This window comes from Chryseobacterium gotjawalense, assembly GCF_030012525.1.
GTDB lineage: Bacteria > Bacteroidota > Bacteroidia > Flavobacteriales > Weeksellaceae > Kaistella > Kaistella gotjawalense.
Genome location: NZ_CP124855.1, coordinates 2,364,183 through 2,421,853, shown reverse-complemented (window position 1 = coordinate 2,421,853; position 57,671 = coordinate 2,364,183). Strand labels below are relative to the sequence as shown.

The window sequence follows — 57,671 nt, the reverse complement described above, 5'->3', positions numbered from 1 at the left end:
ATGCAACAAAGGAAGCCTCGAATTCACGAATCTCTATTTTTTTAACAGTACTTCATTTCAATTATTGGAAGCAACAACTAACTTATAGAAAAAAATTCGTGCATTCGTGGCAAATTATTAAATGATTTTTCGTTCCTAAAATTTACTTTTGCAAAATGATTTCATTGCAACCTATTCAGACCTTAAAAATAGCAGAATTTCGGAACTTAATGACTGGCCGTTTTTTTCTGATCTTATCTTTCAGAATGTTGGCAACACTGATGGGTTGGTGGATTTATAAATTAACCAACGACCCTTTCGCCATTGGGCTAATTGGATTATCTGAAGTTATTCCCGCGGTATCAACTGCCTTATACGCCGGCCACGTTATCGATAATTCTGAGAAGAAAAAACTGCTGCTCATTTGCAATTACGCTTATGTTTTGCTCATCGGCTTATTGGTGGTTCCCGCTTTTTTTGGCCACAGTTTACTGCACTTCAGTAATATTCAGATTTCTTATTTTATTTATGCCGTCATTTTTTGCACCGGATTTTGCCGCGCATTTATCGGCCCTATTATTCCTTCAATGATTCCAAAGATAGTTTCCAAAGATCAACTTCCGAACGCTATCACACTCAACCAGGCGACCTTTCTTACCGCTTCTGTTTCTGGCCATGCTTTGGGTGGCTTCCTTATTCACTGGATTGATATTTCCGGAACAATCCTCGTGATTGTCGGATTAATGATTTTCTCCTCCATTTTCTTTTGGTTTCTGAAAAAACACCCTTCAGAAAATAGCGACCGAACAATGGGCGTGGTAGAAAGTATGCGCGAAGGAATCGCTTACATTTACAAAACAAAAGAAATCCTGGGCGCACTTTGCCTCGATATGTTCGCCGTGCTTTTTGGAGGTGCCGTCGCGATGATTCCGGTTTTCGCTACCGATATTTTAGATGTAGGATCAGAAGGTTTCGGCTTGCTGAATGCTGCTTCAGACATCGGCTCCATGTGTATTATCATGACTCTGGCGTTTGTGCCGTTAACCAAAAATCAAGGTAAAATTCTACTCGTTGCCGTGGGAGGTTTTGGCCTGTGCATCATCGGTTTTGGCTTATCCAAATTATACTGGCTCTCCTTTTTCTTATTAGTGGCCAGCGGAATGCTCGATGGAATTTCGGTGGTCATCCGCGGTACGATTGTACAACTAAAAACGCCCGATCATATTCGCGGTCGCGTCTTAAGTGTGAATTCTATTTTCATCATGTCGAGCAACGAAATGGGTCAGTTCGAAAGTGGGGTCGCGGCCAAGCTTTTAGGCGTTGTACGGTCCGTCGTTTTTGGCGGAACCATGACCGTTTTGATTGCAATTTTAGTGGGAACCACCGTTCCAAAACTTCGCAAAATGAACTATTAATTTTTTAGGATCAGCCCGTGTAGAAGTTCTAACCAATTTGGTCCGCTCCTCATTGCAATTTTTATTTCCTGCACCTCTATCCAACGCTTAAAAAAAGGATTTCCACTGGAATCCAGACTAAAACACAAACTTTGTACCTCCCGACTTACCAACATCACAACTCACTAACAAACAACTTATTGACCATAAAACCCATTAGATTGTTGATTAAATATTCGGAATAAAAACTTAAAAAAACTATCTTTGTCACATGGCACAAAAGGAAACTTTATCTTCACTAATTCATGGTAACTTCGCTAAGGAACTTTCTATTTCCGACGGCAAAATGCCCCCAAATGCAATAGAATTCGAGAAACTCGTTATCGGCACTTTTTTAATTGACAAAAAAGGACTGGATTATTCCATCGATTTACTGACAGCAGACGTTTTTTACGACCCAAGACATCAGGAAATCTTCCGTGTGATCGTCCGCTTGTTCGAAGGAAATCATCCGGTCGATTTAATGACGGTAATTCAGGAATTAAAGAAAACCGATAAATTAGCACTTGCGGGAGGTGATCATTATATCATTGATTTAACGATGGGAGTCTCTTCCAGCGCGCATATCGAGTACCATGTCCGGGTGATATTAGAAAAATTCATTCTGCGAAGTCTGATTAATGTTTCCGCCAATGTAATCGACAGTTCTTATAAAGAGTCTACCGATGTTTTCGAGCTTTTGGATAAAGCCGAACAATCCTTTTTTGAAATTACAAACGGAACCATTAAAAAAGGTTTCGACACTGCAAATACTTTGGTCAGCCAAGCCATTGAAACCATTAAAGCCTTAAAAGACAAAGAAGGAATCTCTGGAATACCATCGGGATTTAAAGATATTGATAAAGAAACCGGTGGTTGGCAAAATTCAGATTTAATTATTATTGCGGCCCGTCCGGCAATGGGTAAAACCGCCTTCCTGCTTTCTATGGCAAGAAATATTGCGGTAGAACATAATATTCCGATGGCTTTATTCTCCCTGGAGATGGCTTCCGTTCAGTTGATTACCAGAATGATCGCTTCAGAAACAGGAATTTCTTCGGAGAAATTACGAAAAGGACAAATGAGCGATGAAGAATGGCAACGTTTGTTCTCCAATGTTTCCGCTTTAGAAAATGCTCCTTTATATATTGACGAAACTCCTTCCCTTTCTGTATTCGATTTTCGGGCAAAATGCCGGAGATTAGTGATGCAGCATGGCGTAAGAATTATCATGGTCGATTATCTTCAGTTGATGACCGCAAATTCCGGAAAAGGTGGCGCAGGAAACCGTGAGCAGGAAATTGCGATGATCTCCCGTTCCCTGAAAGCAATTGCAAAAGAACTGAATGTTCCCGTAATTGCACTTTCCCAACTTTCCAGAAGTGTGGAGACAAGACCTGGAAAAAGACCGATGCTTTCTGACCTTCGGGAATCCGGAGCGATTGAGCAGGATGCCGATATTGTTTCGTTTATTTTCCGTCCGGAATATTATAAAATCACCACTTGGGATAATGATGAAGACGGCGGTGAATCTTCCACAGAAAACCAGGCAGAACTGATTATCGCGAAACACCGTAATGGTGCTACCGCAGACGTGAGAATGTCTTTCCATAAAAATATTGCCAAATTTGCCGATCTTGATTTGTTTGGTGGCGGCGCCTATGGTTATCAGTCTTCGAATTTTGGACAACAGGATACTCCGGGAGGTTTTGAAAAAATCAAAACTACCATTGATCCCGGTGCTGCTTTCGATTTGCCGAGCAACCAAAACCTTTCCGGTTCGTCTATGAATGATGCGGATGATGATGACGATTTTCAGTTTTAGGAATGGGCCTTAGAATAGAAATTTATACCGACGGCGCCTGTAGTGGAAACCCCGGAAAAGGGGGTTACGGAATCGTGATGAAGGTCCCCGAAAAAAGCTACGAAAAAAGATATTCGCAGGGTTTTCGCCTCACAACCAACAACCGCATGGAATTGTTGGCGGTGATCACGGCTTTGGAAAAACTGAAATCCACCGAAAACGACATTCACATTTATACCGACAGCAAATATGTTTCTGATGCCATCAATCAGAAATGGATTTTCGGCTGGATTAAAAAAGGTTTTAAAAATGTAAAAAATCCTGATTTGTGGAAAAGAATGGTTCCTTTAATTAAAGCACATCAAACCACTTTTCATTGGGTTAAAGGTCATGCAGGCCATATCGAAAATGAAATCTGTGATCAACTTGCCGTAAAAGCCGCCCAGACAGAACCGCTCCAAATTGATGAATTTTTCGAAAAACAACAAAACGGCGGGCTTTTCTGATGGTCAATTGCTTTGCGTGAATTTGCCTCGCAGTGAATGGTTATTTTTTTTATTTAATATTTATTAAATTCATTTTTAAAATTGATTCGAAGAAATTCACCATTCACCTTTAGAAATTCACCTTTAGAAATTCACTTCTAAAATTCACTCAAAGAAATTCACCAACCAACTTCCGGCTCATTTATTTATCTTTGTTAGATGAATTACCTTGAAGCACTCAACAAAAGATATTCGGTTAAAAAATTTGATCCTGAAAAAACAGTTTCTTCCGATGTGCTCTTCCGTATCCTTGAAGCGGCAAGACTTTCGGCGAGTTCATTGGGACTGCAGCCTTATCGGCTCCTTATTGTGCAAAGTCCAGAAATGAAGAAGGAACTCATTCCTGCCTTTTACAATCCATCGCAAATCTCAACGTGTTCGCATTTGATTGTTATTGTTTCGAAAAACAATATTGGCAATGAATATATCGGCAATTATTTTAATCATATTTCGGAAACCAGAGAAGTTCCTCTGGAAAGTTTAAATCCATTTAAAGAAAGTATCAGCAAACATATTCAGCATTTAGATTCAGAAGAAGTGATGATTTGGGCAGATAAACAGAGCTATATTGTTTTGGGAAACCTGATGTTTGCAGCGGCTTTAGAAAATGTAGATACCTGCCCGATGGAAGGATTTAACCATGAAAAAATTGATGCTGTTCTGGGAATTGATACCGAAAAAGAAAAAGTCGCTGTGACTTTAGCGCTTGGTTACCGATCTGAAGAAGACCAATTTCAGAATTTAAAAAAAGTAAGAAAACCGGATGCTAAACTGTTTAAGTTTATTTAAATAAAAAAGGTCTAAATTGTCGTTCATTACATCAAATTAACTCCATGATAAAAGCAGACGTACTCGTCATCGGATCAGGAATCTCCGGACTTTCTTATGCGATCAAAATTTCCGAAAGAATGCCCGAGGCAAAAATCATCATCGTCACCAAAGCCGATGAAGACGAAAGCAACACCAAATATGCACAGGGCGGATTGGCCGTAGTGACCGATTTCGACAAAGATAATTTTCAGAAACATATCGATGACACCATGAGAGCCGGCGATGGTGAGAACAATCTGGAAGTGGTGAAAATGGTCGTTCGGGAAGGCCCCGAAAGATTTAAAGAACTTGTGGATTGGGGAACTAATTTTGACCAAAAAGACGGTCACCTCATGCTTGGCAGAGAAGGCGGACACACCGAAAACCGCATCGTTCATCACAAAGATATTACCGGCGCTGAAATAGAACGCGCTTTATTGGTAACGGTGAACAAATCACCGAATATTGAAATCATGGCGCATCATTATGTCATCGATTTAATTACGCAACATCACGTTCCCAATAAAATTTTCGACCTTGAAAAAATCGACTGCTACGGCGCTTACGTTCTTGATGAAAAAAATAAAGAAATAAGGAAAATTACGGCGAAGATCACTCTGGTCGCAACCGGCGGGGCTGGTCATGTGTACAAAAACACCACCAATCCGATTATTGCAACCGGCGACGGAATTGCCTTTGTGCACAGAGCACGCGGGAAAATTTCGAACATGCAGTATTACCAGTTTCATCCCACCGCTTTATTTTCAAAAAGAGACGGAATGCTGTTTCTGATTTCAGAAGCTGTACGTGGCGATGGCGCAAAACTTAGAACGAAAGATGGTGAAAAATTCATGCACAAATATGATGAGCGCGAGGAATTAGCATCGCGGGACATTGTTGCCAGAGCCATTGATAATGAATTAAAGATTTCGGGCGATGATTATGTAGGCCTCGATTGCCGCGAAATGAATCAGGAAAAATTCGTCGAACATTTTCCCAATATTTATCAAAAATGTTTGGATGAAGGAATTGACCCTTTCACCCAACTCATCCCAATCGTTCCGGCATGTCACTATTTAATGGGCGGAATTGATATCGATGTGGATGGGCAAAGTTCCATTAAAAATTTATTTGCCGTAGGAGAATGTACCAATTCCGGCTTGCACGGCGCTAACCGACTGGCTTCAAACTCTTTACTGGAAGGCCTTGTTTTCGGTCACAACGCGGCTTTGAAAACAGTCGAACTCTTAAAAATCAATGATTTCAACTTTGAAGATTTGAAAGCAATTCCGCAATGGGACGAAGAGGGCATGAAAATGATGGACGAAATGGTGATGATTTCCTACCTTCGGAGACAGTTGCAGGAAATGATGAGCGATTTGGTAAGTATCGTGCGATCAAATGACCGCTTGGCCTTGGCAAAGAGAAAACAACAGGAAATCTTCGAAGCTGTGAATGAACTGTACAACTACTCGATTCTGTCGCCAAAACTTTCGGAACTGAGAAATCTGACCAATATTTCCTATTTGATTATCAAACATTCATTAATGATGAAGGAGAACAAAGGCGCTTTTTATAATAAGGATTTGGTGTAAATAAAGATTTCCGAAGTAAGATTTCCGAGCATTGAACAAATGGAGAAAGAACTCAAAAAACGGGAAAACCCATGAAACTGTCACCAATTATCAACACTGAAGATTTAGCGGCTTTGAACAGAGAAAATGTCGTCATCGTGGACGCCGGAAGTGGTGGCTCTGCTTATGAGAGCTATTTGCATGAACATCTCGACGGAGCACTCTATGTGGATTTGAATAATGATTTAACCCAAATTCCCAAAAATATAAAAAGTGGCGGAAGACATCCTTTGCCCAGTTTGGAAAAATTTGCGGAAGTTTTAATGAGTTTGGGGATTACCCAGGATTCCCAGGTTATTGTGTATGACAATAAAAACGCTTCCATTGTCATGGAGTGAGTGGTTGGGCAATGGTAAACCTGTGGCTAAAAATATTTGACTAAATTTAAACTTTCTTTCACCATTCAAGGGTTCTTAAAATATAAAAATGCTTGAAAAAACAGACCCACATTACAAAAACTGGATTGTAGATTTAAAACACAAAATCCGGCAAACGCAAATAAAAGCCGCCATCAAAGTAAATACTGCTTTGATAGAATTGTATTGGGATTTGGGTAAGGAAATCGCTGGACGGGAATTTGAAAACTCTTATGGCTCTGGTTTTTTTAATCTTTTAAGTAAAGATTTACGGGCAGAATTTCCTGAGATTAAAGGTTTTTCAGAAAGCAACCTTAAATTCTGCAAAAGATTCTATCAATTTTATAATCAAGACATTGCAATTCGCCAACAAGTTGTTAACGAATTGGGAAATGATGAAAATTCAAATCGTCAACAAGTTGTTAACGAATTCAAAAACAATCATTTTTCACACCATATTTTCCTGATTCCCTGGGGGCATCATGTTACCTTAATTACAAAATGCAAAACTCCTGAAGAAGCTCATTTTTACATTAACAAAACCATAGAAAACGGCTGGAGCAGAGCTGTACTTCTGAATATGATTTCCGGGAAACTAATAGAAAGCCAGGGAAAAGCGATCACCAATTTTTCTAAAACACTACCAGATAACCAAAGCGAACTGGTAAAAGAAACATTGAAAGATCCTTACTTTTTTGATTTTCTAAACCTTTCTGAACTTTTTAAGGAAAAAGAACTGGAGAATGCTTTGGTAGATAATATCTCAAAGTTTTTAATTGAACTTGGGCGTGGTTTTGCCTTTGTTGGAAAACAGGTTGAGATTGTAGTAAGTGACAAATCATTTTTTATAGATTTGCTTTTTTACCACATCAAACTAAAAAGATATGTGGTCATCGAATTGAAAGCAGGGAGTTTTGAACCGGAATTTGCAGGGAAACTAAATTTCTACGTTACAGCAATAGACAAAAAAATGCGTGATGAAAACGATAATGCTACGATTGGCCTTTTAATCTGTAAAGACAAAGACGAAATAATCGCAGAATATTCCCTTACCGATTTACAAAAACCATTAGGGATTTCATCGTATGAACTCCAAAAAATATTACCTGACGACTTTAAATCATACCTTCCATCCATTGCAATGGTAGAGGAAGAACTTAAAAAATTAGAAAATAAATGAAAAAACCGACCTATGTCACGAAAGACGCGCTGAAAATTTTTATTAAAAACGCATTGGAAGAAGACATTCAGGATGGCGACCATTCCACGTTGTCCACAATTCCTAAAGATTTACAGCAGAAAGCCAAACTTTTGGTAAAACAGGACTGTATTTTAGCCGGAGTAGAATTGGCTGAAATGATTTTCAAACAGTTTGATAGAAACTTAAAAGTAGAACGGCTGATGAAAGATGGTGACCCAGCAAAAGCAGGCGATATCGCTTTTTACGTAACCGGAAGCGCCAGATCTATTCTTACTACTGAACGATTTGTTTTGAATTGTATGCAGAGAATGAGTGGGATTGCAACGATTACCCACGAGTGGGATTCGCGGTTAGTGGGAACTAAAACGAAACTTTTGGACACGAGAAAAACAACGCCCAATTTCAGACTGTGCGAAAAATGGGCGGTCGCCATCGGTGGCGGCACCAATCACAGGTTTGGTTTGTATGACATGATCATGCTCAAAGACAACCATATCGATTATAACGGAAGCATTACCAACGCTGTGAAAATGGCAAAAGCATATACTGAAAAGATTAAAAAGCCGTTAAAGATAGAGGTTGAAACCCGAAATTTAGAAGAGGTAGAAGAAGCTTTGGAAGCCGGCGTCGACAGAATCATGCTCGACAATATGGAGGTTGCAATGATGGCAGAAGCCGTAAAATTAATCGGTAATAAATGTGAAACTGAGGCTTCCGGTGGAATTACCCGGGATATGCTGAAAGACATTGCACAAACGGGTGTCGATTTTATTTCCGCAGGTGCACTGACCCATTCTGCAGAGAACATCGACCTGAGTTTGAAGGCTGTGAAATGAGTTATAAAAAGGGGAATTAAGAAAGTTCGTGTAAAACAAGAAAAAGACAATTACCCAATACCTTTTGCTAAAGAACAAAAACCCAACACTTTGATTCCCTTATGAATAGACGGAATTTTAACAAATTGTTAAAATTTAACAATTTGTTAACGAAAGTACCATTTAATTTAGATATTTTTGCAAAAATCTTTTATCAATAAGTATAATAAAATTAACTGAAATGAATTTTAATCCATTAAAGAAAACTGTTCTCGTTGCTGCTTTAGCATTTGCAGGGTATGGATCCGTAAATGCCCAAGTTACAACAAGTAACATGTCTGGTGTTGTCACAATGAGCGACGGTAAGAAAATCACTGGTGCAACAATTAAAGCGACCCACATGCCTTCTGGGACGGTCTATTCCGCAACTGCAAATTCAGCAGGAGTTTTTAACTTATCCAATATGCGTGTTGGTGGCCCATACAAAGTAGAAGTTACTTATGGTAGTGAAAAACCAGTTGTATACGAAGATCTATACCTGGAGCTTGGTCAACCTTTCGCACTGAATCCGGTATTCGGTGAGAAAACAGCAAACATCGCAGAGGTAATCATTTCTGGAACCGGTGGTAGAAACATGAACAAGACTGGTGCAGCAACCAATATTGGTCAAAAACTAATTCAAGATCTTCCACAATCTTCTAGAAGTATTACTGATTTCACGAGATTAACTCCGCAAGCAAACGGTAACTCTTTTGCTGGTCGTGATGCTCGTTACAACAACCTTCAAATTGACGGTGCGAATTTTAATAACGGTTTTGGTTTAAGCAGTAGCCCACTTCCTGGCGGAAACTCACAACCAATTTCTTTAGATGCAATTCAGGAAATCTCTGTGAATATTGCACCTTTTGATGTTACCCAATCTGGTTTTACAGGTGCTGGTATTAACGCCATTACTAAATCGGGAACCAATAAATTCCACGGTTCATTATACGGTTATTATACCGGAAAAGATTTAAGTGGTTGGAAAATTAACGGTGATGAAATTCAAAAAGTTTCCGGCGCGAAAATGACGAATGGATTTACGGTAGGCGGACCAATTTTACAAAATAAATTATTCTTCTTTTTGAGTGGTGAAAGAGAAACCGCTACCGGTGCGAATGCCTCCGGTGCGAATCTTTGGACCGCTTCACAAAATGGAATTGCAGATCCTGCAAATAACATTTCAAGAGTTAAAGAATCTGATCTAATTGCGGTTCAAAACCACTTGATCAACAGATGGGGATATAACCCGGGTCGTTACCAAGGATATGCTAATGAAGCAGAACAACAAGGTGATAAGTTTTTACTTCGTTTAGACTGGAATATCAGCGATAAGCACAAGTTTGCAGTTCGTTATAATATGTTGAAAGGAACATCACAGCAACTTGCGAACGCTTCTTCAGGTCCAGCACCAAGATCTTCTTGGGGACGTGTAAGTGATCAAGCGATGACTTTTGAAAGTGGTAACTACGGTTTTGAAAATACAGTAAGCTCTGTTACTGCTGAATTAAATTCAACTTTCAACTCAAGTCTTTCAAATAAATTATTATTTACCTACTCAAAAATTCAGGATAAAAGAACTTCTCCATCAGAAAGACTTTTCCCTTTTGTTGATATCTGGGATGGTTCTTCTAATGGTGGAAATTACATCAGTTTCGGTACCGAGTTATTCTCTTACTTAAATGATGTGGTTAATGATAATTTTTCTTTTACCAATAACTTAACGTATACTGTAGGTAAAAACAACTTTACGGCTGGTATCGCTTATGAAGTTCAAAAATTCGGTAACTCTTATACCAGAATGGGAACAGGTTATTACCGTTATGCTTCAGTAGAAGATTTCTTGAAAACAGGTACCTCCGCAGAGGTTGCACCAATTATGTTTGGTTTAACTTATCCATATGCTAACCAAGATACTTATTCAAGAGTTAATTTCGGATTAGCTTCTGCTTATTTACAGGATAGAATTACATTAAGCGATAAATTCAACTTTACTGTTGGTTTAAGAGCTGAGCTTCCTAATTATTTAAATGATCTTACAGCCAATCCATCGATTGATGCATTAAATTTATTAGATAAAAACGGAAACCCAAGAAACTACACTTCTGGTGAATGGCCAAAATCTAAAGTTTCTCTTTCTCCCCGTTTAGGATTCAACTACGATGTAATCGGAGACAAAAGTTTAACATTACGTGGAGGCACTGGTATATTTACAGGACGTGTTCCTTTCGTATGGTTAACCAATATGCCAACCAATGCAGGTGTTTTACAAAATACTATTGAACCAGGTTCTTATGCTGAAATCGCGGGATGGATCAAAAATGTAACTTTCCAACCTCAAGATATTTACCATTATGTAACCAATCCACCAGCAGGAGCAGGAAACGTATTCATCAATAGCCCTAAAGAAGGCGCTCCGGCATCATTTGCTTTAGTTGACAGAGATTTCAAAATGCCTTCTGTTTGGAGATCAAGCTTCGGTGCTGACTACAAAATTCCAAACTCTGTATTCACATTGACCACGGACATTCTATATACTAAAGATGTAAATTCTGTATTCCAATATGGAGCAAACAGAAAAGAATCTACTGCAAGAATGACCAACCAAGATCGTGTATATTACCCGAATGCAGCTTCTTACCAATTCAATAATAAAATTGGAGCAAACAGTGCTACGGTTTTAACCAATTCTGACACCAAAGGAACTGCATTTTCTGCAACATTTGGAACGAACATGAGAAATTGGAAAGGATTATCAGGCTCCGTATTCTATACCTTCTCTGAAGCAAAAGAGATTTCTGCAAATGCAGGGTCAAGCGCAAGTTCTGCTTGGCAAGCATCACCAACTGTTGATTCTCCAAACCAGCAAGACTTGAGTATTTCAGCTTTCTCTGTTCCTCACAGAATTGTTGCTAATGTTAGTTATAATATTAAAAACACTACAATTGGAGTGTACTACAGTGGAGCTAACCAAGGAAGATTCTCTTATTACTATTCCAATGACGTGAATGGTGATGGTATTGCTAATGACTTAATGTACATCCCTAAAGCTGGTGAAGCAGTAAAGTTTACTGATATCAAACAAGGTACCGCAACTGTATTTACTGCAGCGCAACAAAGCGCAGCATTCGATAAGTTCATCGCTGACAACGGATTAGAAAAATACAGAGGTCAAATTCTTCCTCGTAATGAGTTCTTATTACCATGGTTAAACCGTGTGGATGTTAGAATTTCACAGAACTTATTTACCGATATGGTTCAAAAAGGAGACAAGGTAGCAATCAGTTTAGACATCTTAAACTTTGGTAACCTACTTAACTCTCAATGGGGAATTCAGGATAACACAGTTAGTTCTTACGGAGCGGCAGTGTTAGGTAGATCAGGAAACCTTTCTCCAGATCCAACCTTCCAGATGCTACGTTCTGGTGCAGACCTTGTTTCTTCACCAACTAGACCTGCAAGTAACAGATTTACTACTTGGAGTGCAATGTTAGGATTTAAATATTCTTTCTAAGCTAACTTCTAATTATTTAGACTGCTTTACAATTTTTTGTAAGGCAGTTTTTTTATATTCACTTCTATCTTATCTTGTACCGACCTTGCCTTTATCGTCGGGATTTTTTTTATCTTTGCGCTTAACAAAAAATTACAATGGATACATTTAAGATTATTACTGAAGCGCACAAAGGCTTTGCTTACTTAATTTTGCTTTCGGGCATTATCTTCATCGTTGCATTATTGGTCACCATGTTTGGTTACTCCGGAAAAATCAAAAAATTATTAAAAACATCAACTTTGATTACCATGATTTTATTTCATGTTCAGTTGATTGTTGGTATTTTCATGTTGGTATTTTCTCCAGGCTTAAAAGGTGCCCTCGAAACAGGAACATTAATGAGCAATGCAGCCTCTAGATTCTCTTACGTAGAACATCCAGTATCGATGCTGATCGGTGTTGTCTTAATGACCATCATTAATAAATACATGAAATCACACGAAACCCTTGCGATGAAAATCGTTATTATGGGAGTTATTGCAGTAGCTTTTTTCGCTTATGCATTCCCATGGTCAAGAGTTTTCCCTTCCTTTTTTGCTTAAATAAATTTAATAACAAATATTCTTAATGAAAATAGCAGTAGTAGGCGCTACCGGAATGGTGGGACAAATAATGTTAAAGGTTTTGGAAGAAAGAAATTTTCCGGTAACCGAATTAATTCCCGTAGCCTCCGAAAAATCAATCGGTAAAAAGATCACCTTTAAAGGAAATGAATTCAAAATTGTTTCCATGCAGGATGCTTTAGACCGAAAGCCTGAAATCGCTATGTTTTCTGCAGGCGGAACAACTTCATTAGAATTTGCGCCGAAATTTGCAGCCGTTGGAACGACCGTTATCGATAATTCTTCAGCCTGGAGAATGGTTGCGGACAAGAAATTAATCGTCCCGGAAATCAATGCCGGCGTTTTAACCAAAGAAGACAAAATCATTGCAAACCCAAACTGCTCTACCATTCAGTTGGTCATGGTGTTACATCCTTTGAATCAAAAATACGATGTTAAACGGGTCATCGTTTCTACATATCAGTCGGTAACAGGAACAGGAAAGAATGCGGTCGATCAGTTGAATGCTGAAGTTATCGGAAACAAAGAGGTTGCAAAAGTCTACCCGTATGAAATCTTCAAAAATGCATTGCCACAATGTGATGTATTTGCAGAAGACGATTATACCAAAGAAGAAATCAAACTGATGACCGAACCCAAGAAAATTCTGGGCGACGACACTTTTAAGATTACAGCAACTGCGGTAAGAGTTCCTGTACAAGGTGGACATTCTGAAAGCGTCAACATCGAATTCGAAAATGATTTTGATTTGGACGAAGTGAAAGCGATTCTTGCAGAAACTCCTGGTGTGACCGTCTTAGATGATGTGAAAAACAACATTTATCCAATGCCTTTATATTCAGAAGGTAGAGATGAGGTTTTCGTAGGAAGAATCAGAAAAGACCTGTCACAACCCAAAACATTAAACCTTTGGATTGTCGCAGATAACCTCCGGAAAGGTGCCGCAACCAATGCGGTGCAGATTGCAGAATATCTCTACCACAACAAATTAGTCTAAATAAAATGCTCACACAAAGTGAGCATTTTTTATGGATTAGACTCATCAAACATTCCTAATAAGCATAATAAAACTCAGATGTCAGAAAATAAAAATATTCCAAATACCAACTTCATTTTTCAGAGAAATGTGGCCCTCGTTGGCATCCTTCTTTTCGTGGCGAAACTATTGGCCTGGCATTTCACCAATTCCGACGCGGTTTTCTCAGATGCTATGGAAAGTATCGTGAATATCATCGCCGCTTTTATGGGATTGTATTCGCTTTATCTCGCAGCAAAACCGAAAGATATCGATCATCCTTACGGACACGGCAAGGTAGAATTTGTAACTTCCGGTGTAGAAGGCGCGTTAATTATTTTTGCCGGCATCATCATCATCGTACAGGCTGTAGATTCCCTTTTACACGGCAACATTCCAAAGCAGTTAGACTGGGGAATAGCAATTGTCGCAGTTACGGCGGTCATTAATTATTTAATGGGGCATATTTCTCAAAAGAAAGGCATTCAGGAAAATTCTCTCGTTTTACAAAGTTCAGGGAAACATCTGAAAAGTGATACCATCACCACTTTGGGAGTTGTAGTCAGTTTAATTTTAGTGCAGATCACAAGCCTGTATTGGATTGATGCTGCGGTCGCACTCCTCTTCGGGACCTACATTATATTTATCGGTTACAAAATTATTAGAAAATCGTTAAGCGGAATAATGGACGAAGCCGATTTGGGAATGCTTGAAAAATTATCAAAATTCCTGAATGAAAACCGAAAAAGACAGTGGATCGACGTTCACAATATGCGGATCCAACAGCACGGCAGCGGCCTTCACATCGATGCGCATCTTACATTACCGTGGTATTACGAACTTCGCAAAGCCCATAATGAAATGGAAGATCTCTATAAACTGATTGGTAAAAATACCGATAGGACAATTGAATTTAATTTTCATTTGGATGACTGCAAACCTATTTCCTGCGAAATCTGTGAATTGTGGGAATGTCCGGTAAGGCAAAGACCGTTCGTTAAAAAAATAGAATGGAATGCAAAAACCATCGCCCAGGTTGGAAAGCATTCAGTAAACGATTAAGGGATTTTTAAATTTAAAATACAAACGCAACAAAGTTTTTGAAGCGTCAAAAATAGGAGTTTGAATGGAATTAAAACAAGGTTTAAGTCTTTTGAATATGCTCCCGATAATAAAACAAAGGAATAATCAGCAGTAAAATCAAAGGCTGAATGACGAATCTTCTCATATAAAAAGAAAAAAGATATCCGATTTCAAATTTTGTCTGAATGCAGTAAAGATAGATGGGAAAGGTAATTGCAAAAACAATCAGCATCAAAATAATCGCCTGCAACGTCCATTTTTTATTTTTAAAAATCAAATAAACTATGGCAGCTGATAAAATTAAATTCAAAGAAAATCGAAAAAGGTAATTCAAAATTAAAAGGAACCATTTAAATTCAGGAAAGGAAGCATGCTTATTAGCCAAGTGAAAAAAGTCCTGAAAAGGATCATAAAAGATTTCGCTTTCCACGGCTCTTACTCCAATTAAACCCAAGACAGCAATTGCGACCAAAATCCACTTAAGCACTTTCATCTTTGGCTTCTTTTAAGGCATAAAATTTAATCCAGATTAACCAAAGCAAAACAACGCTTCCGTAAATAATTGCCGGGAACAAATAATCATGGCCGATTTTTGAATATTGCGGATGTTCAACAAGTACGATATTCAAACCGACGATACGCAAAACATTCATGATGTGAAGGAAAATCACTCCTAATGCAGCAAATATAAAAGTTTTGAATCCTTCGTAAAACGCAAAGATAAAAGCCAAAAACAAAATCATCACCGAAATTGCGTTGCAGCCTTCGACCATCCGCGAAACATACCGTCCGCTCACAAAGAACCACGTGGTTTCCTGTTGTGGCTTTCCTGCAATCATTTGCGAAGGATATCCGAGTAGATTCTGCAGAAAATCAACCTGCGTCATCACCCACGTTGAGAAAGAATCTAAGCCCGCATTTTTAAATCCATTCAGATAAAACTGATAGCCCAAAACAAGCACCACATACAAAATGATGAAACGCAGAAGAATTTTCAGAACCGGCTTGAAGTCATTGAACATAAGAACAAATATACTGTTTTCTAAAATACGTTTTTACTTATCTTTGTAAAAGTATGACTGATCAAAACGCAAAAGATTTTTTCGAAAAATATACCGGAGAATCTGCTCAAGAGTTTTTTATATTGGCCCAAAGTGGATCTGCAAGAATTAATTTTGTAGGCAAAAGTTCGGGCAGAAAACACATCATTACCTTCAACGAAAACAGTCGGGAAAACGAAAGTTTTTATTATTTCTCCGACCTATTTTCAAACTTAAAGGTGAATGCGCCAAAAGTTCTAAAAATTTCTGAAGACCGCAATCTGTATATTCAGCAATTTCTTGGGGAGCACACTTTATCAGAAATCATCGGGAAAGAAGGATTGACCGAAAGAGTGAAAACTTTAGTAAAAAAAACACTTCAGCAACTCGCCGAAGTTCAGCTCAAAACTGAAAATAAAATCGATTATTCAAAAACTTTTGAATATGAAAACTACGACGAATTGCCCATTACCAGTGATTTATTTTATTTTAAAAGTTTTATCGCCGATGTTTTAGAAATTCCTTATCACAAATCTTCTCTGTTATTGGAATTTAAAAAACTGGTTTCGAAAATAGAAAACCTGGAGCCACAAGGATTGATGATGCGCGATTTTCAGGCCAGAAACATCATGGTGAATCATCAGGATGAAATCTTTTTTATCGATTATCAGGCGGCAATGAAAGGTCCGTTGATTTATGATGTAATCTCATTCCTCTTTCAGGCAAAAGCCAGTTTCCCAAACGATTTTAAAAATGAAATGCTTACCTATTATTTCTCTTTCTGGAATGACGAAAAAGCAGCTCAACTAAAAGATTCGGTAAAACCGATTCAGCTTATCCGGTTCCTGCAGGTGCTGGGCGCTTATGGTTTCCGTGGTTTGATTCAGAGAAAAGAACATTTCATACTGAGCATCGATAAGGGCATTGAAAACCTTTATCAATTTTCGGAAAACTGGCAGGAAATGGAAGAATATCCGGAGCTGAAGAAACTTATTTTGAATTTAAAATCAAAAAGTGTTCAAGATAAAATTAAAAACATGATCTTTAACCATTAAGGAATTAAGAAAAATTAAGCTGAAATGTCAGTAACAAAAAAACAGGTCACCCAATTGTCTTATGACATCACAGGTTTTGCAATAAAAGTTCATAAAAATTTAGGACCGGGCTTGTTAGAAAGGATTTATGAAACCTGTCTTAAATTCGAGTTGGAAAGAAATGGCTACTCTGTAAAACAGCAAGTAACTGCAAATATCGTTTATGATGGACTTTTAATGGAGACCACTTTAAAACTTGATTTATTGGTAAATGATTTAGTTATTGTAGAATTAAAGACTGTCGAGGAATTAAAACCAGTACACCAAGCACAACTATTAACTTATATGAAATTGCTTGAAAAACCCCAGGGATTATTATTTAATTTCTTCACAGATAAGATAACAAAGTCGATGAAACCTGTTGTAAATGAATATTTCACTTCTCTGCCCGATTAATCTTAATAATTTTTAATACCTTAATGTTTAAAAAAAATAGTGAATCAGTAAAAATATAAAAAAGGATTATTAATTAATTTCTTCGCAGATAACATAACAAAGTCGATGAAACCTGTTGTAAATAAACATTTCACCTCTTTGCCGATTAATCTTAAAAATTCTTAATACCTTAATGGTTTAAAAAAATAGTGGATCCATCGAAAGAAATACAGAGCATTTCTTATATTTAAATGCTCTCTCAGATTAATCCCAAACTTTCTCTTAATGTTAAAATAAAAAATGGCTCTAACAATAGAAATACACAGTTTTTCCTATAAAAAGGGAGGAATCCCAAAAGATAATTCAGGTAATGGCGGCGGTTTTGCCTTCGACTGCCGCGGTATTTTGAATCCCGGCAGAGTGGAAGAATATAAAGCACAAACTGGTTGCGATATCGGTGTTCAGGATTATTTGGAAACAAAAACCGAAATGCCCCATTTTTTAGAACTGGTAAAAAATATCGTTTCCATTAATATCGATAATTATATCGGCCGGGATTTTGATCATCTACAAATCAATTTTGGCTGTACCGGCGGACAACACCGCTCGGTGTATGCGGCAGAAAAAACCGCTGAGTTCATTCGGAAGAAATATCCGCAAACAACGATCACCCTTAATCACGACGAACAACCTCAGCTAAACCATGAGTATAAGTAATGGGTAATAAGCAATCTGCTTTATTACTCATTACTGATTACTGATTACTTATAAAAATGAAAGCACTTATTTTCGCAGCGGGAAAAGGAACCCGGCTAAAACCTTTTACCGATCATCATCCGAAAGCTTTGGCTTTGGTTAACGGCGTTCCTTTGTTAGAGAGAAATATCAGATATTTACAAAGTTTTGGGATTAATGATTTCGTTATTAATATTCATCATTTCGGGGAACAGATTTCTGAATTTTTAAAGAAAAACGGTAATTTCAATTCAAATATTGAAGTTTCAGATGAGAAGGATCAGCTTTTGGAAACAGGCGGTGGATTGGTTTTTGCAAGAAAGTTTCTGGATCACGGTGAAGATTTTCTCATTATGAATGCCGACATCTTAACGGATTTAAATTTAAATTTTTTCGTAGAATATCATCAGGAGCAAAAAGATTTTGCTACTTTAGCGGTTTCCGACCGTAAAAGTTCGCGAAAACTGCTTTTCAATACAGAAATGATCTTGAAAGGATGGTTAAATGTAGAATCTGGCGAACAACGGCTGGCGGAATTTAATAAAGGGTTTAAACCTTTGGCTTTTAGCGGAATTCATTGTGTAAATCCAGAGATCTTTAACAAAATAAAAAGAACCGGAAAGTTTTCGATTATGGAAGAGTATTTGGATTTAATGAGCAATGAAAGTATCCACGGTTACGAACATTCGGCAACAATTATCGATGTGGGAAGGCCAGAATCAATCATTGAAGCAGAAAAATTTTTTAAATAAATCTGATGAGCAAAATAAAAAGAGGAAAAGGTATCACGAGAATAATTGCAGGAAACGAGTTCGAAATAGACCAAAAAGTACAAAATTCCTTTAAAGAAAAAACCTGGGACGAAACCATTACCAAAGACAGCTGGATGGTTTTTAAAATCATGGCCGAATTTGTAGACGGTTATGAGCGCATGGCCAAAATAGGCCCGTGCGTTTCGATTTTCGGTTCAGCCAGAATGAAAACCACTGATGCTCACTATGATCTCGCTGTAGATATTGCAGAGAAAATTACAGAAATAGGATTTGGAGTCATCACCGGCGGCGGACCGGGAATTATGGAAGCGGGAAATAAGGGCGCCAGAAAAGGGGGCGGAAAATCCATCGGCCTTAATATTGAATTGCCTTTTGAGCAGCATTTTAATCCTTATATCGACAAAGGTCTGAGCATTGATTTTGATTACTTTTTTGTCAGAAAAGTAATTTTTGTGAAATATTCTCAAGGCTTTATTGTAATGCCGGGAGGTTTTGGGACTCTTGACGAATTAATGGAAGCCATCACTTTAATCCAAACCAATAAAATCGGTAGATTTCCGATTGTTTTAGTCGGTTCAAAATTTTGGGCAGGCTTACTTGACTGGTTTAAATCCACCTTATTAGAAAACGGAATGATTTCTGAAGAAGATCTGAGCCTATATCGGGTTGTAGATACAGCAGAAGACGCGGTTGCCCATATCAAGGCATTTTACGACAAATATCAGGTTAACGTCAACTTCTAATTGGCACTATATTTGAGAATATTTAATTACAAATACTGAAATGAAACATTTATATATTCCCTGGGTTTTTGCATTGATGCTCCTGATGAGTTTTGCGGTTGCAGACTTTTATTCATCAATGACAAAAGTAGATTATCTGGAAGCAAGTAAAACATTGAAATTTACCACAAAATTAAATACCGCTCATATATCTGACGCGATCAAAATAAATCCCAACACCGCAGGCTTCGAAGCAGAAGTTAAAAGATATGTGAATAACAATTTTGATTTATATGTCAATGGAACTCCAAAAACGCTGACTTTTACCGGAAGCCAAGTCAATGGCGAGTCAGTCTGGGTATATTTTGAAGCGAACGGGATATCGGATATCAACACCATCAGAATCAAAAATACCATTCTCCTGAGTTCTTTCCCAAAACAGTTCAATCTGGTCAATATTGCTTATAAAGGCAATCAGAAAACCATGAATTTCCAAAGAGGCAAGGAAGTGAATGAAGTCAGTTTTTAAAAAAAATCATTTAAAAATAAAATCCGTTTCAATTCAATTGAGACGGATTTTTTATTTGAATTGCAGGAAATGTTTCTGTTGTTCCCATTCCATAAGACAACTATGGGATCTTGTGAGCAATAGATTCCTTATCCGAACCTAAAAGATTATGGAATTGTACTAAGGGCTGTTTAATACTTCCGATCTGCCATAAATATAGTATCCAGACTGCGAAAATCAATTCCATCCTTTAAATCATCTTAAACTGGTTTTTTAATGATGATTAACGTCTATTATTTTGATTCACCTTTCCTTAAAAAAAATCCGCCTTTGTGAAAAGGCGGATTGACATCGTTACATGATAAGAAGGCTGATTCTTACTCTACTTTGATATTATCTAACTGGATGGTTGTAGTTACACCAGCTCCGTTTCCAGTATATTTAAACATAATAAAACCGTTTCCTGACAAACCTGCCGGGAACACATAGCTTCCCGCTGGCGCCAAGGTTCCGTAACCAGAAGTAGGCAATACAGGAAGTGTAAAGTTGGAGGTAATATCTGTTAAGGTAGCAGAAGTTACATCTCCCAATGGTTTATAATTGGTTGAGGTATATACTTTCAAAGCAGCTCCGTTAAAAGAACCTACATTCACATCAAATGAAAGTTTTTTACCTGGAGTGAAGTTTACCGGTACGATAAAAAAGGTCTCAACCGCAGTAGTTCCCGAATTGTTTGAAGTTGTTGCTCCAAAAGACGTCAGCTGAATATACTTATTGCTTGAGAAAGTTCTGAGTTCCCAATTTCTTACCCCTAAAACGGCATCATTGATGTATTTAGGGAAAGTGTTAAAGTACGGTGCGGCTGTATTTGCAGGGTAACTTTCAAAATTTTCCGTGAAAGTAGAAGGATACGTAATATCTGTACCGCCTTTTGGTGGATTCGGGTTGAACCTTGTTCCTGTTGGCGCAATGTTTACGTCATTCAGGCTTCTGATTAACATTTGATAACCTGCATTATATCTGCTTACAACAAAAGTCAAACTGCCGCTTCCTTTTGGTAAAAGGCTTGCTCCATAAGTTGCAAAACCTGAACTTCTCAGCACGGTTGATCCGCCAATGGCATCTTCAATTTTTCTGTCGGTATCTACCCCAGCTCCCCCAACATAATCAATATATGTTTTGTTTACCGGATAAAGGTCTGCGATATTAAACTGTACATTAGGAACAGTCACCAAAGTATTGATGTATTTATCCTGCATTGCTGTACTCAAACCTGGTAATGCAGTAGGTTTGATGGGTACGATATCCATCGTGTTGCCATTACAAACTGCGGAAATATATCTTGAAAATAAAGCTCCCGGAATTCTCCCGATTGCGAAGTTAGGATCTACAGAACCGATTTTCACGGAACCACGGTCTAAACCTAGCCGTAAACCTTTAGCATTAATTCTGATATGCGTTCCTACAGGAAAATCTGCATAATTACTTGCTCTGTCCACTTCCATTTGCAAACCTGCAGTTGGGTTTTCCGGTTTGTCCTGGAAAGAAATGGTTTTGTAGAAATTTCCGTTTTCGTCAGATGAAATGACATAGGCATCAAAAATCAGATCGTCTGTAATTAATAAATAACCTGTTGCTGGTGCTTTGGCTTTGAAATCGGCCATCGAAATAGTAGCAGCATCAAATTTATTTTGACAATTAATCGGTGGCGTATCCCAATCATCATTATTTACACAAGAGCTTACTGCAAATGCCGATATAGCAACTACAAAAGCGGTTTTAAAATATTGTTTGAAATTCATTTTATTGTTTTTAAAATTCTGATTATTATTAAAATCTAACTTGAACATTTACGAAATATGATCTCCCCTGAGTGTACCAGTATTTAGGACCAAATAATGGAAACTCTCTATTATTCTCTTCCACATAACCTGGATATGTTACTCTTCTTGTTTGCTCGAAACCTCCTGTAATATATTTGGTGTTATCCAGAATATTATTTACAGATGCGGTGAGCAATAAGTAATAAGTACCCAATCTCCATGATTTACCCACATTAGCATTCAGGAAATAAGCAGAAGGAAGTTTGTGTGGCGCCAATACATTTCTTAATTCAGCTTCATCAAGACCTGCATAAGGAGTTCCGGTCAACGGATTCTGTACAAATCTTTCTGTTCTTAATAATGCAGACGGATCTAAGAAATTTTCGTCTAAATAATTCCAGTTGGCACCAAACCACCAGTATTTCGGTGAATTATATCTGAATCCTAATGAATAACCCTGTTGTGGCGTTCCACCTTGTTTATATCCTTTTAAATAAGCCTTTCCTAAATCAAGATAAGATTTCCCGTTCTCGAAAGTTCCTGCCGCATCTGATGTAAAATAAACATTGGGATCATTTTCATAAGTAAACTGACCGATACTTGCCAAACCTTGGATGGACAAAGTCGGTAAGATTTTAACATCAACACCTAATTCAGCGCCCATATTTCTTTTCTCTAGATTAGACATGATCTGCGTTACAAAAGCACTTTGTACATTCGCAACTGTTCCGTCCTGTCCCGCTGACTGCAACTGAATTCCATCTGCAAAGAATCTTTGTACACTGGTTTCATTTTGAGTATCTACCAAATAACCGGTCAATCTCATTTTGAAGAACGGTGTACTCATTACGTAACTCAAATCATTAGCATTAATGATGGTGTTTTTAATATTCGGTGTTACAGAAGCGTTAACTCTTGGATTCATGAAGATGTCTTCTAAGAAAGGAGCCTGTGAAAAATAAGCTCCATTATAAACCAGGAAATTTCTACCATCAACTTTGTAAATCACCTGTCCTTTCAGACCGAAATTCCAGAAATTATAATCCTGGCTTTTTCCAAATGAATCTTTGTACAAATAATTATGGTAAAGACCTTCTCTAGAGGAAGTAGAATATCCTGCTAAACCAGAAACAAATACGTCAAATTTACCAGCCTGGAATTTTAATCCTGGATTCACTTTTACCTCTTGTCTTGAGAAGTTATAATCATAATTAATTTTATCTCCTACTCTCTTTGCAACGTCGGTTTCACCTTCATTATAAAGACCGCTGGTACCTGGCTGATTAGTCGCAGCAAATGGATCTTTGTTTAATGCGAAATCCGCACCTAAAAGATCTTTTACCTCTCTGTATAATTCTGATTTATAATTTTCATAAGATACGTTTAATAAAAACTTAGTGGTATGGTCAAAATTATACACATAATGCGTACCAGCATTGAAAATTTTGTCATCACTCACATCATTCACCTGGAAATACAATGCACGTTTACCCGTCGCTCCATAATAAGTTCCCACTGGCTGGCTCATATTTCTTCTGTACAAGGCATCCCAGTTTAACTGTGTATACATAGGATCTCCATTTTGCCAGCCTGCCAAAGATTCCTGATAAGCCTGCTGTGCTGTTGTAGCCACTCCACCCTCGATAACGGCAACTGACGCATTAGGATCCAGAGAGTCATAATAACTTGGTAAGTATCTGTAATAACTAGGCGACGGATTTTGAACTCCCTGCCAGTCCAGTCTTGCTCCTTTATCTTTACCAAATTGGTAAGAGACAGCGGTTCGAAGACTTGATTTATCATTAATTTTCCAGAAATCCTGCATTTGGAAAATTGGCTGGAATCCTGATTTTACTCTTTCGTTTCTTTTTTTGCCATCTTGCCATCCCCAATAGGAATTATAGTGAACTCCTCTGTAATCATACACTTCCTGAGTACTCGGACTGGAAGTAGATCTTCTGTAAGGTGCTGCAAAAGCATTAAATGTGATGGTATGAGAATCATTGAATTTTTTTTCAATTCCTAAGAATCCTGCTAAAGCGTCATAAGAAGTTCCTTCCTGAATCCCTTCCTGTGCCCATCTTCTTGCCGCCATTGCAGTAAAAGCCCACCCGTTTTTGTTCATTCCCGAACTGTAACGCAATGATGCCCTGTTTCTGTAATTTCGGTTGGTTAAAGAATAAGTTGCTTGGAATCCTTTGCGGTACTCACTCGCATTAGTATTTTTATAAATAACAGAACTTGCACCACCAAAAGCATACTCAGAAGGAGCGTGATTGGCAGAAATTTCAGGATATCGGGTAATCTCATTCAATCCACCCCAATTTCCGAAATCTACATTTCCGTTATCAGCTTTCACCATAGAAACGCCATTCATCATGGTTTCTCCAGATCTTCCATCAATACCTCTTGGGCGGAACCAGTAAGCCCCTAAATCATAAGCTGCAATTCTACTGAAAACATCCTGAGACGATTGCAATAAACCTACGGTCGTAGATTGGCTGGTGTTTTCTTCATCACCACTGCTTTCAATAATGGCGAGACCTTGATCCGCAGCAGTTAAATTAGAATAAAGCGTAATCACACCTAAATCCTTTCTTTTTTCATTACTGATATCAAACTCCATCACTTTCGTTTCGAAATTTGGTTTGGTAATGACAATTTGGTAATGACCCGTTCCTAGATCGATAAACTGGAAATACCCAATTTTATCAGCCTTCACATCATTGCCAGAGCCCTTTAAATCAATCTCTGCATTTTCCACCGGCTTCCCATCTCCATCTTTCAAGTAAGCATAAACCGTAGTTTGTGCAAAATAAAAAGATGCTGGAAGCAATGTAAACATAGAGATTAATGATAGTTTTTTAATCATGTTTATAATTTGTTTTTGCTTTTTGAATCTAAAAATCAATTCACTAAATTAATTAACGCAAATTTAGACATAAATATATTACTTTATATTTCATTAACATATTTTCAATTAGACATATGATGAAAATTAGCAGGATTGAAAATTATAACACTCAAATATAATTTATTACTAACTTTGCCCTAACACTATAATCATTGACTATAATGAAAAAAATTGGATGTTTTTTATGCTTAGTCGCATTCTGTTTTTCTTTCGGTCAACAGAAAGGCCAATTAAGAAAAGTGGCTACTATCGGCTTTTTAAATGTTGAAAATCTTTGGGATACCATCGCGTCTGCAGATTATATTGATGGAACCAAAGACATCAGCAACCCCGCTTTCCACCGAAGCGTGCCTCTGGATTCCTTAAAATACTTAGAAACCACAGAGGAATATCGTGGTGAATGGAGCGACGCTTTGCTAAAAGGAAAGAAAGTAGTCCGCAAGCAAATTCTGGCTGATGACTTTACAGTAAACAGTCCAAAAAACTGGAACACAAAAAACTACAATATTAAGTTAGCTAACGAGGCAAAGGTCATCTCGGAAATGGGCGCTCAATATACCAAATCAGCACCTGTAATTGTGGGTTTACTCGAAGTTGAAAACAGACAGGTTATCGAAGATTTGATTAAGCAGCCTGCCCTTGCCAAATATGATTACGGAATTATCCATTACAACACTTATGACGCAAGAGGAATTGATGTAGCAATGATCTATCAAAAAAGAAGGTTTACGCCGACTAATTCTTTAAAGAAAGAAGTCAAAATCTATTATGACGGGAAAAGATCTTATACCCGTGACATCTTGGTTGTTACCGGTTTTCTGGATAATGAGAAAATCGCAGTTTTTATGAATCACTGGCCATCTAGAAGTGGCGGCGAAGCCCGTTCATTACCTGCAAGAAACGCAGCGGCAGTAGTACTGAAACAACAGATGGACAGCATAAGATTAAAAGATCCTTCCACCAAATTATTTGCAATGGGAGACTTTAATGATGATCCAGTAAGCTCCAGTTTAAAAAACCATTTGAAAGCAGCATGGGCCCCAAAAGACGTGAGCGCCGAAATGCCTTACTTAAACCTGATGTATCCATTGTATAAAAAAGGAGTCGCTTCACTGGCATATCAGGACGCACCGAATCTATTTGATCAAATTATCGTTTCAGGAAATCTGATTTCTGACCAGGTAGGAAAGGAATATTCGGTTTATAAAACAGAAGTATTTGCTCCCCCTTACCTCATCAACAGAGAAGGGAACTGGAAAGGCTATCCTCTGCGCTCCTGGAATGGCGACAAGTTTACCGGCGGCTATAGTGACCACTTCCCCGCATTTGTGGTCGTGCAGCGAGAAGTTAATTAAGAAATTCCAAAATACTATAAAACCGTTTTCCGAAACGGTTTTTTTGGCTGTAAATTTGATGATCTAATAAAAAACATCCAATGAAAAAACTGATATTTCTCCTCAGTATTCTGGTGCTTACTGTAAGTTGCTCGACCCAAAACAGTGCTGCCAATCAGAATAAAGACAATGCTCCAATCCAAGCGCAGAAAAACGAAGATGGTGAATACGATCTGGAAGTTCTTGACGGACAATGGACCTATTTTATCAATGCAGTAGCCAAACCGATGAATATGTATTCAGAGAGCTATCTGAAGACTAAAAACCAATTCCTGGTCAGCGAATGGAATTCCTATTATTTCGCCGGTCGCTACAGAAACATCATTGAATCTTCTATTGATTACGATCCCAACATTGATTACGGACTCAAATTCGAATACAAACTTTATCAGGTTTTCGCCTTCGTAAAATGGAAATACGGTTTGAAATTAAATGGATTAAGTGCAACTGACTAATTTATAGAGTCGAGTTAATTAATTATAAATAGACAATTCGCAATCCTGCAACCCGACTTGGGCGGAAATCTTTTTCCCCAATAAGCGCTTACAAATTGCCAGCGGCAAGCCGTAAATGTTTGTAGAAACAAAATGGTTTACGATGGGTTTAAGAACCTAAAAACAAAAAAGTTCAGAAAATTCTGAACTTTTTTATCGGTTTATTTCAATTTATTTATTGAATTTTTCTTCCACTTTATCCCAATTTACAACATCGAAAAATGCTGAGATATAATCTGGTCTTCTGTTTTGGTAATGCAAATAATAAGCATGTTCCCAAACATCAAGTCCTAAAACCGGTATTCCCTGGCAATCTGCGACAGGCATTAGCGGATTATCCTGATTTGGAGAAGAACAAACAGCTACCGATCCATCTGCTTTTTTACACAACCAAGCCCAGCCTGATCCGAATCTTGTTTTTGCTGCTTCAGAGAAATCATTTTTGAATTTCTCAAAACCACCATAAGCGTCGATTGCTGCTTTTACATTTCCTACCGGTTCTTTGCTTCCTCCTGGAGTTAGGATTTCCCAGAAAAGGGAATGGTTGAAATGACCACCGCCATTATTTCTCACCGCCATTTTATCCGTTCCGGTTTTACAAATCTCTTCGATAGATTTCCCTTCTAAATCTGTTCCTGCAATTGCTTTGTTGAGGTTGTCGATATAAGCCTGATGATGTTTTGTGTAGTGGATTTCCATTGTTCTTGCATCAATAGTTGGCTCTAGTGCGTCGTACGCGTATCCTAATTTTGGTAATTCGAATGACATAATTTTATTGTATTAAATGTTAATATCCCAAATTTAACCATTAATTAGACCAATTCCAAAAAGGCCGGATTACTTTAATAAATCTTTAACATTGACAGCAACAAAAAAAACCGTTTCGAAAAACGGTTTTAATTTATTTAAATCACCTTTAAAAAGGTAAATTCTTATTTTTTACCTGTTCATAGACATCAGGAATTCTTCATTATTCAAAGTTTGTTTAATGCTTCTGTTCACAAATTCCATTGCTTCTACCGGATTCATATCCGCTAAGTATTTCCTTAAGATCCACATTCTTTGCTGAACGGTATCTTCTAAAAGCAGATCATCTCTTCTTGTACTTGAAGAAGTTAAATCGATAGCCGGGTAAATTCTTTTGTTGGCAATTTTTCGGTCGAGTTGCAGTTCCATATTTCCGGTTCCTTTAAACTCTTCGAAAATCACTTCATCCATTTTAGAACCAGTGTCAATCAGTGCTGTTGCGATAATCGTTAAAGATCCGCCTCCTTCGATATTTCTCGCGGCACCGAAGAATCTTTTCGGTTTGTGCAAAGCATTGGCATCAACTCCACCCGATAAAATTTTCCCTGAAGCCGGAGTTACCGTATTGTAAGCTCTCGCCAACCGCGTAATCGAATCCAGTAAAATAACGACATCATGCCCGCATTCCACCATTCTCTGCGCTTTCGATAAAACCAAATTCGCCACTTTTACGTGTTTTTCAGCTGGCTCATCAAATGTAGAAGCGATTACTTCTGCATTGACACTTCTTTCCATGTCGGTTACCTCTTCCGGTCTTTCGTCGATAAGCAAAATCATCATATACGCTTCCGGATGATTGGCTGAAATTGAATTGGCAATTTCCTTCAGCAACATTGTTTTACCCGTTTTCGGTTGTGCCACAATCATCGCGCGCTGGCCTTTCCCAATTGGTGTAAATAAATCTACAATTCTGGTAGAAGGTGTTGCGTTTTTCCCCGTTAAATTAAATTTTTCTTCCGGAAAAAGTGGCGTTAAAAATTCGAAAGCAACGCGGTCTTTAATAAACTCGAGATCTCTACCGTTGACTTCCGTAGGTTTTAATAAGGAGAAATATTTTTCACCTTCTTTCGGTAATCTTACAATTCCTTTTACGGTGTCTCCGGTTTTTAACGCATAATTTCTAATCTGGTTCGTCGATACATATACATCATCCGGAGAAGAAATATACGAAAAATCGGAGGAACGCAGGAAACCGTAGTTATCCGGGAGGATTTCAAGTACACCTTCAATGGTGACCATTCCGTCAAAATTAAATTCTTTTTTGGCAGGTTCATCATGGGAATCACCGCTTTGTTGATTTTTATTTTGGTTCGGATTTTTATGCTGATTGGGATTCTTGTGCTGGTGCTGCGGTTGTTTATTTTGATTCGGGTTTTGGTTTGGATTTCCGTTTCCGCTACCTGATTGATTAGGATTGGAATTTTGGTTTAAATTTCCGTTTTGGTTTCCGTTTCCTGATTGGTTCGGATTGGAATTTTGTTTTTTAGGTTGCTCGGGTTTCGCTTCTGTTTGAGCTTCTGATTCTGCAACAACTTCTTTTTCAGTATTTTCGGTTTCCGTTTTTGGCGGCGCAACACGTTGTCTTTTTTTCTTTTGTTGATTCTGTTCGGGAGCTTTAGGCTGTTCAGTTTCTGAACTTTCAGTTGGCTTTTCCGCTTCAATCTTTACAGGAACTTCTATTGTTTCCTCGGAAGTTTTCGCAGCAACTTCTTTTGTTTCTTCATTCGGAGTTTCAGCAGAATCCTCTACAGGTTTTTCTACTTTCTTTCTAGGAGTTGGCTTTTTAACAGCTGGCTTTTTGAGTGCCGGAGTTTTTGGTTCTTCTTTATTCATAGGAGTTTCGGTCGCGTTGTAGTAATCTTTCACTACTTTTGTATTGGATGCTTGAAAATCCAAAATAGCAAAAATCTTATCGTTTTCAGAGCTGTTTTTAGCAATTTTAACGCCCAGATCGCTTGTGATTTTAGTCAAATCCGAATCGGATTTTGACCTTAATGTTTCAATGTTGAACATAAATGTTACGCAAAAAGTAATTTATAAGTAATTGTAAGTAAGAAAGTTAGGTCGGGTGACTTTTCTTTTATAGGACATTTGTAGTGCAAATCTACGTTTATTTTTTAATTATGCAAAAAATTATTGTTATTTTTGTAACCAGAATAAATTAGTATGTTGCAGAGAATACAGACTGTATGGATATTTCTGGCGATTATAGGCGCCGTGTTTTTATTTATTACAGGTCAAGACTTTTCCCTTTTTGGACCCGTTCCTTTTATATCTATAGGTTGCGTTACACTCGTACTATTTGGATTCATCAGCATTTTAAGTTATAAAAACCGCAAAAGACAAATTCAGCTGAATAACATCAGTGTAATTATAAACGCTTTGTTGCTCGGTTTATTGGCGTATTGGCTACTCACTTTATCCGGAGGAATTGATTTTCCAGAGAAGGGTATTGAGCCTGTTTTCCCGTTATTATCAATGATATGTTTGCTCATCGCAAATGTATATATACGGAAAGACGAAAGGCTCGTAAAATCTGTGGACAGACTCCGCTAAACTCACAACGATTTTTTTTGAGTGAAACAGTTTCCTTTTGGGAGCTGTTTTTTTTATCATTTCATTAAAATTTTTATCTTTAACCAATAAATTAAAAATGAATAAATTTCTCCTTCTTATTTTACTCGCAGCTTCCTCCTTATTATTTTCCCAGGAAGTTTCAAAGAAAAGAGTAATCGAAGTCTTGTCACGCTTGGCCTCAGATGAAATGAAAGGTCGCGAAATCGGAACACCTGAAAATGATTCTGCTGCAATATATATTGCTAAAAAATTCGCAGAAAACAACCTCAGCTTCTGTGTTGCCGATTCCTACTTAGTTCCGTTTGAATACAAAGGAAAGGTCGTATATAATGTATGCGGAATCAAAAAAGGGGAAAGTGAAAAAATCATCGCTTTCTCAGCGCATTTCGATCACATTGGCACCAGTGACAAAACGGAAGATAAAGTATTTAACGGTGCTGATGATAACGCAAGCGGTGTGACTGCAGTCATCGGTTTGGCTGATTACTTTAAAACGCTGAAAACAGATTTTTCGCTGATGTATATTGCGTTCAACGGAGAGGAAAAAGGGATGAAAGGATCCAAAGCGATTGTTGAAATTCCGAACCTGCAGGAGCAGCATCAAAATATGACAGCCTTATTTAATTTTGAAATGATTGCAACGGTTTCCCAATTTGGACCAAATGCATTATATATGACTGGTGATGAATTTTCTAACCTCGACGAACTTTTCAATGAGCAGGCCGCCAACAATTTAAAACTCTATCCCGATCCGTACAAAAAACAAAAACTTTTTTACCGTTCAGACAATGTAAGTTTTGTAAAAAAGAAAATCATTGCGCACTCATTATCCACCGTGGATATGACGAAAGCAAAACATTATCACCAACTGAATGACGATTTAGAAATTGTTGATTTCGATAATGTAACTGAAATCATTAATAATTTCGGCAAAACCATCGAAAAATTTACCCCGAAAAACTTCAGTCCAAAATATACAGATCAAGTCAATTTTAATTAATCAAACGCACAATTGAAAATTCCGTAAATTCGCCACCTAATTTCACTTAATGAAACCTTTCCAAAGAATACTTTTTTTCGCAAAACCACATCAGAAATATTTATTCATCAGCATGTTTTGCAACATTATGTACTCGGTACTCAATATTTTTTCTGTAGCAACCATGCTCCCAATTTTAGGCTTAATGTTTGGAACAGTAGAAAAAGTGGATACCTCAAAGCCACCAGTAAATTCAGGAAGACTCGTTGATTTTTTTGCTTATGCGAAAGACTGGGCGTATTACAGTATTCAAACATCAATTGATAAACATGGCGCGGTAAAAGTTCTGGCAATTCTTTGTGCCATTACTGCTGTTGCTTTTTTACTGAGAAATCTATTCCGTTATTTAGGAGCATATCTATTAGTCAATTACCGTGTGGGGATTACCAAAGATTTGAGAACCGCGATGTATGATAAATTCTTAAAATTGCCTGTTTCATTTTTTACTGAAAAAAGAAAAGGAGACATGATGTCGAGAATCTCAAATGATATCGGAAGTGTAGAAAATGGCATTATGGGAAGTTTGGTGGATATCATCAACTCTCCTTTTATGATTATCACTTCACTGATTACGCTATTTATCCTTTCACCACAACTAACTTTATTTTCGCTACTCGTTTTCCCCATCATGGGCGGAATTATTGCCTGGGTTGGGAAAAGTTTAAAAAGACAAGCCACGGCAGCGCAGGAAGAATTGGGGAATTTATTTTCTTTGGTTGATGAAACCTTGAAATCTTCGAAAGTCATTAAAATCTTCAACGCAGATAAAATCTTAAAAAACAGATTCAACAGCACTACCGACAACTGGCAGAAATACGCCATCGGAATGAGCCGCCGTCGGGAAATGGCTTCACCGATGAGTGAGTTTTTAGGATCGGTTACGATTTTGATTATTACCTGGTTTGCAGGCGTTCAGATCCTTACGGAGCAAACAATGGAGCCGGAAACTTTCTTGGTATTTATCGGAATGTTTTTTCAAATTCTGGATCCAGCAAAAAAATTATCGAGTGCTATTTCTAATATCCAAGGTGGAATGGCGAGTTTGGACCGTGTCGCAGAAGTTTTAGATTACGATTTAAAAGTAGATGAAATTGAAAATCCAACCCCTGTTTCTACTTTAAAAAATCAAATTGAATTTAAAAACATCGGCTTCTTTTACGATAAAGACAATGTGATTTTAAAGAACTTTAATCTTACCCTTCCGAAAGGAAAGACCATCGCTTTAGTTGGTCAGTCCGGTTCTGGTAAAACGACGATTGCTAATTTATTAGCACGTTTTTACGATGTTTCCGAAGGTGAAATTTTAGTTGATGGTGAGAATGTCAAAAACTTAAAAGTAACCGATTACCGTCATCTTTTGGGAATGGTTACCCAGGAATCCGTTTTATTTAATGATTCCGTTTTCAATAATATTTTAATGGGAAAACCCGATGCCACGGAAGAAGAAGTAATGGCAGCCGCAAAAATTGCGAATGCGCATGAATTTATCGATCATCTTCCAGAAAAATATTACACCAATATTGGTGACGATGGAAACAAACTTTCTGGTGGCCAAAAACAAAGAGTTTCGATTGCCAGAGCTGTTTTGAAAAATCCACCTATTATGATTTTGGATGAAGCAACTTCCGCCTTAGATACAGAAAGCGAAAGATTTGTACAGGATGCTTTAGAAAAAATGATGGAAAACAGAACTTCCTTGGTCATCGCTCACAGACTTTCCACCATTCAAAAAGCCGACTGGATCGTGGTAATGGAACGCGGAATTATCGCAGAACAGGGAACTCATCAGGAGTTGTATGAAAAAAACGGCATCTACAGAAAACTGGTTGATTTACAGAATTTTGGATGATCATGACTGCAGAAATTTATTACGAAAAAGAACAATTAATTCAAAAAAGGTTAAGAAGGATTTCGAATAGAAAGTATCAAGTAATATGGGCGATTTTTGTAACTCTTTTGGTGAAATGCTCGGTGGATATTGGACTACGGTTATGATTTTTCTTGTTGCCTTAGTTTTCCTTATGTCATTTGTTTTGTCCGAATTTATTGATAAGATGAAGAGAGATAAATTTGATGCAGAATCTGATTTACTAATCTTAAAAAAAGAGTTTTCCCGAAACAAATAATTTTCATATTTAATATCCTATTTATAACGGCTGGAAAACTGTTGCAATTAAAACCTCAGAGATAAAAAGGACAATAGCTAATAGAAAATATTTTAAATTATTTCATCATCAAATTATCTCATTATCAAATTAGCACATTTGCTATCTCCCAATCATCTTCTTAATCGAATTCAACTTCATCAGCGCTTCAATCGGCGTTAAAGTATTGATATCAATTTTCAGTAATTCCTCGCGGATATTTTCTAAAACCGGATCATCTAACTGGAAAAAAGAAAGCTGCAGACTTTCATCGGTAATGGCTTTTGCAGAATCTTTGGAGCCGCCGTGTGAGCGGCTTTTTTCTAAAGTTTTCAGAACTTCATTCGCACGGTTTACCACTTTTGCAGGCATTCCTGCCAACTTTGCAACATGAATTCCGAAACTGTGTTCGCTGCCGCCGGACAATAATTTTCTGAGGAAAATAATGCTGCCTTTATGTTCCTGAATGGAAACGTGGAAGTTTTTAATTCTTTCGAAATTCACCGTCATTTCATTCAGTTCATGATAATGCGTTGCAAACAAAGTTTTGGCTTGCGTTGGATGTTGATGCAGATATTCCGCGATCGCCCAGGCGATGGAAACCCCGTCATAAGTGGAAGTTCCACGTCCGATTTCGTCCAGTAAAATCAGACTTCTTTCCGAAATATTGTTAAGGATATTCGCCGCTTCATTCATTTCCACCATAAAAGTCGATTCGCCGGAAGAAATATTATCGGTCGCGCCAACTCTGGTGAAAATTTTATCCAAAACGCCGATTTCGGCATGTTTCGCCGGAACAAAACTTCCGATTTGTGCCATCAGACAAATAATCGCTGTTTGTCTCAGAATCGCGGATTTACCTGCCATATTCGGCCCCGTAACCATGATAATTTGCTGGGAATCTCTGGACAGGAATAAATCATTCGGAATATATTTCTCGCCCAAAGGCAAAGCGTTTTCAATGATCGGATGTCGCGCTTCTTTTAAATCAATTTCAAAACCTTTATTTAAAACGGGTTTCGTATAAGATTCTGAAACTGCGAGTTCAGACAGTCCAACACCACAATCGAGTTCTGCAATAATTTTTGAATTTTCCTGAATCTGATCGATGTAAATCATCACATTTTCACAAACTTTTCGATATAATAAATGTTCGATTTTTGAAATCTTTTCTTCAGCGCCAAGAATTTGCTCTTCGTATTCTTTCAGTTCTTCAGTAATATATCTTTCAGCATTGACCAAGGTTTGCTTGCGAATCCAATCATCCGGAACTTTGTCTTTATGAGAATTTCTGACTTCAATAAAATAGCCGAAAACATTATTAAAATTGATTTTCAAACTGGTGATTCCGGTGCGCTTTACTTCGCGGTCACACATTTCATCGAGGAAATTTTTTCCTTTATTCTGAAGTCCGCGCAAATGATCGAGTTCTTCTGAAATGCCGGTTTTTATTACATTCCCTTTTGCAATATTCACCGGAAGTTCTTCATTCAGATAATTAATCAAATAATTAATGAGTTCATCCACATTAATCAAAGGAGACAGCCACGCTAAAACTTCAGCATGTGGATGAAGCAATTCTTTAATGTTTTTAATATTAATCAAACTCTGGCGAACATAACCGAGTTCTTTCGGTGAGATTTTTTCCGAGGCCAATTTTCCCATCAAACGGTCCAGATCGGAAATCGTTTTTAATAATTGTACTATCTCATATTTCAGATTTTCTTCTTTATTAAAAAACTCGATTAAATCTAATCTTCTGTTGATCTCGTCGACGGATTTTAAAGGAAGAATTAATCTTCTTCTTAGCAACCTTCCTCCCATCGGAGTAGACGTTTTATCGATAATATCGAGCAAAGATTTCCCCTGTTGACTGCTTGAATAAACGATCTCCAAATTCCTAAGTGTAAAATGATCCATCATCAGATAATCATCTTTCGGAATAAGTTTAATTTTAGTAATATGCTGTAAAAGAGCGTGATGCGTATCTTCAACTAAATAAGCAAAGATAGCTCCGGCTGCAACAATTCCTAATTTCAAATCTTCAATTCCGAAGCCTTTTAAGGAATTGGTTTTAAAATGATTGGTTAATTTCTCGTAGGCATAATTGTATTGAAAAGCCCAGTCTTCGAGTTTAAAAGAATTGCGGTTTTTCAGTTGCGAAGGCAGTTCGGTGGTTCGCTGATAAATAATTTCACTTGGATCGAAAGTTCCCACAATATGAAGCAACTGTTCTAAATTCCCTTCCGAGGTCAAGAATTCTCCGGTAGAAACATCAACCAAAGCAAGTCCGTATTTCTCCTTAACTTTATGGATGGAAAGTAAAAAGTTATTTTTCTTGGACGACAAAACCTGTTCGTTGAAAGTAACTCCAGGCGTAATCAATTCGGTCACGCCCCGTTTTACAATTCCTTTGACTCCTTTTGGATCTTCTAACTGGTCACAAATCGCCACACGCAGTCCGGCTCTCACAAGTTTTGGCAAATACGTATCTACGGAATGATGTGGAAAACCAGCGAGTTCAATATGACCTTCCCCGTTGGCTCTTTTGGTCAAAACGATTCCTAAAATTTGCGACGTTCGAATCGCATCCGTTCCGAAAGTTTCGTAGAAATCACCTACACGGAACAGCAAAAGTGCATCAGGATATTTCGCCTTGATGGTATTGTACTGCGTCATTAAAGGAGTTTCTTTCTTTTCTTTTGCCACGGCAATTATTTTAATAATTATATAACTTGAAAAATTAAGATTTGAAAACCTTAATTTTGCCAAAAATACGAAAATGTCATCCACAAAGAAACTGAAACTCGAAGAATTAGGGAGAATAGATATCGAAACCTTTAAAGGAACTAAAAAAACGCCTTTGGTTGTGGTTTTGGATAATGTTCGAAGCATGCACAATGTGGGCGCGATTTTCAGAACGGCAGATGCTTTCTTAATTGAAAAAGTAGTGTTGAGTGGAATTACGCCGCAACCGCCGCACCGGGAAATTCACAAAGCGGCTTTGGGAGCGACAGAAAGTGTGGATTGGGTTTATGAAAAAAACATTGCCGAAGCTTTACAGAATTTAAAAAAGGAGAACTTCAAAATTATCGGGATCGAACAAACCAATGATTCTAAAGAAATCACTGAGTATTCCATTAATAAAGAAGAAAAATACGCGTTGGTTTTAGGAAATGAAGTGGATGGATTAAGTGATGAAGCTCTTTCGTATTATGATACTTTCCTGGAGATCCCACAGTTGGGAACGAAGCACTCTTTGAACGTTTCTGTGTGTGGTGGAATTGTGATGTGGGAATTCTTTAAATATTTAAAATAAAAAATTGCCACGAATACACGAATAAGTTTTAGACATTCGTGCATTCGTGACAAATAAGTAAATCACTATAAATATTTGATTTTAAGCAAATTCCATTTTTTATTTTCATGTTTGAAAAGACAGATTTTATCGACTAAAAAAGAATCTTCAAACTTTTTTGTCTGATATTCCTGCCAGGCTTTCTGAAAATTCTCTGGACTTAAATCTTTGTACGCCACCGTAAGATGAGGAGTGATTTTTGCATAAGGATGAAATTTCATCACCGGCTGAACCTCATCGTACAGATTTTGAAGTTCGGGTGAGTTCTCAGGTTTAATAAAAATAACCGGCTTCTCTTTGTTCGGGAAACAGCCGAAATTTTTCAGAAACACCTCAAAAGGAGTGGATTTTAAATTCATTAAAGAAAAACTTTCCACCAATATTTTTTCCTGATTTTCATCGAAATGAAAAGGTTTAATGAGGGTGATATGAGGGAAATTTTCGAATGATTTTACAGAATGAAACCGGTCAGCAAAATCTTTACTGAAAACTCTGGCTTTCTGACGAAGTTCTTTGTGGGGAACAACTGCAATAAAATATAAACTCATTTGAAAATTTTCGATTCCTCTCTCACTTTAAGAAATTATCTCCAGCCACCGCCTAATGCTCTGTATAATTCAATTCCTGCATCTAGTTTAGAATATTCCGCAGTTGAAATATTCAGCTCAGCATTCAGTTGATTCACACTTGCATTGATGACTTCCAGATAGTTTGCCATTCCATAATTCACCAGTTCCTGAGAATAATTAACGGAGTTTTTGTAAGCATTCATTTCTTTTCTTTTCAAATTGATGAAATTATCTTGGGACTGATAAATCTTCAACGCATCTGAAACTTCTCTTCCGGCATTTAACAGTGATTTTCTAAAATTAAGATAAGCAATTTCTTTATTCACCAGACTGACTTCGTATTGGGTTTTGATCTGTCTTTTATTTAAAATCGGTTGTGCTAGACCTGTTATAACATTAGCAAAAAGAGAACTCGCACTGAACAGTTGATCCAGATCTTTGGACACTATTCCGCCACTTCCGGTCAACCTTAAACTTGGGTAGAAATTAGCTTTCGCAGCATTGGTCAATTCAAAAGCGCTTATTAAATTATATTCTGCAGCTTTCACGTCTGGCCGATTTTGCAATAGATTCGCAGGATAACCCAACGCCAAACTCACCGGCATTTTCTGTGCAGCAATGCTGGTTCTTTCGATCGAGTGCGCAGGTTCGCCCATCAAAACGCTAAGGGTGTTTTCGAGCAGGGCAATTTGCACATCAATACTGATCAGCATTGATTCTGCATTAAAAACCAATGCTTCACTTTGCTGAACTGCAACTTCAGTTACCGTTCCGGCATCTTTTAATGCTTTAGTGGTTTCAAAGTTTTTATTTCTTAGAATGATGGTTTCGTTGATGATTCTTTTCTGATCATCAAAAGTCAGCAGTTGGTAATAAGCCGACGCTACCGCCGCAACCAGATCGCTTTTCACCGCCTGATGCGCAGCAACAGTTCCCAAATAACCCGCCAATTGGGCTTTTTGCTGAGATTTCAATTTCCCCCAAATATCAGCCTCCCAACCGACATTTGCAGTGATATCAAACTGACTGCCGTAATTTCTTTGATTCAAAAGCTGTCCCGACTGCGTATTCAGAGACTGTGTCTGGAAAGTATAGTTCGGACCTGCGGAAAGAGTCGGCAGATAAGCCGCTTTACTCTGCTTTAAATAAGAATCCGCAGCACTGATATTTTGCAGCGCGACTCTTACATCTAAATTATTTTCCAAAGCTTTCGCAATATGTTTTTGCAAAACGGGATCGGTGAAAATTTCTGTCCACGAAACGGTTGCCATGCTTATTGAATCCTTTGGCAACAAATCGGTGCGGAAGAGATTTTCACTTATGGCTTCTTTGGGTGTTTCATATTTCTCCCGTGTCATACATGAAGCCAGTACGAACGCCGAAAAAACAACCGAAAGTATTTTTATATTAAAGTATTTATTCATTTTTTTAATTTTTCTTAAAAGTTTTTGACTTTCAATTATTCAGAAAGATTAATATCTTTTTCTTTAAGAGGAACTACTTTCTCCTGAAGGTATTGGAAAATCACATACAATACAGGAATTGCGATCAATCCGAACAAAGTCCCAATTAATAAACCCGTAGCGGCTCCTGTTGCAATCGAACGGTTTCCCACTGACCCAATTCCGGTTGCAAATACCAATGGAACCATCCCAAAGATAAAGGCAAAAGAGGTCATCAAAATCGGACGTAATCTGGCTTTTGCCGCATTGATCGCCGACATAGCAATTGACTCTCCATGATGACGCCGCTGAACAGCAAACTCAACAATCAAAATCGCATTCTTGGCCAGCAATCCAATCAACATAATAATGGCAATCTGGAAATAAATATTGTTTTCCAACCCGAAAATACGCTGACCGAAAAAGGCACCAATCACTCCTAAAGGAAGGGAAAGGATTACTGAAAGAGGCAGTAAATAACTTTCATACTGCGCTGCCAAAATAAAGTAAACGAAAAGGAAACTCAATAAGAACACCACATAAGTTTGAGAACCTGCTTTCATTTCTTCTTTCGTTAAACCTGTAAATTCAACATCATAATTGGCGGGTAAATTTGCGGCAGCAACTTCTTGCACCGCTTTAATTGCATCACCCGTTGAGTATCCAGGATTACTGGAACCATTGATTGCTACTGACGTAAATAAGTTATAACGCTCAAGAGATTGCGGACCAAAACTTTTTTCCAAAGTAACAAACTGGGAAATAGGAGCCATTGCCCCAGAAGCTGTTTTCACAAAAATAGAATTCAAATTTTCTGGAGATTTCCTATCGTCCGGTAAGGCTTGAATCATTACCCGGAACTGTTTTCCGTATTTGGTAAAATCTGAAGAATAAATCCCTCCGATATATCCTTGCATCGTACTCAAAATGCTGTTAAGGGTAACTCCACTTTCTTTTGCTCTAGGCACATTTACGACCATTTGATATTGTGGATAGTTGGTATTAAATGAGGTTGAGGCAAACTGAATTTCCGGTCTCTGCATTAAAGCGCCAACAAAGCTTTGAGTTACTTTATTTAATTCTGTAATATCTCCACCTGATTTATCCAAAAGCACGGTCGAGAATCCATCGCTCGATCCAAAACCTGGAACACTCGGTGGCGAGAAGAAAATAATTTTCGCATCCGGGTATTTACTGGTGATTCCAAATAAACGTCCGGTAATTTCCTCAATGCTCTGACCATCTGCTTTCCCCCGTTCGTCGAAGGGTTTTAGTTTAATGAAGGCCTGACCTACATTCGATCCGGAACCCGACATGAAACCACGACTCGCCGTAAAGGTTACATTTAGAACACCCGGAATTTTTCTTGCTTCTTTTTGAAGATCTGATAAAACATTATAGGTTCTTTCCAATGATGCGCCCGGTGGCAGTTGCACGTCTGTAAATAAAATCCCGCGGTCTTCTTTCGGAATAAATCCTGTAGGCATGGTAGAACTTGCCCACCAAAAAGTAACTGCTCCCGCCGCAAAAATCACCAATAAACTCATCCATTTATTTCTTAAAATGAAATTAAATGATTGACCATATTTCTTGGTTCCCGCATTAAATCCTGCATTAAATTTAGAAAAGAACTTCTGCATGAAATTCATGCTTGCATATTCCTTGGAATGATGCGCCGGCGGTTTTAAGAACATTGCGCAAAGTACCGGACTCAAGGTCAAGGCATTTACAGCTGAAATTAAAATCGCAATAATTAAGGTGATCCCGAACTGTTGATAGAAAACTCCAGTTGGACCCGTTAAAAATGTTACCGGAATAAATACCGCTGCCATTACCAAAGTAATAGAGATAATCGCACCAGTAATCTCATCCATCGCTTCAATGGTTGCTTTCTTGGCATCGGTAATACCACCTTCCATTTTGGCGTGAACGGCTTCTACCACAACAATTGCATCATCAACTACAATTCCAATGGCAAGAACCAAGGCAAAAAGCGTCAATAAGTTAATGGAGTAGCCGAATAAATTCAGGAAAAAGAAGGTCCCAATAATCGAAACCGGAACGGCAATCGCCGGAATTAAAGTCGATCTGAAATCCTGTAAAAATAAGAAAACGACCAGGAATACCAAGACAAATGCTTCCAATAAAGTAGTAATTACTTTTTGAATTGAGGCATCTAAGAATTCATTCGTATCAAAGTTGATATTATAACCAATTCCTTCAGGCAAAGTTTTTTCTGTTTCTTTTAATAAGACTTTTATATTGTTAATAATATCCTGCGCATTAGAGCCTGGTGTTTGGAAAATCCCCATACTGATGGCGCGGTTACCATTACTTTCACCAATTCCCGCGTAAGATTGTGAATCCAGTTTAATTTCTGCCACATCCTTTAAACGGAGGTATTCCCCATTACCAAGTGCACGCAGAATAATATTTTCAAATTCATCAACTTCATTATATTTTCCTTTGTAGGTAATAATATACTGAAACGATCCCCCACTATTTTCACCTAACGCACCTGCAGCTGCTTCTCTGGATTGATCATTAATTGCGGCCGAAACTTCTGATGGTTCCAAACCATAGGCTGCCATTTTCGCAGGATCCAACCAAATTCTCATGGAATAATTTTTTCCACCAAAAACCTGGGCATCACCGACACCATTAACCCTTTTTAATTCGGGGATAACATTAATGTTCAAATAATTCTGCAACCAAACCTCATCTAAGTTGGGGTTTGCAGTGTAGAACGAAAGAAACATCAAGGCGCTTGTTTGTTGCTTGTTCACCTGAACACCTGATCTTGTAACTTCTGAAGGCAAACGTGGAATTGCACGCTGAACCTGATTCTGCACATTCACTGCCGCGATATCGGGATCAATTCCCTGTTTAAAGAAAATCTGAATCGAAGCAGAACCGTTATTCCCGGCAGAAGAGGAAATATAATCCATTCCTTCTACTCCATTGACCTGTTCTTCTATCGGAATAATAACACTGTTCATTACCGTTTGCGCGTTGGCACCGGTATAATTTGCGGAGATACGCACCGTTGGCGGTGCAATATCCGGATACTGGGTGACCGGTAAAGATATTAATCCCAAGATTCCCAAAACAACAATCATGATGGAAATCACAGTGGATAAAACCGGTCTGTTTATAAATTTTTTAATCATCTTTTAGAAAATCGGTTTTATAGCATTAATAAGATCGTCAAACTTTTTCGGCTGTGGCTTTACAGGAGTTCCTGTTTTTAAAGTCCCAATACCTTCTGCAACAACGATTTCTCCTTTTTCGGCGCCATCTTTAATTACAACCATATTATTAACACGGTCAATTACAGAAATCACGGCACTTTTCGCGGTATCTTGTTTTACTTTATAGATATACACTAAACCTTGTTGCTCAATGGTGGCACTTTCTGGAATAACTAACGCGTTATCATACGCGATAGGAATTCTGATCGTTCCGCTGTTTCCGTTGCTTAATAATTTATCCGGATTCAGGAAAGAAACCCTAAACTGAATACTTCCTGTGGATGCATCGATTTGTCCTGTGATCGCCTTGATGTTTCCTTTTTCAGAATACACATCTCCATTGGCTAGAATTAATTCTACCGCCGGCATATTTTTAATTTTTTCAGGAACGGTCGCACCTTTAGAATTCTTTAGAAAATCGAGGTACTGTTTTTCATTCATAGAAAAATAAGCGTATAACTCACTGGTATCAGAGACAGTGGAAATAGGCATTGGATCTCCGGGACCGACCAAACTTCCGGTTCGGAAATTGATTTTACCGATAGTGCCCGAAATCGGAGCCCGAATAATTGAGTAATTAATATTTTCCTGAACTCCCTGAAAATTCGCCTGTGCCTGTGCAACTCCTGCGCTCGCCTGTTGTTTCGAAGCAACAGCCTGGGCAACCTGAGCTTGTGCTCTTGCCAAATTTGCTTCTGCGGTCTGCAATTGAACACTACTTATAATATTTTTCTCTACCAACGGCCGAAGTTTATTCACTTCTACCTGTGCCGCATTTACCGCAGACTGTGCCGCTTTAACATTAGCATCAGAAGCAGCTACACTTGATTGAGCCGCACCAACTCCTGCTTTTGCTGCATTCGCAGATTGGCTTAAAGAATTGGTTTCTAACCTGAATAAGGGTTGTCCTTTCGTAACATACTGCCCTTCATCAACAAGAACTTGCGTAATATACCCTTGCATTTTTGCACGGACATCATTATTTACACGACCTTCAATACTAGCCGGAAACGTAGAATATCCGATAACATTTCGGTTTTCAACGGCGACTGTTGAAACCACTTTCGGTCCTTGTGGAGGTTTTTGATCTCCTTTTTTGCAGGATAAAACCGACAAAACAGAGAAGGATAGAAGGATAATTTTATTTTTCATGAATTTAATTTTATAAGTAATCTTCATTTTAAATGAAGTTGGGTTTCGTATTATTTAAAGTTGATCAAGCGTATCTTTTATATTAGTAATGTTTTTATTAAAAAGGTTACTGTAAATATCAAACTTTTGCAATGCAGTCTCGTCACTCGTGTTGCGGAAGGTTTTCAGCTTATTCAAAATCAATAACTCCAGTTCCATTTTTTCGATAATTTCTTCGAAACGAATTTTCATGTATTTTTCATTCATCACAAAAAACCGTTTTCTTTCATCGATTTTAGTAAAGTCGGTAATGATATTAAGATTCAGGAGCAAATTAAGATTTGACGAAATGGAACTTTTGCTCGCCGCAAAAATCTCCACAAATTCATCAAAAGAAACGCCGTTCCTCTCAAAATCAAAAACCAGATACGAATAGATTTTTGCAGCAAGTGGCGGCAAATGGAAGGCTTCCCCATAAAACTTGGCCAGATCACAAAATAAGCCTTTATCAATTTCTACCATTAAATAATAATTAATCGCCAAAAATACAAATTAGTTCTGAACCAAACGAACCAATTCTTTATTTTATGATTTGTTTATGATTTTCAAACTTTAATTACAGATACAATCTGGAATGAAAAATATCATTTACCGCAATTTTGATGATAAAAAAAACAGTTCGAAAGCAAAGCCAAGATAAAATTCATTAATTTTGTTAGATGGATTTAAGAGATCAACTCAAAAATATATTCCCTGATCACGAAGAACAGGATTTCGAAATGCCGGTAGAGAAATTCGTGCAGAAAGAACCGCTCGTTTGTAAATTTGAAAAAAAGGGAAGACATGGTAAACCGGTAACTTTAGTTGAAGGCTTCGAAGGCAGTGATGACGACCTGAAAAAAATTTCCAAGAAAATAAAAACCACCTTAGGAATTGGCGGTTCTGAAAAAGACGGCACAATCATCATCCAGGGAGACAACCGCGATAAAATAATGATCATCCTGAAAGGGATGGGTTACAAAACGAAACGCGTCGGCGGATAATAAAAGACAAATAGATAAGAGACCGATTCGCTGATAGATAGAAGACCGCTTCGCTGACAGATAAAAGATAAGAGACTTTTTTAAACGAATCTGCAGCCCGACTTGAACGGGAATCTTTTTTTTCAATTGGAAAATGCGGTGCTAGAAAAGATTGGGAATGGAAGGCGGAAAGGTTGCCAAACAATAATTTAAAAATAAAAAATAGACTATGCTTAATAAATTAGCTGCATCTGAACTGGTGCTCAATGACGACGGAAGTGTGTATCACTTAAACTTATTGCCGGAAGATATTGCCGGAAAAATCATGTTGGTAGGCGATCCGGACCGCGTTCCGAAAGTTTCTAAATATTTTGACAAAATCGAAATCAAAAAAAACAAAAGAGAATTTTATACGCATACCGGAACTTTGCGTGGCGAGAGAATCACCGTGATGTCCACAGGAATTGGAACCGAGAATATCGATATCGTAATGAACGAACTGGATGCTCTGGTGAATATCGATCTGAAAAACAAAGAATTCACTTCCGAACATACCGCTTTAGAATTATTCCGGATGGGAACTTGCGGAAGTGTGAATCCGGATGTTGAGGTTGACAACATGTTGGTAACAGAAAATGTAGTGGGGCTTGATGGCCTGATGCATTTCTACTCTGACTATGCATTTGAAAATGAATTCTCTAAGACCTTCATGGCGAAATTCCCGTACGAGAAAATCAAACCGATGTTGTATTTTTCTGATTGGTCTAAAGAAATGGGCGAATATTATAAAGATGCAAAATACCATGGAAACACAGCGACTTTCCCGGGCTTTTACGCACCACAAGGGAGACAGTTGCGTTTGAAAGCAATTGACGACAAATTCCTGGAAACTTTAAATGATTTGGGAGTAACCAATTTCGAGATGGAAACTTCTGCGATCTACGCACTTTCAAAATTATTGGGGCACAAAGCAATCACCGTGAATTCTGTTATTGCAAACAGAAGAAGAGGTGAGTTTTCCGCTGATCACCACGCTTCAGAAAAAAATATGATCGAGTGGGTTTTGGACAGAATTATTAAATAAGAAATACATTCTATATTTTTGCCGGAGTTATTGCTTCGGCATTATTTTTATGATGACATTTAATATTATAAAAAGAAAGAAAAATCCTCTGGGATTAATTACCAATTCTCAATGGTTAATAGTCCTGCTCTTTGTGGCGGTTTTTGGCATTTTGTATTTTTTGAAAAACAGCAAGTTTTTAGATTTACTGATGCTTTTTTTCTTTTTCGGAATTATTGGGATTATTATATTCCGATTTATGGATTATGAAAAATTAAATGCTAACATCATCGGAAAACTAATTGTAGATAAAGAATATTTCCTAATTGATAACATTAAAATTCATATTTCGGAGATTGGCTATTTACACATGAAAATCAAACATTTTACGAATGAAGAACAGGAATTATATCTATATAAATTCAACCCTCAATATTTTATGGGCAAGGGAAATTACTTTAAAATTATAACCAAAAGTAATAAGGAATATGAAGGTGAATTTTTAATCCAAAGCAGAATGGAATTCCTGAAATTGGAAAATTATTATAAAGATTTAAGTAAGATTTCCAAATAATTTCACTTTAATTTTCCCTTGTCCAACAATCAACCACATGATCATCAACCATTCCCGTCGCCTGCATGTGCGCATAGACCACTGTAGATCCTAAAAACTTGAATCCCCGCTTCTTTAAATCTTTTGCCAGAGAATCTGAAATTTCTGTCGTAGCAGGAACGTCCTGTAAAGTTTTCGGGTGATTTACAATGGGTTTTCCGCCCACAAAATTCCAGATGTATTTTGAAAAAGTCCCGAACTCTTTTTGCACTTCCTGGAATTTCTGAGCATTATTAATAGTGGCTAAAATCTTTAATCTGTTTCTTATAATTCCGGCATTATTCATTAACTCTTCCACTTTGTCCTCAGCATATTCTGCGATTTTTTTATAATTAAACTGATCAAATGCTTCTTCAAAATTTCCCCTTTTCTTCAAAATCGTATACCAGGAAAGTCCGGCCTGAAAACTTTCTAAAACCAAAAATTCAAAAATAGTTTCGTCATCATAAACAGGTTTGCCCCATTCTTCATCATGATACTTCCGATATAAATCATCTTTTTCCGACCAGCCGCAGCGCACTATTTTCATGTGTTAAAGTTTCTTTCAAAAATAGAAAACAAATGGCTGAAAACGACGACATAAAAATAATAAATCACAACTTTAAGAAAAGTTTATAATAGATTTAACAAAGATTTGACTTTTTAGGAATAAAACTTGCAAGTTAACCGCTAATTATACTTTCAATAACTAAATATTAACATTAAAAATTACTATTATGGAAAGACAGGATTATAACAAAGCCGAAAACGCAGTGGAAAAAGCAAAATGGACCGTAAACGATTACGCTGACAAAGCCAAAGATTACATCCGTGAACAAAAAGAAAAAAATGCGGAGCCTACTCACGAAGGCTGGCTGGAAAGAGCGAAAGAAAATGTAGCAGAAGCGTGGCATGACACGAAAGATGCGGTATCCAGTGCGTGGGAAAAAACCAAAGACGTTGCAGATGACGCCTGGGACAAAACCAAAGATACTGCAAAAGATGCAAAAGACGCAGTAAAAAAATCAACCGACTGATCTTGATTTAACAGTCTATAAAGAACCGTTGTGAATACGGTTCTTTTTTTATGCGTTAAACAATAAAAATTTTTTAAATTTGTCTAAAATTAAGATTATGTCATACGGATTATTAAAAGGTAAGAAAGGAATTATCTTCGGAGCTTTAAACGATCAGTCGATCGCATGGAAAGTTGCAGAAAGATGCCATGAAGAAGGAGCTGAATTTATTCTTTCCAACGCACCAATCGCAATGAGAATGGGTGAAATTGATGAGTTAGCAAAAAAAACCGGTTCTGATGTTATTCCGGCAGATGCAACTTCAGTCGAAGATTTAGAAAAACTTTTTGCCCATGCCCAGAAGAAATATGGCAAAATCGATTTCATCCTTCATTCCATTGGAATGTCAGTAAACATAAGAAAAGGAAAATCATATACTGATCTGAATTACGATTTCCTGGAAAAAGGTTGGGATGTCTCTTCTGTTTCTTTCCATAAAGTAATGAAAGCGGCTTGGGATAAAGATATCATGAATGAATGGGGTTCTATTTTGGCCTTAACTTATATTGCCGCACAAAGAGTATTCCCAAATTACGGTGATATGGCAGACAACAAATCCTATCTGGAAAGCATTGCAAGAAGTTTCGGATATTACTGGGGCGACAGAAAAGTGCGTGTAAACACCATTTCACAATCTCCTGTAATGACGAAAGCCGGAGCTGGTGTGAAAGGTATCAGCGGCTTTTTCAATTTCGCAGATGATATGTCTCCGCTTGGAAATGCTGATGCAATGGATTGTGCGAACTATTGTGTAAGTCTTTTCTCCGACTTAACGAGAAAAGTAACCATGCAAAATCTTTTCCATGATGGAGGTTTCAGCAAAACTGGAGTTTCACAGAAAATTGTAGATAAATTTGAAGATTTATAATAACTAAACTTTTAGTTAAAATAAAAAATCCGTCCTGTTCAATAAACAGGACGGATTTTTTTATCTGGATACTTTCGGAATTACTGGCAAACTTTGGTTTCCGGAAACCGAAATACTCTGTACAGCGAAAAGGTAATTATCCTTGGAGACTGGAACCGTGTAAGAAGTTTCGGTGGTGAAAATTTTATGAGTCCACACGGAACTGTCCGTTTCTCTGTATAAAATATAATAACCTTTTACTTTTCCTGAATTGGGTTTTTCCCAACTCAGTTTGGTAGAATTAGAAAGCTCTTTCACATCCATTACCACATTTTCAGGCTGAGGGGTTGCTTTCGCCAGGTTAGCCAACACCGCAACATTTACCGCAGTATTGGTTTTCAGATAATCGAAATCCATGAACTCAATCAGGTCGCCATATTTTTTATTATTTTCCGTTCTGATATCCTGATGTTGATGGTCGTAATTTTCATAATAATCCGTTAAGCGCACGGCCGTTAATCCGTTGTTAACAAACGGAGTATGATCGCCACCGCGCAGAAAACGGTCGTTTCTGTAAATCAGTTTGATGTCGATATTCTTTACATATTGCTCACCAATTTCTTTTACGTAACGTGCAAGCTGGCGTGCATTGCCGTCATTTTCCAGACCAAAATTCCGAATCTTAGCGGCCGTTTTTTCGGTTTCAAAAGCGGGAAGACCTTCGCTGAAAACTCTCAGTTTCGGGGTTCCGTCATTCTTTGGTGCATCGAAACTGTTGTTGCCAATCATATCATTATTCAAAACCGCTTCAACTTGCCAATGCTCTGCTTTCGCTTTATCTGCAAGCATTTTCGCTCCCAATAATCCCTGTTCTTCACCACTTACCGCAACAAACAAAATCGAAGCCGGGAATTTTGATTTGCTTAAAACCCGCGCTGCTTCAATCACCGCAGCAACTCCGCTTCCATCATCATTAGCACCTGGCGCAAAACCGGTCGAATTTAGAACATCAGAAACCCGGGAATCCAGATGGCCGGAAATAATAATGACTCTTTGATCTGTGGGATCAGTTCCTTTCAAAAACGCGATTGCATTCCCGAGATTGGTTATTTTATTAATTCGTTTTCCGTCAGGCTGCAGATCTTCATTCTGCAGAAAGACATCCATCCTTCCGCCGGAATTCTGCGCATAATTTCGAAACTTCGATAAAACCCAGTTTCTCGCAGCACCGATTCCTTTATCTTTATCGGTGGTAGAACTCATCGTATGGCGCGTTCCGAAACTAACCAACTTTTCGATGTTCGCCCGGAGCGAATCTTTATTGACCGATTTTACATATGCTGAAATTTCAGGATCTTTTTCCTGTTTTTGCGCATTGATAACCACTGAGAGCAATATGCTCAAAAAGAAGATTGATTTTTTCATTTTAAATTTTTTATTTCGTTGATGAATTTTTCGATAATCTCATTCGTTGTTGCCCAGGAAGTAATTAAGCGTACAGCAGCTTTTTCCTCGTCCAGTTTCTTCCAAACATAAAAATCAAAATTTGTTGAAAGTTGGTTTATTTGGTTTTGGTTTAAAATTGGGAATATCTGATTCGTAAAAGTCTCACACAGGAAATCACAACCGATCTGTTTAAAAGCTTCTTTAATTTTCATGGCTTGCTCATTGGCTTGTTTTGCCAAATCGAAATACAAATCATCTTTCATTAATTCTTCAAATTGAATTCCCAACAATCGACCTTTCGCGAGCATTGCGCCTTTTTGTTTTAAATGGAAACCGAATTCCTCCTGTAAATTTTCATTATTAATGACAATGGCTTCACCAATCAAAGCACCGTTTTTTGTTCCTCCCAAATAAAACGCATCGGTATATTTTCCGAAATCTTCTAAAGTCAAATCATTAGATTCCGCAGTTAATGCGTGTCCTAATCTTGCTCCATCCACAAATAAATAAAGATTTCTACTTTGACAAAATTGATACAAATCAATCAATTCTTTTTTTGAATAAATAGTCCCCAACTCTGTGGAGTTCGAGATATAAACCATTTTTTGTTTGATCTGATGGGGTTTGTTTTGATGGACATCAATCAGTTTTTGAATATCAGCAGGGCGAATTTTTCCGTCTGTATTTTCAATACCGTGTACTTTATGTCCGGTCGCTTCGATCGCTCCGCTTTCATTGGTGAAAATATGGCCGGTCGCCGCGGACACAACACTTTCGTGCGGTCTTAAAAAAGCCGAAATAACAATTAAGTTCGCCTGCGTTCCTCCGGAAACCAAAAAAACTTTAGCCTTAGGATTTTTCATTTTCTGCTGAATAATGCGCTCAGCATTTACCGAAAATTCGTCCAGACCATAGCCATTTTGTTGGGTAAGATTAGAGCGAACCAAAGCTTCCAGAACCGAAGGATGAGCGCCTTCGGCGTAATCATTTTTAAAGGAATATTTCATGGACTAAATTTAGAAAAAAGGGTGAATAAAACCATACAAAATGGGTGAAAAAACCTTTATTTTAATAAAAAATTAATTCATCTTTGCATCATCAAACTAACAAAATATAAAACTAATAACCATTTTTTTTAACATCAATTTTTAAGAATTGGACTTTCGGTTGAAAATTTTTAAAAGAGGTGTAAATTTTCCTTCATTTATTTTTATTTAAATCAAAGCGTGTAATTTTTTACACGCTTTAATTTTGTTAGATTTGCACAACCATCAATCTAACTTTATGATTTCACTTACTGAAGAAAATTACCTCAAAGCGATCTTTCATTTAAGAAACGACGACAACACAGTGACTGTAAATGAGTTAAGCAAGTTTTTAAATGTAAAAATGCCCAGTGTCAATAATATGATGAAGAAATTTGCGCAAAAAAACTGGATTATCTATGAAACCTACAAACCTTTAAGAATAACAGAAGAAGGAAATAAACAGGCCGCCTTAATTGTAAGAAAACACAGGCTTACCGAAATGTTTCTGGTCGAAAAAATGAATTTCGGCTGGGAAAATGTGCATGAAATTGCCGAACAGTTAGAACACGTACATTCCGACATTTTCTTCGATAAGATGGATGAGATTCTGCAATATCCAAAATTCGATCCTCACGGCGAACCGATTCCGGATAAAGAAGGAAATATCATCGCTCTGGATTTACAAAAATTAAGCAGCTGCAAAATTGGTGATGCCGTTATTTTCAGTTCGGTAACGGTTTCTGACGACGAATTTCTAAGTTATCTCAACAGTAAAGAACTGGAATTAGGTAAAAAACTACAGATCCTGGAAATCGAAAAGTACGATCAGTCCATGAGTATTTTGAAAGAGGATGGAAATAAAATCACCCTGAGTAAAATGGTTTGCGACAAAATTCTGGTCAAGCGCTGAATTTTGTAACGGTTCTCCTGTTGGAACATTAATCTAATTCCATTAACTTTGTAACATTCATTAAATCAATAAAAATTAAAAATATGTCAAAAGCAATTTCACAGGTTCCTTTCGCTGTAAACGAGCCGGTTAGAACTTACGAACCGGGCTCAGAGGAGGTAAAATCCCTGATCACGACTTATAAAAAAATGTGGAAAGAGAAAGTTGAAATACCGATGGTCATCAACGGAAAAGAAATTAAAACTGCCGATAACGTAGTCATGAATTCTCCACAGGACCACCAACATAATTTAGGATTTTACCATAAAGGAGACATGAGCCATGTTGACGATGCGATAAACTCCGCTTTAGCAGCCAGAGAAAAATGGAATAATCTGGGTTGGGAGCACCGTGCAGCGATTTTCCTGAAAGCGGCTGATTTAATCGCCGGTCCGTACAGAGACCGCTTGAATGCAGCAACCATGATTGCTCAGAGCAAAAACGTTCATCAGGCAGAGATTGATGCAGCCTGTGAGTTCATCGATTTTTTACGCTTCAACGTAGAATTCATGACAGAAATGTACAGCGAGCAACCGGTTTCAGACAGTGGAGTCTGGAACAGATCAGAATACCGTCCGTTAGAAGGTTTCTGTTTTGCGGTTACGCCGTTTAACTTTACTGCAATTTCCGGAAACCTACCAACCTGTATGGCGATGATGGGGAATGTGGTGGTTTGGAAACCTTCTGACAAACAGATTTATTCCGCAAAAGTGATTATGGATGTTCTTACCGAAGCAGGTTTACCAGCCGGAGTAATCAACATGATTTTCACTGACGGAAAAGAAACCGCTGAAAAAGTATTGGCTCATCCTGATTTTGCAGGACTTCATTTTACAGGTTCTACCAAAGTATTCCAGAATTTATGGAAAACGATGGGCGATAATATTCACACCTACAAAACCTACCCAAGAATTGTTGGGGAAACCGGTGGAAAAGATTTCATCATGGTACATCCTTCTGCCAATGTAGAAGCGGTGGCCACTGCGATGGTTCGCGGTGCTTTCGAATACCAGGGGCAGAAATGCTCTGCAGCTTCAAGAGCGTACGTTCCTCAGTCGCTTTGGAACGAGGTGAAGGAAGTGATGGTGGCGCAGATGAAAACCATTAAAATGGGAAGTCCGGAAGATCCGTCGAATTTTGTAAACGCGGTAATCGATAAAAATTCTTTCGAAAAATGCAAAGGGTATATCGAGAGAGCAGAAAAATCCAGCGACGCGAAAATTGTAATCGGTGGAAAATGCGACGACTCCAAAGGATGGTTCGTGGAACCTACTGTGATTGAAGCGTCTAACCCAAGATACGAATCGGTTTGCGAAGAAATATTCGGACCAATCCTTTCGGTTTATGTTTATGAAGATAAAGACTGGACTGCAACTCTGAAATTAGTTGATGAAACTTCTCCTTATTCTTTAACCGGAGCGATTTTCTCTCAAGACCGATATGCTATCGACGAAGCTTATAAAGCTTTAGAAAACGCTGCAGGAAACTTCTACATCAATGACAAACCAACAGGAGCCGTCGTAGGACAGCAGCCTTTTGGTGGAGCAAGAGCTTCAGGAACCAACGATAAAGCGGGTTCTAAAATGAATTTACTGAGATGGGTTTCAGTAAGAAGTATTAAAGAAACTTTTGTTTCGCCGAAAGACTATAAGTATCCTTATTTAGGATAAGCATCCTCATACTTTTTAATTAAAATTAAAATAATCATCCGTCCTATGCAGTTAATAGGACGGATTTCTTTTTTTATTAATAATTTAACAAAATATTAATAACTTCAAAAATCTCTTTGGCACAAAATTTACATAGTTAAGGTATCAAATTACTTTTCATTAAAAATTAAAATTGACGATTATGGGTACTAAAAAGAATGGATTATTAGCACTGTTAGGACTTGGAGCATTAGCTTGGTGGAAATATAAAAATTCGACACCGGAAGAGCAGCAGGCAGTAAAGGACAAAGTAAATACAGCAAAAGATAATTTCAACAAATGGGGAAATGATCTGAAATCCAAAGCGGGTGACGTAGCATCACAAGTGCAGGATAAGGTGAATCAGGCAAAAACTTCAGTGGAAGACTCTGTAAACCAACAATAATAAAAGACACATTTTATCACATTCATATATTTAAGTAAACCGCAGCGTATTCATTTACACTGCGGTTTTTCTTATACAAAAAAAATCCCGGCTCAGCGGGATTTTAATATTTCAATAATGAATTCAAATTGCGGGTAGGTTATAAACCATACCCTAATTTTTACTTCAGCAAAGCGTTAAAAGTATCTCCCTGGCGGATATCTCCGGTAGTATATCCTTTCATAAACCAGTCCTTTCTTTGTGAAGAACTGCCGTGCGTAAAACTTTCCTGATTCACATAACCTTGCGAACGTTTCTGAATATTATCATCACCAACTGCTTCTGCCGCCGAAATCGCAGATTCGATATCACCCGGTTCTAAGATATGCTCTCTGCTGTCAGTTTGTTTGGCCCAAACGCCGGCGTAGAAATCTGCCTGTAATTCTGTGGCTACAGAAACGCGGTTCATCTCTGCCTCAGAATATTTTCTGCTGCTTCTTAACTGATCTACTTTTTGAGTTGTTCCTAAAAGCGTTTGCACATGATGCCCCATTTCGTGCGCCAATACGTAAGCAATAGAGAACTCGGTCACTTTTGCGCCGAAACGCTGTTCCAGTTCTTTGAAAAAACCCATATCCATATATACCGTTTCATCGGCAGGACAATAAAAAGGACCCATTGCCGCTTCCGCCGTTCCGCAACCGGACTGGGTAACCGCTTCAAACATGACAACTTTTGCAGGTCTGTACTGCATGCCGCTTTCATTGAATACCTTGGTCCATGTTTTTTCATTTTCGGCTGTAATCATTTCAACAAAATCACGGACTTTAAGTTCGTTTGGGTTCAGATCACGCTGTTCTGTCTGTGGCCCGGCGTTCCCCATCCCGGAGGACAAAATCGCCGATGGATCACCACCCAGGAAATATATAATGGCGGCAATGATTAAAGTTCCCAGTCCACCACCTACGAGACCGGCGCCGCCACCGCCAGATCCACGCCTGTCATCCACATTTCCGCTTCTGTCGTTTGTCCATTTCATAATTAAATCTTTTGCTAAAATTACAAAAATAATTATTTATTGAGTTTATTTTCTTTCAACCAATATGAAACACTTTGATAAACAGAGATACAATCCTCAACTAAATTTTGCTGGAAATTCTTAACCGGCGTTTCGTCATAAAAGATTTTAAAATCTTCAGGATTATTTGATGGCTGTAAACTTAAAGAATACTGTTTTACTTTTTTAGTCGGTGAGATAATGGTTAAATAGTTATCTTTTATAAGACCTAAATCCTGATAAGTAGCAACATACGCTTTCGGCTCAAAACTTTTGGTGAAAACATCCTGACCCAAAAACTTCGACTGGTATTTAAAATTCAGCAAACCAAATAAAGTCGGCATCACATCGATTTGTGACATGGTCTGCGTAAATTTCTGAGGCGCTATGAAACCTTCAGAAAAAATCATTCCCGGAATCCGGTATTTATCCATCGGAAGTTCCGTTTTTCCGGCACTTGATGCACAATGATCGGCAACAATCACGAAAACGGTATTTTGATACCAATCCTGTTTTTTTGCCATTTCAAAAAACTTACGGATGGAATAATCCGTGTATTTCACGCCACCTTCACGGGATTTCGCAGTTCCCGGGATATCTATTCTTCCCTCAGGATAAGTAAACGGGCGGTGGTTAGAAACCGTCATCCAGTGATGGAAGAACGTTTTTCCGGCTTTAGCATCCTTGTTCATTACCTCGATGGCTTTCTTTGCCATATCTTCATCTGACACTCCCCAAACATTGGCAAAGGTAATTTCTTCCGGTTTAAAATTATTCCGGTCAACGATTTCATAACCATTTCCTTTGTAGAAATCCTCCATATTATCAAAGTAACTGTAACCGCCATAAAGGAACTTTACATCATACCCTTTCGATTGGAAAACACTTCCGGTACTGAACTTGTTTTTGTTGTTCGCTCTCTTTACCACACTTTCTCCCGCCGTAGGAGGAATACATAAGGTAAGCGCTTCTAAACCACGAACGGTTCTGTTTCCCGTGGCGTAGAGGTTGGTAAACATCAGTGATTTGTCTGCCAGACTGTCTAAGAACGGCATAATCTTTTGATCATTTCCGTAATGTTCCATGAATTCTGCGGACAAACTTTCAATGGAAATCAAGACCACATTTTTTCGGACTTCCGGATTTTCGGGATTAATATTCCTGATTAAAGTCGGAGGATCAAATTGCTTTAAAAAATCAGTTTCCGCAGTTTGCTGATTAATGGTGCGATAAAACTGAAAATAATCCAGTTCCTTTTGAGTAAACGCATTGAAAAATTTCGGGAAACCGTTCGCCTGAATTTCCGCTGCGAATGTATTGTCTGTTTTTATTTTTTCTAATTTAGGAATGATGACTAAACTGATTCCGCATAAAACGATGAAAGAAAACAGCAAAACCAACTTCTGTACGAAATTCGGCAGCGTCAGCAATTCCTGTTTTGTTTTTTTATAAATGAACCACGTTACGCTTACGGTAAGAGATAAAATCGCAGCGAATAGAGGAATTACCGGATAACTTTCCATAATATTCCCAATGACTTCGTTGGTATAAATCAGATAATCAACGGCGATGAAATTATAGCGGACCCCGAATTCATTCCAGAAAAAATATTCGCTGACTCCATTAAAAATAATTAATAAAACATAAAGAAAAAGCGTAATGAAATACAGAATATTTCTAATCTTAATTCTTTGAGCAGGCAGGAAAAGCATTAGTCCAAAAAGCAAAGTTTTCAAACCGATAAAACCCATCCCAACTTCCGGAAAAGAGCCGCCATATTGTTTGAAGATATTCCCGGGAACAAAGGCGGTATATAAAAATGCCAAAACCAAAAGCCCGAAAATGACAGATCCATAAGGCTTTTTATATTTCGAATCGGATAAAAACAAAGAATAAAGTACAAAGATGCTGCTCGCTAAAATAAAAACAAACACATCTGTTAAACCACCGATAAAGAGAATTTTCAAACTTTCAAAAAGTCCAAATTTCACAGTGGTGATCGGATGAAAGATAAATATGATTCTTACAATCAGGGAAACCACGCCGTAGAACAGGCCCAAATACAAATAAGGTTTCAGTTTTGATGCGTACATAAACGTATGGTGTTTTGACTTTTTACGGGTCAGTTATTTTAATTGCAAAAAGCGGAACTTACTACAGTTTTCTTTTAAAGTCAATCATCTGCAGTGCAGTCACAGCGGCTTCGATTCCTTTATTTCCTAGGGCACCGCCACTTCTGGCGATCGACTGCTCTTTGGTGTCATCCGTTAAAAGACAGAAAATGGTTGGAACATTTGTTAATACATTACAATCCTTAATTCCCTGTGCTACTGCAGAACAGACATAATCAAAATGCGGAGTTTCGCCCCGTATGACACATCCGATGGCGATGACGGCATCAAAATATCCTGTTTTGCAGAGTTGCATCGAAGCGTAATTGAGTTCGAAAGCTCCGGGAACTTTAAAAACTTTGATATGTTCTTCTTTTACGCCTTCTTTTTTCAGCACTTCCAGAGCGCCATCCCGAAGGTTAAAGGTTATAAAATCATTCCATTCTGAAACGACAATGCCAATTCTAAAAGAACCGGCATCGTGTAGTTGTAATGGTTGATAATCAGAAAGATTTACAGTCGCCATTATAGTATTTTTTAATTAGTAATATTTTACCATTTCGATATACGAGTCAGACATTCCGTTATCGTAATCCTGATATTTTTCGTCGATGGTAGAGAAATATTTTTTCGCGTCAGCGTTCTTTTTCAAAGCCAATGCTACGATTCCTGCTTTTCTTGTAAAGTAATAAGAAGTATAAGGATCATCTGAAGCTGAAATTGCTTTATTCAAAAGAGACAACGCATCGTCGCTTTTATTAAGGTTGGCCTGGGTGTCTGCCATAGCGCCATATTTCAAAGCCATTAAGACTTTGTTGTCAGAAGAAAAATTATCCAGAAGGTCGTAAGCTTCCTGGTATTTGCCTTCTTTAAATTTAATTAATCCGGCGTTGTAAGAAGAAAGTTTACCAACCTTGGTTCCTGAGTACTCCTTATAAGTCCCCAAATAACCTGGGTTTGCTGCGCTTTTTCCACCTAAAGCCAAATCGTCTTTTCCGTCTGCTAAATTTTTCTGGGCAGCAAGGTAGCTTAAAGTAGCTTCTTCATTTCTTGGTGCTTCGTAAAACTGCTGAAAAGCAAAATATCCTAAAACGCCTGCCAACAATACACCGAAAACGATCATTAAAGATTTAGCATTTTTTTCGAGAAATTTCTCAGTATCGAGTGCACCTCTGTCCAGGTCTTTGAAAACTTCTACAGTTTCCTTACCTTCCATTTCTTTTTTGCTGGTGCGGGAATTGAATTTTGCCATAATTTTGATAAAAATTGAAGTGCAAATTTAACTGTTTTTAAACGATATACAAAATTATGCTCAAAAAAACATTTTCAGTTAAATTTAAATTTCAGGAAAGTTCTAAATTGTTATATCTTAGGTCAATAGGTT

At 37.8% G+C, this 57,671-nt stretch carries 52 protein-coding genes (1 of these 52 only partly in view); 32 read left to right on the top strand and 20 right to left on the bottom strand.

All coding sequences use genetic code 11. The features are described from left to right. Positions 1-155: 155 nt before the first annotated feature. From QGN23_RS11055 to QGN23_RS11000, 12 genes are all read left to right on the top strand, one after another. Positions 156-1,394, top strand: coding sequence for an MFS transporter (locus QGN23_RS11055; protein ID WP_282904362.1), 1,239 nt, complete (start codon positions 156-158; stop codon positions 1,392-1,394). Between the two features lie 250 nt (positions 1,395-1,644). After that, positions 1,645-3,237: a replicative DNA helicase gene (gene dnaB, locus QGN23_RS11050; RefSeq protein WP_282904361.1), complete on the top strand. Its 1,593-nt coding sequence runs from the start codon at positions 1,645-1,647 to the stop codon at positions 3,235-3,237. A gap of 2 nt (positions 3,238-3,239) precedes the next feature. Beyond that, positions 3,240-3,722 (top strand): ribonuclease HI, encoded by a 483-nt coding sequence (gene rnhA / locus QGN23_RS11045; RefSeq protein ID WP_282904360.1) that lies wholly within the window; start codon positions 3,240-3,242, stop codon positions 3,720-3,722. A 198-nt stretch (positions 3,723-3,920) separates the two neighbouring features. Further along, the gene (locus QGN23_RS11040; RefSeq protein WP_282904359.1) at positions 3,921-4,550 is read left to right on the top strand and encodes an NAD(P)H-dependent oxidoreductase; all 630 of its coding nucleotides are present in this window, start codon (positions 3,921-3,923) and stop codon (positions 4,548-4,550) included. A gap of 44 nt (positions 4,551-4,594) precedes the next feature. Continuing rightward, a complete protein-coding gene (gene nadB, locus QGN23_RS11035) occupies positions 4,595-6,166 on the top strand; it encodes an L-aspartate oxidase (RefSeq protein WP_282904358.1) in 1,572 nt (523 codons plus the stop codon). 71 nt (positions 6,167-6,237) lie between these two features. Continuing rightward, positions 6,238-6,543 carry a rhodanese-like domain-containing protein gene (locus QGN23_RS11030; protein ID WP_282904357.1) on the top strand — a complete coding sequence of 102 codons (306 nt, stop codon included), beginning with the start codon at positions 6,238-6,240 and terminating at the stop codon, positions 6,541-6,543. Positions 6,544-6,631: 88 nt separating this feature from the next. Then, positions 6,632-7,741 carry a PDDEXK nuclease domain-containing protein gene (locus QGN23_RS11025; protein ID WP_282904356.1) on the top strand — a complete coding sequence of 370 codons (1,110 nt, stop codon included), beginning with the start codon at positions 6,632-6,634 and terminating at the stop codon, positions 7,739-7,741. Further along, positions 7,738-8,598 (top strand): carboxylating nicotinate-nucleotide diphosphorylase, encoded by an 861-nt coding sequence (gene nadC, locus QGN23_RS11020; protein ID WP_282904355.1) that lies wholly within the window; start codon positions 7,738-7,740, stop codon positions 8,596-8,598. The genes QGN23_RS11025 and nadC overlap by 4 nt, the downstream gene beginning before the upstream one ends. A 220-nt stretch (positions 8,599-8,818) precedes the next feature. Next, positions 8,819-12,130, top strand: a complete 3,312-nt coding sequence (locus tag QGN23_RS11015; protein ID WP_282904354.1) for a TonB-dependent receptor — start codon at positions 8,819-8,821, stop codon at positions 12,128-12,130. A gap of 137 nt (positions 12,131-12,267) precedes the next feature. Then, positions 12,268-12,714, top strand: a complete 447-nt coding sequence (locus QGN23_RS11010; protein ID WP_282904353.1) for a hypothetical protein — start codon at positions 12,268-12,270, stop codon at positions 12,712-12,714. 25 nt (positions 12,715-12,739) lie between these two features. Beyond that, positions 12,740-13,732 carry an aspartate-semialdehyde dehydrogenase gene (locus tag QGN23_RS11005; RefSeq protein WP_282904352.1) on the top strand — a complete coding sequence of 331 codons (993 nt, stop codon included), beginning with the start codon at positions 12,740-12,742 and terminating at the stop codon, positions 13,730-13,732. A gap of 78 nt (positions 13,733-13,810) precedes the next feature. Further along, positions 13,811-14,812: a cation diffusion facilitator family transporter gene (locus QGN23_RS11000; protein ID WP_282904351.1), complete on the top strand. Its 1,002-nt coding sequence runs from the start codon at positions 13,811-13,813 to the stop codon at positions 14,810-14,812. An 82-nt stretch (positions 14,813-14,894) separates the two neighbouring features. On the opposite strand, the gene QGN23_RS10995 is transcribed toward QGN23_RS11000, so the two are convergent. Both QGN23_RS10995 and xrtF read right to left on the bottom strand, forming a co-directional pair. Next, complete coding sequence (locus tag QGN23_RS10995; protein WP_282904350.1) at positions 14,895-15,326, bottom strand: exosortase F system-associated membrane protein; 432 nt, start codon at positions 15,324-15,326, stop codon at positions 14,895-14,897. Continuing rightward, positions 15,313-15,855: an exosortase family protein XrtF gene (gene xrtF, locus QGN23_RS10990; RefSeq protein ID WP_282904349.1), complete on the bottom strand. Its 543-nt coding sequence runs from the start codon at positions 15,853-15,855 to the stop codon at positions 15,313-15,315. Before xrtF ends, QGN23_RS10995 begins: the two co-directional genes overlap by 14 nt. A gap of 53 nt (positions 15,856-15,908) precedes the next feature. Between xrtF and QGN23_RS10985 the strand changes: the two genes are divergently transcribed. From QGN23_RS10985 to QGN23_RS10960, 6 genes are all read left to right on the top strand, one after another. Further along, complete coding sequence (locus tag QGN23_RS10985) at positions 15,909-16,928, top strand: aminoglycoside phosphotransferase family protein (protein WP_282904348.1); 1,020 nt, start codon at positions 15,909-15,911, stop codon at positions 16,926-16,928. Between the two features lie 24 nt (positions 16,929-16,952). Further along, entirely contained in the window at positions 16,953-17,363 is a 411-nt protein-coding gene (locus QGN23_RS10980) for a GxxExxY protein (protein ID WP_282904347.1), read from the top strand. 279 nt (positions 17,364-17,642) lie between these two features. Beyond that, positions 17,643-18,059, top strand: a complete 417-nt coding sequence (locus QGN23_RS10975) for a RapZ C-terminal domain-containing protein (RefSeq protein WP_282904346.1) — start codon at positions 17,643-17,645, stop codon at positions 18,057-18,059. A 56-nt stretch (positions 18,060-18,115) separates the two neighbouring features. After that, on the top strand, positions 18,116-18,829 hold the full coding sequence (locus QGN23_RS10970) for a nucleotidyltransferase family protein (RefSeq protein ID WP_282904345.1): 714 nt from the start codon (positions 18,116-18,118) through the stop codon (positions 18,827-18,829). 5 nt (positions 18,830-18,834) lie between these two features. Next, complete coding sequence (locus tag QGN23_RS10965; RefSeq protein ID WP_282904344.1) at positions 18,835-19,593, top strand: LOG family protein; 759 nt, start codon at positions 18,835-18,837, stop codon at positions 19,591-19,593. A 40-nt stretch (positions 19,594-19,633) separates the two neighbouring features. Then, on the top strand, positions 19,634-20,101 hold the full coding sequence (locus QGN23_RS10960; protein WP_282904343.1) for a DUF6702 family protein: 468 nt from the start codon (positions 19,634-19,636) through the stop codon (positions 20,099-20,101). A 356-nt stretch (positions 20,102-20,457) separates the two neighbouring features. Here QGN23_RS10960 and QGN23_RS10955 read toward each other — a convergent pair whose 3' ends face one another. Then, positions 20,458-21,882, bottom strand: a complete 1,425-nt coding sequence (locus QGN23_RS10955) for a DUF5689 domain-containing protein (RefSeq protein ID WP_282904342.1) — start codon at positions 21,880-21,882, stop codon at positions 20,458-20,460. A gap of 28 nt (positions 21,883-21,910) precedes the next feature. Next, complete coding sequence (locus QGN23_RS10950) at positions 21,911-24,775, bottom strand: carboxypeptidase-like regulatory domain-containing protein (protein WP_282904341.1); 2,865 nt, start codon at positions 24,773-24,775, stop codon at positions 21,911-21,913. Between the two features lie 203 nt (positions 24,776-24,978). Here QGN23_RS10950 and QGN23_RS10945 point away from each other — a divergent pair, with 203 nt between their 5' ends. Both QGN23_RS10945 and QGN23_RS10940 read left to right on the top strand, forming a co-directional pair. Continuing rightward, positions 24,979-26,172, top strand: a complete 1,194-nt coding sequence (locus QGN23_RS10945) for an endonuclease/exonuclease/phosphatase family protein (protein ID WP_282904340.1) — start codon at positions 24,979-24,981, stop codon at positions 26,170-26,172. Positions 26,173-26,252: 80 nt separating this feature from the next. Then, complete coding sequence (locus tag QGN23_RS10940) at positions 26,253-26,666, top strand: DUF6146 family protein (RefSeq protein ID WP_282904339.1); 414 nt, start codon at positions 26,253-26,255, stop codon at positions 26,664-26,666. A 210-nt stretch (positions 26,667-26,876) separates the two neighbouring features. On the opposite strand, the gene QGN23_RS10935 is transcribed toward QGN23_RS10940, so the two are convergent. Together QGN23_RS10935 and rho are read right to left on the bottom strand one after the other, a co-directional pair. Further along, the gene (locus tag QGN23_RS10935; RefSeq protein ID WP_282904338.1) at positions 26,877-27,473 is read right to left on the bottom strand and encodes a superoxide dismutase; all 597 of its coding nucleotides are present in this window, start codon (positions 27,471-27,473) and stop codon (positions 26,877-26,879) included. A gap of 171 nt (positions 27,474-27,644) precedes the next feature. Next, positions 27,645-29,525: a transcription termination factor Rho gene (rho, locus tag QGN23_RS10930; protein WP_282904337.1), complete on the bottom strand. Its 1,881-nt coding sequence runs from the start codon at positions 29,523-29,525 to the stop codon at positions 27,645-27,647. 153 nt (positions 29,526-29,678) lie between these two features. On the opposite strand from rho, the gene QGN23_RS10925 reads away from it, so the two are divergent. The 3 genes from QGN23_RS10925 (at position 29,679) to QGN23_RS10915 (ending at position 32,977) form a co-directional block, all read left to right on the top strand. Then, positions 29,679-30,068, top strand: a complete 390-nt coding sequence (locus QGN23_RS10925) for a DUF4293 family protein (protein WP_282904336.1) — start codon at positions 29,679-29,681, stop codon at positions 30,066-30,068. Between the two features lie 97 nt (positions 30,069-30,165). Continuing rightward, positions 30,166-31,089 carry a M28 family metallopeptidase gene (locus QGN23_RS10920; protein WP_282904335.1) on the top strand — a complete coding sequence of 308 codons (924 nt, stop codon included), beginning with the start codon at positions 30,166-30,168 and terminating at the stop codon, positions 31,087-31,089. 49 nt (positions 31,090-31,138) lie between these two features. After that, complete coding sequence (locus tag QGN23_RS10915; RefSeq protein ID WP_282904334.1) at positions 31,139-32,977, top strand: ABC transporter ATP-binding protein; 1,839 nt, start codon at positions 31,139-31,141, stop codon at positions 32,975-32,977. Between the two features lie 418 nt (positions 32,978-33,395). Here the strand turns inward: QGN23_RS10915 and mutS are convergent, their stop codons facing one another. Next, positions 33,396-35,981 carry a DNA mismatch repair protein MutS gene (gene mutS / locus QGN23_RS10910; protein ID WP_282904333.1) on the bottom strand — a complete coding sequence of 862 codons (2,586 nt, stop codon included), beginning with the start codon at positions 35,979-35,981 and terminating at the stop codon, positions 33,396-33,398. Between the two features lie 73 nt (positions 35,982-36,054). Between mutS and QGN23_RS10905 the strand changes: the two genes are divergently transcribed. Then, positions 36,055-36,591, top strand: coding sequence for an RNA methyltransferase (locus QGN23_RS10905; protein ID WP_282904332.1), 537 nt, complete (start codon positions 36,055-36,057; stop codon positions 36,589-36,591). 65 nt (positions 36,592-36,656) lie between these two features. Here QGN23_RS10905 and QGN23_RS10900 read toward each other — a convergent pair whose 3' ends face one another. From QGN23_RS10900 to QGN23_RS10880, 5 genes are read right to left on the bottom strand one after another with little or no spacing between them, the layout of a single operon-like run. Then, positions 36,657-37,178, bottom strand: coding sequence for a 2'-5' RNA ligase family protein (locus tag QGN23_RS10900; protein ID WP_282904331.1), 522 nt, complete (start codon positions 37,176-37,178; stop codon positions 36,657-36,659). A gap of 35 nt (positions 37,179-37,213) precedes the next feature. Next, positions 37,214-38,623, bottom strand: a complete 1,410-nt coding sequence (locus QGN23_RS10895; protein ID WP_282904330.1) for an efflux transporter outer membrane subunit — start codon at positions 38,621-38,623, stop codon at positions 37,214-37,216. Positions 38,624-38,658: 35 nt separating this feature from the next. Continuing rightward, positions 38,659-41,811, bottom strand: coding sequence for an efflux RND transporter permease subunit (locus tag QGN23_RS10890; RefSeq protein WP_282904329.1), 3,153 nt, complete (start codon positions 41,809-41,811; stop codon positions 38,659-38,661). Positions 41,812-41,814: 3 nt separating this feature from the next. Beyond that, positions 41,815-43,044, bottom strand: a complete 1,230-nt coding sequence (locus QGN23_RS10885) for an efflux RND transporter periplasmic adaptor subunit (RefSeq protein WP_282904328.1) — start codon at positions 43,042-43,044, stop codon at positions 41,815-41,817. 54 nt (positions 43,045-43,098) lie between these two features. Further along, positions 43,099-43,545 carry a transcriptional regulator gene (locus QGN23_RS10880; RefSeq protein ID WP_282904327.1) on the bottom strand — a complete coding sequence of 149 codons (447 nt, stop codon included), beginning with the start codon at positions 43,543-43,545 and terminating at the stop codon, positions 43,099-43,101. 197 nt (positions 43,546-43,742) lie between these two features. Between QGN23_RS10880 and QGN23_RS10875 the strand changes: the two genes are divergently transcribed. From QGN23_RS10875 to QGN23_RS10865, 3 genes are all read left to right on the top strand, one after another. Continuing rightward, complete coding sequence (locus QGN23_RS10875) at positions 43,743-44,066, top strand: translation initiation factor (RefSeq protein WP_282904326.1); 324 nt, start codon at positions 43,743-43,745, stop codon at positions 44,064-44,066. Between the two features lie 208 nt (positions 44,067-44,274). Further along, entirely contained in the window at positions 44,275-45,129 is an 855-nt protein-coding gene (locus tag QGN23_RS10870; RefSeq protein ID WP_282904325.1) for a nucleoside phosphorylase, read from the top strand. Between the two features lie 49 nt (positions 45,130-45,178). Beyond that, complete coding sequence (locus QGN23_RS10865; RefSeq protein ID WP_282904324.1) at positions 45,179-45,682, top strand: hypothetical protein; 504 nt, start codon at positions 45,179-45,181, stop codon at positions 45,680-45,682. A 7-nt stretch (positions 45,683-45,689) separates the two neighbouring features. Here the strand turns inward: QGN23_RS10865 and QGN23_RS10860 are convergent, their stop codons facing one another. Beyond that, on the bottom strand, positions 45,690-46,250 hold the full coding sequence (locus QGN23_RS10860; RefSeq protein WP_282904323.1) for a DNA-3-methyladenine glycosylase I: 561 nt from the start codon (positions 46,248-46,250) through the stop codon (positions 45,690-45,692). 187 nt (positions 46,251-46,437) lie between these two features. On the opposite strand from QGN23_RS10860, the gene QGN23_RS10855 reads away from it, so the two are divergent. Together QGN23_RS10855 and QGN23_RS10850 are read left to right on the top strand one after the other, a co-directional pair. Further along, positions 46,438-46,737: a hypothetical protein gene (locus QGN23_RS10855; RefSeq protein ID WP_282904322.1), complete on the top strand. Its 300-nt coding sequence runs from the start codon at positions 46,438-46,440 to the stop codon at positions 46,735-46,737. A gap of 97 nt (positions 46,738-46,834) precedes the next feature. Beyond that, positions 46,835-47,644, top strand: a complete 810-nt coding sequence (locus tag QGN23_RS10850; RefSeq protein WP_282904321.1) for an enoyl-ACP reductase FabI — start codon at positions 46,835-46,837, stop codon at positions 47,642-47,644. Between the two features lie 60 nt (positions 47,645-47,704). Here the strand turns inward: QGN23_RS10850 and QGN23_RS10845 are convergent, their stop codons facing one another. Beyond that, complete coding sequence (locus tag QGN23_RS10845) at positions 47,705-49,048, bottom strand: M28 family metallopeptidase (protein ID WP_282904320.1); 1,344 nt, start codon at positions 49,046-49,048, stop codon at positions 47,705-47,707. Next, positions 49,045-50,076, bottom strand: a complete 1,032-nt coding sequence (locus QGN23_RS10840; RefSeq protein ID WP_282904319.1) for a threonine aldolase family protein — start codon at positions 50,074-50,076, stop codon at positions 49,045-49,047. Before QGN23_RS10840 ends, QGN23_RS10845 begins: the two co-directional genes overlap by 4 nt. A gap of 277 nt (positions 50,077-50,353) precedes the next feature. On the opposite strand from QGN23_RS10840, the gene QGN23_RS10835 reads away from it, so the two are divergent. From QGN23_RS10835 to QGN23_RS10825, 3 genes are all read left to right on the top strand, one after another. Beyond that, entirely contained in the window at positions 50,354-51,007 is a 654-nt protein-coding gene (locus tag QGN23_RS10835) for a metal-dependent transcriptional regulator (protein ID WP_282904318.1), read from the top strand. Between the two features lie 83 nt (positions 51,008-51,090). Beyond that, the gene (gene pruA, locus QGN23_RS10830) at positions 51,091-52,716 is read left to right on the top strand and encodes an L-glutamate gamma-semialdehyde dehydrogenase (protein ID WP_282904317.1); all 1,626 of its coding nucleotides are present in this window, start codon (positions 51,091-51,093) and stop codon (positions 52,714-52,716) included. A gap of 181 nt (positions 52,717-52,897) precedes the next feature. Beyond that, positions 52,898-53,140 carry a YtxH domain-containing protein gene (locus tag QGN23_RS10825; protein WP_282904316.1) on the top strand — a complete coding sequence of 81 codons (243 nt, stop codon included), beginning with the start codon at positions 52,898-52,900 and terminating at the stop codon, positions 53,138-53,140. A 160-nt stretch (positions 53,141-53,300) separates the two neighbouring features. Here QGN23_RS10825 and ypfJ read toward each other — a convergent pair whose 3' ends face one another. From ypfJ to QGN23_RS10800, 5 genes are all read right to left on the bottom strand, one after another. After that, complete coding sequence (gene ypfJ, locus QGN23_RS10820; protein ID WP_282904315.1) at positions 53,301-54,158, bottom strand: KPN_02809 family neutral zinc metallopeptidase; 858 nt, start codon at positions 54,156-54,158, stop codon at positions 53,301-53,303. Positions 54,159-54,190: 32 nt separating this feature from the next. Further along, positions 54,191-56,269: an LTA synthase family protein gene (locus QGN23_RS10815; RefSeq protein ID WP_282904314.1), complete on the bottom strand. Its 2,079-nt coding sequence runs from the start codon at positions 56,267-56,269 to the stop codon at positions 54,191-54,193. A gap of 61 nt (positions 56,270-56,330) precedes the next feature. Next, positions 56,331-56,813 (bottom strand): 6,7-dimethyl-8-ribityllumazine synthase, encoded by a 483-nt coding sequence (gene ribH, locus QGN23_RS10810; protein WP_282904313.1) that lies wholly within the window; start codon positions 56,811-56,813, stop codon positions 56,331-56,333. A gap of 15 nt (positions 56,814-56,828) precedes the next feature. Further along, the gene (locus QGN23_RS10805; protein WP_282904312.1) at positions 56,829-57,539 is read right to left on the bottom strand and encodes a YfgM family protein; all 711 of its coding nucleotides are present in this window, start codon (positions 57,537-57,539) and stop codon (positions 56,829-56,831) included. 122 nt (positions 57,540-57,661) lie between these two features. After that, positions 57,662-57,671 carry the 3' end of an adenine phosphoribosyltransferase gene (locus tag QGN23_RS10800; RefSeq protein ID WP_282904311.1) on the bottom strand. 524 nt of this gene lie beyond the right edge of the window, so only the last 10 of its 534 coding nucleotides appear in the window; the start codon falls outside the window, past its right edge; the stop codon is at positions 57,662-57,664.

Coding starts and splice junctions, on each gene's coding strand:
- QGN23_RS11055 (WP_282904362.1), top strand. CDS start 156: ATGATTTCATTGCAACCTATTCAGACCTTAAAAATAGCAGAATTTCGG.
- dnaB (WP_282904361.1), top strand. CDS start 1,645: ATGGCACAAAAGGAAACTTTATCTTCACTAATTCATGGTAACTTCGCT.
- rnhA (WP_282904360.1), top strand. CDS start 3,240: ATGGGCCTTAGAATAGAAATTTATACCGACGGCGCCTGTAGTGGAAAC.
- QGN23_RS11040 (WP_282904359.1), top strand. CDS start 3,921: ATGAATTACCTTGAAGCACTCAACAAAAGATATTCGGTTAAAAAATTT.
- nadB (WP_282904358.1), top strand. CDS start 4,595: ATGATAAAAGCAGACGTACTCGTCATCGGATCAGGAATCTCCGGACTT.
- QGN23_RS11030 (WP_282904357.1), top strand. CDS start 6,238: ATGAAACTGTCACCAATTATCAACACTGAAGATTTAGCGGCTTTGAAC.
- QGN23_RS11025 (WP_282904356.1), top strand. CDS start 6,632: ATGCTTGAAAAAACAGACCCACATTACAAAAACTGGATTGTAGATTTA.
- nadC (WP_282904355.1), top strand. CDS start 7,738: ATGAAAAAACCGACCTATGTCACGAAAGACGCGCTGAAAATTTTTATT.
- QGN23_RS11015 (WP_282904354.1), top strand. CDS start 8,819: ATGAATTTTAATCCATTAAAGAAAACTGTTCTCGTTGCTGCTTTAGCA.
- QGN23_RS11010 (WP_282904353.1), top strand. CDS start 12,268: ATGGATACATTTAAGATTATTACTGAAGCGCACAAAGGCTTTGCTTAC.
- QGN23_RS11005 (WP_282904352.1), top strand. CDS start 12,740: ATGAAAATAGCAGTAGTAGGCGCTACCGGAATGGTGGGACAAATAATG.
- QGN23_RS11000 (WP_282904351.1), top strand. CDS start 13,811: ATGTCAGAAAATAAAAATATTCCAAATACCAACTTCATTTTTCAGAGA.
- QGN23_RS10995 (WP_282904350.1), bottom strand. CDS start 15,326: ATGAAAGTGCTTAAGTGGATTTTGGTCGCAATTGCTGTCTTGGGTTTA.
- xrtF (WP_282904349.1), bottom strand. CDS start 15,855: ATGTTCAATGACTTCAAGCCGGTTCTGAAAATTCTTCTGCGTTTCATC.
- QGN23_RS10985 (WP_282904348.1), top strand. CDS start 15,909: ATGACTGATCAAAACGCAAAAGATTTTTTCGAAAAATATACCGGAGAA.
- QGN23_RS10980 (WP_282904347.1), top strand. CDS start 16,953: ATGTCAGTAACAAAAAAACAGGTCACCCAATTGTCTTATGACATCACA.
- QGN23_RS10975 (WP_282904346.1), top strand. CDS start 17,643: ATGGCTCTAACAATAGAAATACACAGTTTTTCCTATAAAAAGGGAGGA.
- QGN23_RS10970 (WP_282904345.1), top strand. CDS start 18,116: ATGAAAGCACTTATTTTCGCAGCGGGAAAAGGAACCCGGCTAAAACCT.
- QGN23_RS10965 (WP_282904344.1), top strand. CDS start 18,835: ATGAGCAAAATAAAAAGAGGAAAAGGTATCACGAGAATAATTGCAGGA.
- QGN23_RS10960 (WP_282904343.1), top strand. CDS start 19,634: ATGAAACATTTATATATTCCCTGGGTTTTTGCATTGATGCTCCTGATG.
- QGN23_RS10955 (WP_282904342.1), bottom strand. CDS start 21,882: ATGAATTTCAAACAATATTTTAAAACCGCTTTTGTAGTTGCTATATCG.
- QGN23_RS10950 (WP_282904341.1), bottom strand. CDS start 24,775: ATGATTAAAAAACTATCATTAATCTCTATGTTTACATTGCTTCCAGCA.
- QGN23_RS10945 (WP_282904340.1), top strand. CDS start 24,979: ATGAAAAAAATTGGATGTTTTTTATGCTTAGTCGCATTCTGTTTTTCT.
- QGN23_RS10940 (WP_282904339.1), top strand. CDS start 26,253: ATGAAAAAACTGATATTTCTCCTCAGTATTCTGGTGCTTACTGTAAGT.
- QGN23_RS10935 (WP_282904338.1), bottom strand. CDS start 27,473: ATGTCATTCGAATTACCAAAATTAGGATACGCGTACGACGCACTAGAG.
- rho (WP_282904337.1), bottom strand. CDS start 29,525: ATGTTCAACATTGAAACATTAAGGTCAAAATCCGATTCGGATTTGACT.
- QGN23_RS10925 (WP_282904336.1), top strand. CDS start 29,679: ATGTTGCAGAGAATACAGACTGTATGGATATTTCTGGCGATTATAGGC.
- QGN23_RS10920 (WP_282904335.1), top strand. CDS start 30,166: ATGAATAAATTTCTCCTTCTTATTTTACTCGCAGCTTCCTCCTTATTA.
- QGN23_RS10915 (WP_282904334.1), top strand. CDS start 31,139: ATGAAACCTTTCCAAAGAATACTTTTTTTCGCAAAACCACATCAGAAA.
- QGN23_RS10905 (WP_282904332.1), top strand. CDS start 36,055: ATGTCATCCACAAAGAAACTGAAACTCGAAGAATTAGGGAGAATAGAT.
- QGN23_RS10900 (WP_282904331.1), bottom strand. CDS start 37,178: ATGAGTTTATATTTTATTGCAGTTGTTCCCCACAAAGAACTTCGTCAG.
- QGN23_RS10895 (WP_282904330.1), bottom strand. CDS start 38,623: ATGAATAAATACTTTAATATAAAAATACTTTCGGTTGTTTTTTCGGCG.
- QGN23_RS10890 (WP_282904329.1), bottom strand. CDS start 41,811: ATGATTAAAAAATTTATAAACAGACCGGTTTTATCCACTGTGATTTCC.
- QGN23_RS10885 (WP_282904328.1), bottom strand. CDS start 43,044: ATGAAAAATAAAATTATCCTTCTATCCTTCTCTGTTTTGTCGGTTTTA.
- QGN23_RS10880 (WP_282904327.1), bottom strand. CDS start 43,545: ATGGTAGAAATTGATAAAGGCTTATTTTGTGATCTGGCCAAGTTTTAT.
- QGN23_RS10875 (WP_282904326.1), top strand. CDS start 43,743: ATGGATTTAAGAGATCAACTCAAAAATATATTCCCTGATCACGAAGAA.
- QGN23_RS10870 (WP_282904325.1), top strand. CDS start 44,275: ATGCTTAATAAATTAGCTGCATCTGAACTGGTGCTCAATGACGACGGA.
- QGN23_RS10865 (WP_282904324.1), top strand. CDS start 45,179: ATGATGACATTTAATATTATAAAAAGAAAGAAAAATCCTCTGGGATTA.
- QGN23_RS10860 (WP_282904323.1), bottom strand. CDS start 46,250: ATGAAAATAGTGCGCTGCGGCTGGTCGGAAAAAGATGATTTATATCGG.
- QGN23_RS10855 (WP_282904322.1), top strand. CDS start 46,438: ATGGAAAGACAGGATTATAACAAAGCCGAAAACGCAGTGGAAAAAGCA.
- QGN23_RS10850 (WP_282904321.1), top strand. CDS start 46,835: ATGTCATACGGATTATTAAAAGGTAAGAAAGGAATTATCTTCGGAGCT.
- QGN23_RS10845 (WP_282904320.1), bottom strand. CDS start 49,048: ATGAAAAAATCAATCTTCTTTTTGAGCATATTGCTCTCAGTGGTTATC.
- QGN23_RS10840 (WP_282904319.1), bottom strand. CDS start 50,076: ATGAAATATTCCTTTAAAAATGATTACGCCGAAGGCGCTCATCCTTCG.
- QGN23_RS10835 (WP_282904318.1), top strand. CDS start 50,354: ATGATTTCACTTACTGAAGAAAATTACCTCAAAGCGATCTTTCATTTA.
- pruA (WP_282904317.1), top strand. CDS start 51,091: ATGTCAAAAGCAATTTCACAGGTTCCTTTCGCTGTAAACGAGCCGGTT.
- QGN23_RS10825 (WP_282904316.1), top strand. CDS start 52,898: ATGGGTACTAAAAAGAATGGATTATTAGCACTGTTAGGACTTGGAGCA.
- ypfJ (WP_282904315.1), bottom strand. CDS start 54,158: ATGAAATGGACAAACGACAGAAGCGGAAATGTGGATGACAGGCGTGGA.
- QGN23_RS10815 (WP_282904314.1), bottom strand. CDS start 56,269: ATGTACGCATCAAAACTGAAACCTTATTTGTATTTGGGCCTGTTCTAC.
- ribH (WP_282904313.1), bottom strand. CDS start 56,813: ATGGCGACTGTAAATCTTTCTGATTATCAACCATTACAACTACACGAT.
- QGN23_RS10805 (WP_282904312.1), bottom strand. CDS start 57,539: ATGGCAAAATTCAATTCCCGCACCAGCAAAAAAGAAATGGAAGGTAAG.